We start from the raw sequence: 55,830 nt of genomic DNA, 5'->3' as shown, positions 1-55,830 counted from the left end.
GTCGCCGTAGCGTTCGCGGATCACCCGCTCATAGTCGGCCGCTCCGCTCGGCGCCGGCGGGGCCAGCATGCGCAGCGAGCGGATCTCGCCGCTGTTGAAGCCGGTCAGCACCGGAACCTTGGCCTGGCGCCCCCGGTCGAACACATCGACCAGCTGGGCGGGCAGGACGACGCCGTCGACCGCGCCGAAGGTGGCGAAGCCGCCCATGGCCGCGCGGTCGGTCAGCGTCTGCGGATCCATGCCGCGCAGCACGCGCAGGCTGGGCGCCTGGAGCGTGCGCGCCAGGGCCGCGCCCGCGTCCTCCGCCGACGGCGCGCCGAAGCGGGCCGTCTTCAGCTCGGGCGTCGAGATCATGTAGGCGCTCTGGGCGATGGCCCGGTCGAACAGGCCCTGCGCCAGCGGCGAGGTCATCAGATACAGGACGCTGAGGCCCCCGGCGGATTCGCCCGCGATGGTGACGTTGTCCGGATCGCCGCCGAAGGCCGCGATGTTGTCGCGCACCCACTGCAGGGCGCGGACCTGGTCCATCAGACCGTAGTTGCCCGAGATGTGCGCCGGGCTTTCGGCGCTGAGGTCCGGGTGGGCCAGCCAGCCCAGCACGCCCAGCCGGTAGTTGATCGAGACCACCACCACGCCTTCGCGGGCCAGCCGGACGCCGTCGTACAACGTCTCCTTGCTGGAGCCGGTAACCAGCGCCCCGCCGTGGATCCACACCATCACCGGCGCCTTGCCGGCGGCGGACGGGGTCCAGACGTTCAGCGTCAGGCAGTCCTCGCTGGTCCGGCCCAGGTCGGCCGAATAGATCGACTGGACGAAGGGCGTCGGCTGGATGCAGGCGGCGCCGTACTGGGTCGCGTCGCGGACGCCTTCCCAGCCGGCGGCGGGGGCAGGCGGACGCCAGCGCATATCCCCGACCGGCGGCGCGGCGTAGGGAATGCCCTTGAAGCCGAGGATGTCGCCCTCCGCCGCGCCCCGCACGGCGCCCGCGGGGGCGGTGACGACGGGTGCGGTCTGGGCCGAGCCGGTGGAGGCGCCGGCCAGCAGAGCGAGCGCCGCGCCGGCGGCGAGGAGTTTGGAGATCATCAGGCGGCTCCCGTTCTGGAGGTGTCGCGGCCCAGCACCCTTGCCAGCCACAGGAACAGGCTGATCGCCACCAGATAGACCGGAATCAGGGTGTAGAGCGCGATCTGCAGCGAGTTCTCCGGGTGCGCCGCGCGGAAGAAGTCGCTGGCCGCGCCGACATAGGTCGGACCCACGGCCATGCCGATGAAGTTCATCACCAGCAGCAGCAGGGCTCCGGACATCACGCGTTGATTGGGCTTCACCTCCTCCTGCACCAGCGCCACCGAGGACGACAGGTAGAAGTAGTTCAGGAAGTTCGGACCCAGCATCAGCACCAGCGCCAGCGGCCACGACGGCGCCCAGACGAAGGCGACGTAGAGCGGCAGGGCCAGCGACAGCGAGATGGCCGGCAGCAGGGCGTAGGCCTTCTTGGACCGCCGCGTGTAGCGGTCAATCAGCCATCCGGAGGCGAAGATGCCGCCGCCCATGCCGATGGCCACCACCAGCGCGTACCACAGGGCCACGTCGTTCAGGGTCATCCCCTTCTCGCGCATCAGGAACAGCACGGCGAAATTGCCCAGGCCGTAGGTGACGATCTGGGTCACGCCGCTGCCCAGCGAGGCCAGCACCAGGGTCGGTGTGGAGAAGAACATCCTCACCGTGGCCCAGAAGCCGGCTCGGGGCGGGGCCGCGGCGTCCGGCGCCCGGTCCAGTCCGCCGCGCCGGGGCTCCTTGACCAGGAAGGGGGTGGCGGCGGCGACGACCAGGCCGACCGCGCCGATGGCGATGAAGGCGTCACGCCAGCTGAAGGCGGCGGCCACCGACGCGCCGAAGGCGATGCCCAGCGCCGCGCCGACGGGCGGCCCCAGATTGTAGATGCCCAGCGCCATGCCGCGACGGCCGGGCGGGAAGTAGTCGGTGATGATGGCGTAGGACGGCGGCACCCCGCCCGCCTCGCCGAAGCCCACGGTCATGCGCGCCACGGCCAGCTGGCCGAAGCTGCGCGACAGGCCGCAGGCGATGGTCGCCGCGCTCCAGATTCCGCAGGCGACGGACACCACCCAAACCCGGTTGGTCCGGTCCGCCAGCCAGCCCACGGGGATGGCGATGAAGCAGTAGAAGAATGCGAAATACAGCCCGCCCAGCAGGCCCAGCTGTCCGTCGGTGATGTGCAGGGCGTCCTGGATCGGCTTGGCCAGGATCGACAGCAGCTGCCGGTCCAGGAAGTTCAGCACATAGACGAACCACAGCACGCCCAGGGCGACCCAGGCGGGCCGTCCCACCGACGGTTTGGCGGCGGGAGGATCTCCGGATTCGATCAGTGTCGCACTCATTCTCGTTTCCTCGGATGCGGGCCTGAGGGCCCGTCTATTTTTCGGGATGGGTCAGCGCGGCGTAGGTGAAGCCGCGGGCCTTGGCGCGGAACTCGTTGCTCACCGGATCGGCCATCCGCTGGATCAGGCCGACGAAGACGATGTCGTTCTCGGGGTCGATCCAGAACCAGGTCCCGCCGCCGCCGCCCCAGCTCAGCGTGCCTTTGCCTTCGCCGAGGCCCAGCCGTTTCGGGTCCTCGGTGATGGCGAAATCGAGCCCGAAGGTCAGGGCTGGGCTGAAGGGCAGCAGACGCAGCGGGTTGTATGTGTTCAGGACGGCGTCGGGGATGACGTTGGTCGCCATCAGGTCGATGGTCTCGGGCTTCAGAATGCGAACGCCGTCCAGCTCGCCCCGGTTCAGGATCATCTGGCAGAAGCGGGCGTAGTCGGTCGCGGTCGAGACCAGACCTCCGCCGCCGCCCTCGAACCGGGGCGGGCGGGTGTAGTCGTTGATCGGCATGTCGAAGGCGTCGGCGGCGACCTTCAGTCCGCCCGCGCCGTCGTCGCAGTACATCTCGGCCAGCCGGTGACCCTGGTCGGCGGGGACCTGGAAGCCGGTGTCGACCATGCCCAGCGGCGCGAAGATCCGGGTGCGGAGAAACTCGCCGAAGGTCTGGCCCGACAGCCGTTCGACCACCAGCGCCTGCAGGTCGGTGGCGATGGAGTAGAACCACTCGGTTCCCGGCTGGAACATCAGCGGGATCCTCGCCGCGCGCTCGACAAGGTCCTGATAGCCGTGGGCCATCATGACGCCCGCCTCGCGATAGGCGCGCTCGACCGGATGCACGTCGAACAGGCCGTAGCCGAGCCCGGTGGTGTGGCTCATCAGCTCACGCATCGTGGGCGGCCGGAGGGCGTCCTCGGTCAGCATGGCGCCGTCCTCGGCGAGGCCGGCATAGACCTTCTGGCCCTTCAGCTCGGGCAGATAGTCCGTAACCGGATCGTCGAGGCGCCAACGGCCTTCCTCGAACAACATCATCATGGCCACGCCGGTCACCGGCTTGGTCATGGAGTAGATGCGGAAGATGGCGTCGCGGCTCAGCGGCGCCGCATCGCCCAGCCGGGCGTGGCCGAAGGTGGTGAAGGCGGCGACCTGTCCGTGGCGCATCAGCAGGGTGGAGGTCCCCGCCACCAGCCCCGCCTCGACCATGCCCGCCATATAGGCGTCGAGGTCGGCGAGACGGGCGGAGTCGAAGCCGAGGGTCTCGGGATCCGATGCGAACGGAAGGCCGCCGGTCATTCGCGCGTCTGCTTTCGCCGTTCCGCCGCGCGGTCGTGGCAGATGCCGATGAAGCCGTGGGCCATGAAGGAGGCCATCCGCTCCTTGATCGCCTCGAAGTCGTCGGACCGGCATTTGCCGCCCGACAGGTGGTCGATCCGGCCTGTGCGGGCCAGGCTCAGCGTCAGGGCGCCGGTGACGAAGTGATAGCCCCAGAACAGGTCTTCCTCGGTCGCGTCCGGCAGGGCCTGCCGCAGCAGGCCGATGAGGCGCAGCACGACGGGGTCGAACAGCCGGTCCATGACCTCGGCGCCCCAGGCGGGGGTATTGTTGATCTGGGCGCTGAGGGCGCCGAAATGCCGCCATCCGTCGCCGCCGTTCGAGTAGGTGTCCAGGTCGGTATCCAGGAAGGCGCGCAGGGCGCCCTCGACCGTCGGCTTGCCGCCTGCCGCCGCCTCATAGGCGTCCAGGGCCTCCATGCGGCGTCCACTGGTCACGGGCGCCCGGCGCGCCATGACCTTGTCGAACACCTCCTGCTTGTCGGTGAAATAGTAGTGGATCAGCGATTTATGGACCCCGACCTTGTCGGCGATGTCCTTGATCGTCACCCCATAGAAGCCATGCTGCGAGAACAGTTCCTCGGCCGCGTCGAGCAGTTGCTCCAGGCTTTCGGCGCGTTGCTCTGCCTTGCGGCGCGGCTGGCGGGGCGGGGTGGTCATAGGCGGAACCTCAAGGCGGTCCGGCGCGCCACGGTAGAACGCCGACTCGATGGAGACGGCGGTCATCCTATGCGCCTCCATAGGTGGCGCGAAGCACGGCCTTGTTGATCTTGCCCGTGGCCGCCAGAGGCATAGCCGTCACGCGCACGATCCGCTCGGGGATCCACCAGTCGGCGACCTGACCCTTCAACGCGCCCTTCAGATCGGCGTCGTCGATGGTCTGTCCGCGGGCGGGTTCGATCACCATCAGGGGACGCTCGCCCCATTTCGGATCGGATCGGCCGATCACGGCCACCAGTCCGACGGAGGGCAGGGCGCCGACGATCTCCTCGATCTCGACCGGATTGATCCATTCGCCGCCCGACTTGATCAGGTCCTTGGACCGCCCCGCCAGCGTCAGGTTTCCCGTGTCGTCCAGGATGGCCAGGTCGCCGGTGTCGAACCAGCCGCCCGCGTCGATGGCGGCCTCGGCCGCGCCGAAATAGCGGTTCAAGACGCTCTGGCCCCTCACCTTCAGATGGCCGACCACGTTGCGCTGGTCGGGCAGGGGGGCGCCCTCGGCGTCGGTCAGCAGCAGGTCCAGGCCCATGGGCGGGCGGCCCGATCCACGCGCGGCGCCCGGTCGGCGGCTGCGCGGCGAGATGGCGCCCAGCGGCGACAGTTCGGTCATGCCCCAGCTGGTCTGCACCGTCGCGCCGAACCGGCGTTCCATCCGCTGCAGGAGGCTGTCGGGGCAGCTGGAGCCGCCGATGATGATGCGCTCCAGGCTGTGGGTCTCGGCGCCGGTGGCGTCCAGATGATCCAGCAGGCCCAGCCAGACGGTCGGCACGCCGACGGCGACGGTCACCTGATGCCGGTCGATCAGCCGGGCCAGGCTGGCGCCGTCCGTGACCCGGCCTGGCAGGACCAGGTCGGCCCCCACCGCAGGCGCCGCGAACGGCAGGCCCCAGGCGTTGGCGTGGAACATGGGCACGGCCACCAGCACGGCGTCGTCGGCCGTCAGGGCCATGGCGTCCGCCTGCAGGGCGCGGGTGGTGTGCAGATAGTTGGAGCGGTGGGTGTAGACGACGCCCTTGGGCGCGCCCGTGGTGCCCGAGGTGAAGCACAGGCCCGCCGGCGCCGTCTCATCGAACCGGCCCCACTCGACCGGACGCCCGCGCTCGGCCAGCAGGGTCTCCAGCTCGCTGACGTCCGCGCGTCCGGCCTCCGCCGCATCGCCGTCCAGCAGGATCAGGTGTTCAAGGCAGGGGCAGGCGGCCAGCAGGGCCTCGGCCATGTCCCGCAGTCCGGCGCCGACCGCCAGCACGCGGTCTTCGGCCTGCACGATCATCGCCGCCAGATGGGCGACCGTCAGGCGGGGATTGAGGGTGTGGCAGACCAGGCCGACGCCCATGGCGCCGTACCAGACCTCGACATGGTGCTGGGTGTTCCAGGCCAGGGTGGCGATGCGCTCGCCGGGCGCCAGGCCGAGGTCGAGCAGGGCGCCCGACAGGCGGTTGGCGCGCTCGCGCAGGGCGGCGTAGCCGAGGAGGGAGTCCGGGCCGTCGACGCCGGCGGTGATCACCCGCGCCTCGCCGTGCCATTTGGCGCCGTGATCCAGGAAGCGGTCCACGGTCAGCGCATAGTCTTGCATGGGGCCGGGGAGCGAGCCGATCATCCTGAAGCGAAATTCCAGACAGTTACAGGGGCCGGCGGACCGGCGAAGGGGGCGGGGCGGCGACCTTCGGCCGCCGCCCCGGCGTCAGGCTCAGAAGGTCTTCATCAGGTTGATGCCGAACTGCCGCGGCGGCCCGGCGTAGCGCAGGCCCGCGTTGACGGCGGCGATGTAGGTCTGGTCGGTCGCGTTGTGCGCATAGGCCGCGACGGTCCAGTCGTCGGTCTTGTAGCTGAGCATCAGGTTGACCAGGTCGCGGGCTTCAAGCCGGTCGCCCAGGGCCCGGTTGTTGAAGATGGAGGTCCAGGCCTCGCCGATGTGGGCGTAGTCCATGCGGGGCGACAGGGTCGCGCCGTTCGGCAGCTGGAAATCATACTGGACGCCGATGTTGAAGGTGAACTCCGGCGCATAGCTCTGGGTGTTGCCATCCAGGTTGAGGCAGTTGGCGGTCGCCGGACCGGTGGTGGCGTTGCACGTGCCGCTGCGCGCGACACGCGGGTCGGCGGCGTAGAACTCGCCCAGCTCCGATTTGGAGACGGCGGCGCCGACATCCACGGTCCAGTCGTCGACGCGCACCTGGGCCGAGGCCTCGACGCCCATCAGAACGGTCTCGTCCGCGACGTTGACGATCGAGCTGAACAGCGGGACGGCCGGATCGCCGACGACGACCTGGAAGCCCTCATAGGTCATGTAGTAGGCGCCCAGCTGGGTGCGGACCCGGCCGCCGAACAGGGTCGATTTCCAGCCCAGCTCGTAGTCGATCACGTCTTCCGGCCCGAAGGAGCTGGCCGGGACATAGAAGTTCGGCGCGTTCAGCCCGCCCATCTTGAAGCCGGTGGCGACGAAGCCGTAGACGAAGTTGTTGTCGTCGATCTTGTAGTTGAGGCTCAGCTTGCCGGTCGTCTTCTCGGCGGTGACCTCGTCGTTCTGCAGCAGGGTCAGGCCGAACGCCGGATAGGTCGTGTAGACGTTGTCGTTGCGCGAGGTGCTTTCCGACCAGCGCGCGCCCAGCTGGATCTGCAGCCGGTCCGAGATGTCGTAGCTGACCTGGCCGAAGACCGCGGTGGTCTCCTTCGGCGTCTCGCCGAAGATGTAGTAGTCGACCACGCCCTCGGGGAAGCCGACGTGATAGGCGCCCTGCGGGAAGGTGGTGACCGGGAAGGTGACGTTGTCCTGCTGCCAGAAGGCGCCCAGCAGCCAGGTCAGGCGCTGGTTGTCGGGCGAGACCAGGTTGATCTCCTGCGACCAGACGTCTTCCTCTACGCGGTCATAGAAGGTGTTGTTCAGCGCGCTGGTGCCGTCCAGGTCGGTCGAGAACTCGCTGATCCCGTCCTGATAGCCGGTGATCGACCGCAGGGTGATCCCGTTGTCGAAGACGTAGCTGACGTTCAGCGACACGCGCGCCGTCACGTCCTTGCCGGAGTGGGGGCCGTTGGCGGTGATCTTGAACGGATCGTTGGTCGCCAGCGCCGGGTCGGCCGGATAGCCGCCGAAGTCCAGGCTGTTGTAGTCGCCCTTCAGCAGCACCCGCAGGGCCGGCGTCGGGGTCCACAGGAAGCTGGCGCGGACGCTGTTCATGTCCACGTCGCCGGGGCTGCCCTTATAGGGACCGGTGATCTCGTGGAAGCTGCTGCGCTGCTCACTGTTGACGGCGAAGCGGGCGGCCAGGGTGTCGGTGATCGGCACGTTCACCGCGCCCTGGAATTTCAGGTTGTCGTAGTTGCCGACCTGACCCATCACATAGCCGTTCACGCCCGAGAAGTCGGGGTTGCGCGAGGTGATGAAGACCGCGCCGCCCGTGGCGTTGGTGCCCGCGAAGGTGCCCTGCGGTCCGCGCAGCAGCTCGACCGCGCCGATGTCGTAATAGGGCTCGGTTTGGAAGTAGCCGGGGAAGACCGGCACGCCGTCGCGATAGGTGGTCACGCCCACGCCGATGGCGGTGGTGGGCTCCGACTTGCCGATGCCGCGCACGTTGAAGAAATTGCCTTGGCCGAAGTTCTGCACCGTCGTGGACGGGGCCACGAATTGCAGCTGCTCCAACGAGAAGACGCCGCGGTCGTCCAGGCTTTCGCCCGACAGCACGGTGGCCGCGACGGCGGTTTCCTGAAGGTTGGTCGTGCGCCGTTCGGCGGTGACCACCACCTCGCCCAGCGAGGCGACGTCGGCCTGCTGGTCGGTGGATTGGGGCGTGGCGTCCTGAGCCTGCGCGGCTCCGGCCCACAGCAGGACGGCGGCGGATGTCGTCAGCCAGAGCTTGCGCCCCATGGTCTTCCTCCCTCGATGTTTCCTCGGGCGCTCTGACGGCGCCGTGACCATGACCGTCTCACCGATTCAAGTCGTCGTCAATCCTCACTCGCCGGCTAGTGAACATTGACCTTTCGGTCAGGATCATCAGAGTGCGACCGCCCGGAGCCGGGCGACAGCGGCGATGTCCGGAACAGTCGGGGAGACCAGCATGACCATCGATCTCAAGGGCCGGGTGGCCATCGTCACGGGCGCCGGCGGCGGCCTGGGCCGCAGCCACGCCATCGCCCTGGCCCGCCACGGCGCCAGGGTGGTGGTCAACGATCTGTCGGCCGCCGCGTGCGACGCGGTCGCCGCCGAGATCACGGCCGCGGGCGGCGAGGCCGTTCCCTGGACGTGCAGCGTCACCGACCGCGAGGGCGTCTTCGCCATGGTCGCGGGCGTGGTCGAGCGCTGGGGCCGGATCGATATCCTGGTCAACAACGCCGGCATCCTGCGCGACCGCACGTTCGCCAACATGGATCTGGACGATTTCGCCCTGGTGGTGGACGTGCACCTGATGGGATCGGTCAACCTGACCAAGGCCGCCTGGCCGCACATGCGCGACAGGGGCTACGGGCGGGTGATCTTCACCACCTCGTCGTCGGGCCTGTACGGAAACTTCGGCCAGGCCAACTACGGCGCGGCCAAGATGGCGCTGGTCGGGCTGATGCAGACCCTGGCGCTGGAAGGCCGCAAGTTCGACATCCGCGTCAACTGCCTGGCCCCCAGCGCGGCGACGCGGATGACCGAGGGCCTCTATTCCGACGATGACCTCAAGGGCCTCTCGACCGACCTGGTCAGCCCGGGCGTGGTCGCCCTGGCCGCCGAGAGCGCGCCGACCCGCACCATCCTGCTGGCGGGGGCGGGGGCCTTCGAGCAGGCGCACATCACGATGACGCGGGGCGTCCATGTCGGCGACGCCCCCGACGCCGCCGAGCAGATTCAGGCGCAGTGGGCTCGCATCGCCGACCGGACCGAGGAACAGGTCCCCGAATCCGGCGCCGCCCAGTACACCCACGAGATCGGCCATCCTGATCGTGCGGTGGTCGGCGCGCTCGATGCGGCCTGACATCCGGGAACCTTGGTACGCCCGCGATGAATTCTGGGATTCCTGGGCGTAGGCGTTAACGGCGCCTTAATATAAAGGCCAAGCTTCGCCGTCATTTTTGCCGGTGAAGCTTGACCCGTCGCGCTCGCGGCGGACCCGGGGGAAGTCAGAGATGTTCGGTATTGTGAAGTCGGTCTTCGGCCGCGCGGGCGTCTACGCGCGCGCGCTGCTGACGGTGGTCGTGGCCTTGGTGGCGCTGGCCGCGCCGTCGGCCGCGTTCGCCCTTTCGGCCGGGTGCAGTGCGATCAATGCCTTGGGTGGAACCTTCACCGTCGATGGCGCGGGCAACGGCACCGACAAGTTCACCGACTTCGCGAGCCAGCCGCTCGCGAACGGTGAGGTCGTGACCTATTCCTGGTCGGGAAACACCAAGGGCGCTTACGTCTACATCCTGTACAGCCAGAACAGCGGCTTCCAATTCGCCCCTGAATCCGTCGAGGATTCGACCGCGGTCAGCGGGTCGGGATCCTTCACCTTCTCGAACATCGCTGCCGGTGACTTCTTCGAAGTCGGCGTGAACGACGACACGATCTACAATACGGGGTCCAATCCCGCGGCGCGTAACAGCACCGTCAACATCACGCTCAGTTGCTCGGCGCCGACCCCGCCCAGCCTGTCGATCAACGATGTGTCCGAGAGCGAAGGCGATACCGGGACCAAGACCTTCACCTTCACCGCCTTCCTGTCGGCCGCCAGTGCGAGCACGGTCACCGTCAACTATGCCACCGCGAACGGCACGGCGACCGCCGGCAGCGATTACACCGCGGTCAGCGGCGTCCTGACGTTCGCACCTGGCGAAACGATGAAAACCATCGCGGTCCTGGCCAACGGCGACGCCCTGGCGGAGCCGAACGAAACCTTTTTCGTGAACCTCAGCGGCGCGACGAATGCGACGATCTCGGACGCTCAAGGCATCGGCGCAATCGTCAATGACGACGTGGCGACCCCTCCGACGGTCAGCGCGGTCTTCAACGCGTCTCCCATCAACCTGGGCAGCAGCCGTCAGCTGCAGATCACGATCACCAACCCGACCGCCTCCCCGATGACCGGGGTCTCTCTCGCGGCCGCCGCCTTGCCGGTGAACGTCAACGGCTCCACCCCGGCGACCAACTGCCCCAGCGCGACGGCCAGTTACAACTCCGGGACCAAGGAATTCAGCCTGTCCGGCGGAACGCTCGCCGCCGGCGCCAGCTGTCTGTCCACCCTGACCGTGACGCCGACCGCGACGGGCAGCTACACCTATACGACCGGCGTGGTCTCGGCGACGGGAGCCACCGGAGGCACGGCGACCACCGGCGCCCTGGTCGTCAATTCCCCTCCGACTGTGACGTCGATCAGCCCGACCGCCGGCCCGACCGGCGGCGGCACGACGGTGACGCTCACCGGCGCCAACTTCACCGGGGTGACCGCGGTCACGTTCGGCGCCACGGCGGCCACCGGTTTCACTTTCAACAGCGCGACCTCGATCACCGCCACGGCTCCGGCCGGCGCGGCGGGCACGGTCGATGTCCGTGTCACCACGGGCGCCGGGACCAGCGCGACCAGCGCCGCCGACCAGTTCACCTATGTCACCGCGCCGACTGTGACCTCGGTCTCGCCGACGGCCGGTCCGACCGGCGGCGGGACCACCGTGACCATCACCGGTACGGGCTTCGCGGCCGCGGCCGGCACGGGCGCGGTGAAGTTTGGCGCGACCAATGCGACTTACACCATCAACAGCAACACCCAGATCACTGCCACGTCGCCGGCCAACTCGGCGGGGACTTACGACATCACCGTCACCACCCTGGGCGGAACCAGCGCCACCTCGGCCGCTGACCAGTACACCTATGTCGCTGCGCCGACCGTGACCTCGATCTCGCCGACGGCGGGACCGACCGGCGGCGGCACGACGGTGACGATCTTCGGGACGAATCTCTCCACGGCCACCGCCGTCACCTTCGGGGCCACGGCGGCCACCGGCTTCACGGTCAACAGCGCGACCTCGATCACCGCCACGGCTCCGGCCGGAGCGGCGGGCACGGTGGACGTCCGCGTCACCACCGTGGGCGGGACCAGCGCGACCAACGCCGCAGACCAGTTCACCTATGTTGGAGCGCCGACCGTGACCTCGATCTCGCCGACGGCGGGACCGAGCGGGGGCGGGACGACGGTGACGATCACCGGCACACGCTTCTCCGGCGCCACCGCCGTCACCTTCGGGGCCACGGCCGCGACCGGCTTCACGGTCAACAGCGCCACCCAGATCACGGCCACCGCTCCGGCGGGAACCGGCACGGTCGACGTCCGCGTCACCACCCTGGGCGGGACCAGCGCGACCAGCGCCGCTGACCAGTTCACCTATGTCCCCGCGCCGACGGTGACCTCGATCTCGCCCACGGCGGGACCGGCCACGGGCGGGACGTCGGTGACGATCACCGGGACCAACTTCACCGGGGTGACAGCGGTCACCTTCGGCGCCACCTCGGCGACCGGCTTTACGTTCAACAGCGCCACCTCGATCACCGCCACGGCTCCGGCCGGCGCGGCGGGCACGGTCGACGTCCGCGTCACCACCGGCGGCGGAACCAGCGCGACCAGCGCCGCCGACCAGTTCACCTATATCGGAGCGCCGACGGTGACCGCGATCTCGCCGACGGCGGGACCGGCCGCGGGCGGGACCTCGGTGATCATCACGGGAACCCGCTTCACCGGGGCCACCGCCGTCACCTTCGGGGCCACGGCGGCGACCGGCTTCACGGTCGACAGCGCCACCCAGATCACCGCCACGGCTCCAGCCGGCGCGGCGGGGACGATCGATATCCGCGTCACCACGGCGGGTGGGACCAGCGCGACCTCGGCGGCCGACCGGTATATCTATGTCGCGGCGCCGACGGTGACGGCGATCTCGCCGGCGGCGGGCCCGATCTCGGGCGGGACGACGGTGGTCATCACCGGCACGCGTTTCGCGGCGGCGGCCGGAACCGGCGCCGTGAAGTTCGGCGCGACCGACGCCACCTACACCATCAACAGCAACACCCAGATCACCGCCACGGCCCCGGCCAACTCGGCGGGGACCTACGACGTCACCGTCACCACCACGGGCGGGACCAGCGCCACCTCGGCCGCTGACCAGTACACCTATGCCGCGGCGCCGACCGTGACCGACCCCGGCGCCGTCGTGGTCGCCTTCAACACCGCCACGCCGATCGACCTGTCGGGCTCCATCTCGGGCAGCCATTCGACCATCGCGGTCGCGTCGGGTCCGTCTCACGGCTCGACCAGCATCTCGGGCGACGTGGTCACCTACACGCCTGACACCAACTATGCGGGCGCCGACAGCTTCACCTTCACGGCGACAGGCCCAGGCGGAACCTCGGCCACGGCCACGGTCAGCCTGACGGTCAGCCTCGGCGACCAGACCATCACCTTCAATGCGCTGGGGAACGCCTCGCTCTCGGCCTCGCCCCTGACCCTGGCGGCGACGGCGAGCTCGGGCCTGTCGGTGAGCTTCTTCTCGGACACCACCGCGGTCTGCACCGTGTCGGGAACCAGCCTGACCCTGCTGCAGACGGGGACCTGCACGATCCGGGCGGAACAGCCCGGCGACACGACCTGGGCCGCCGCGCCTTCGGTCTCGCGCAGCTTCACGGTCACTCCGGCCCATCTGGTCATCACGGCCGCCCCGGCCTCCGGCCTCGTCGTCGGTCAGAACTATAGCCAGGCCAACACCGTCAGCGGCGGCGTCGCGCCCTACACCTACGCGCTCGCGGCCGGCGCCTTTGTGCCCGGTACGATGCTGAACACCTCGACCGGCGTGGTCTCGGGCACGCCGACCGTGGCGGGTTCGTTCAGCTACATCGTCCGCGTCACCGACAGCCAGGGGACGCCGGTCACCGCCGACACCGGCGTGACCACGGTCACCATCGCCAGAGGCTCGCAGACCCTGGCCTTCACCTCGACGGCGCCGTCCGCCGTGGTGGCCGGTCCGGCCTATGCGGTCACGGCGACGGCGAACTCGGGCCTGACCGTCAACCTCAGCCTCGACGGAACCAGCACGGGCTGCGCGCTCTCGGGCGGGTCGGTGACCTTCACCAGCCCCGGAACCTGCGTCATCAACGCCAACCAGCCCGGCGACAGCAACTGGAACGCCGCGGCCCAGGTCCAGCAGAGCTTCGCCGTCATCGCCAACCCGCCCATCGCCGACGACGCGCCGGGCTGGCTGGTGGCCTACAACAGCACCGGCGCGCCCCTGGACCTGTCGGTCTGGATCAGCGGCGGCGCCCACACCTCGATCGCGGTGGTCACGCCTCCGGCGCACGGCACGACCTCGATCGCCGGTGATGTGGTCACCTACACCCCGACCGCCGGCTATTTCGGCATCGACAGCTTCACCTATACGGCCACCGGCCCGGGCGGGACCTCGAACGTCGCCCTCGTCCATCTGACGGTGGAGACTCCCGCCGCTCCGGCCGTGACGAACCGCAGCGGTGTCGCCGTCGCCTACAACGGCGCCGGTACGGCGATCGACCTCTCCACCTCGATCACCGGCGTGCACGCCTCCATCGCGATCGACACGCCGCCGGCCCACGGCACGGTCACGGTCGCCGGCGACGTGGTCACCTACGCGCCCGCCGCCAACTACTACGGCGCTGACAGCTTCACCTACACGGCCACCGGCCCCGGCGGAACCTCGGCTCCTGCGACCGTCAGCCTGACGGTGGCCAATCCGCCGGCTCCGACGGTTTCGGGCCGTAGCGGCGTCGCCGTCGGCTACAACAGCACCGGCGCGGCGATCGACCTGTCGAGCGCGGTCAGCGGCGTGCACGGCTCCATCGCCGTCGCGACCCCGCCCGCCCACGGCGCGGTCACGATCGCGGGCGACGTGGCCACCTACGTCCCGGCCGCGAGCTACTTTGGTCCGGACAGCTTCACCTATACGGCGACGGGTCCCGGCGGGACCTCGGCTCCGGCCACGGTGTCGCTGACGGTGGCGACCCCGCCGCCGCCGGTCGTCGCGCCGCCGACCACCCCGGTGGTGGTGCCGACGCCGCCCGCCGGCAACGGTCCGCCGCAACCGGTCACCGTCAATCTGGGCAGCCAGAGCAACGGCGTCATCGACGGCTACCGCATCACCGCGACCAGCCAGCACGGCACGGCGTCCATCACCACCGTCGGCGCGCCCCTGGCCCAGACGGCGGGCGCCGACGGTCCGCAAGCCGCGCCCGGCGACTACCAGCTGGTCTACACCCCGGCGGCCAACTTCATGGGCACGGACACCGTGACCGTGGTGGCCTTCGGACCGGGCGGCGACTCCGCGCCGGCGACCTTCACCTTCCAGGTCGCGGGCAAGGCGCCGAACCTGCAAGGGGCGACGCCGTCGAACAGCACCATCGCCTTCACCCCGACCGCCGGCCTAGTGGGCGGTCCGTTCCAGGCGCTGCGCATCACCCGCGCTCCGGCCTTCGGCGTGGCGACGGTCAACGGGCTCACGATCGTCTTCAACCCGGGCGCCGCCAACGGCGGCTCCACCTCGCTGGACTATGTCATCGACCTGCCGTTCGGCGCGTCGGCGGCGGGCCGGATCGACCTGGTCTCCAACCTGGTCCCCGGCGCCCAGGCGCTGACGGCGACGACCGTCCAGGGCCGTCCGGTCACCACCCGGATCAGCGCCGTCCCCGGCGGCCCGTTCAGCGGCGCGGCCGTGGTTTCGATCTCGCCGACGACGGCGGGAACCGCGACCATCACGGGCTCCGGCGCGAACTGGGACCTGACCTTCACCCCGGCCGGGACTTTCTCGGGCGTGGCGACGGTCAGCTTCACCCTGACCAACGCCGCGGGCACGACGGCCAGCACCCTGGCGGTGACGGTCGAGGCGCGCCCCGATCCGTCGCAGGACGCCGAGGTCAGGGGGGTGGCCACCGGTCAGGTGACCTCCGCCCGCCGCTTCGCCGACGCCCAGATCAGCAACTTCCAGCGCCGCCTGCAGGACCTGCATGACGGGGACAACGGATCGTCCAACGGCGTCAGCCTGAGCCTCGGCTTCGGCGCCCAGAACGACGCCGACAACGATCCCCGCGCGGCCCTGCGCCGTCAGCTGGGCGCGCGCGAAACGATCGATCCGGATACGATCGGCCACGACCGCGACCGCGACATGCTCGGCCTCGACCTGTGGGCCGGGCGTCAGGCCGGACCGGCCGCGGTCAGCTCGACCACGGACCGGCTCAGCGCCGCGCCGCCGTCGTCCGAACCCGGCCGTCGCTCGTCGGTCGGCTTCTGGACCGCCGGTTCGGTGGACTGGGGTCGCCAGGACGCGCAGGGCCAGCGCGACTACCGCTTCACCACCCAGGGCGTCACTGCCGGCCTCGACGTGCGTGTCTCCGATCAGCTGATCGTGGGCGGCGGCCTGGGCTATGGCGAGGACAAGACCAAGATCGGCGACCAGGGCTCGGTCTCCAACGGCAGCGGCCTGACCGCGGCGCTGTACGCCAGCTGGCGTCCGGCCGAGGCCTTCTACATCGACGGCGTCATCGGCTGGTCGAACCTGGACTTCGACTCGCGCCGCTGGGCGGCCGGGCTCGGCGGCCAGCCGGACGCCTACGCCGAAGGCGAACGGTCGGGGGACACCCGCTTCGTGTCGGCCGCCTTCGGCCGCATTCTGCGCGGCGACGGTCAGACCCGTGAGATCTACGCCCGCGTCGATGCGCGCTCGATCTCGCTGGACGGCTTCACCGAGACGGGTGCGGGGCTGGCGTCCCTGGCCTGGGACGCGGTGGACCAGGACAGCCTGTCGGCCAACCTGGGCGCGGCGTGGCGCTGGACGATCGACAACCGCCGCTTCGGCCAGCTGCGGCCGTCGGCGCGGGTCGAGTGGTCGCACGAGTTCGAGGACATCGGCGACCAGGGCGTGCGCTACGCCGACTGGGCCGCCAGCCCGACCTACCTGGTCCCGCTGGACGCCTGGTCGCGCGACAGCCTGCGGCTCGACCTGGGCGCTGACTGGTCGGTCAACGACCGGCTGGTGCTGGGGGTCGGCTACCGCGGCGCCTTCGGCGATGCGAGCTCGAGCCACGGCGGTGAGATCCGCGTCAAGTTCGACTGGTAGGGAGATGGGACCGTTTCGGCGGTTCCTGATCCACTCGAACGCGGAGGGCCGCCCCGGCGACGGGGCGGCCCTTCTGCTGCGCAGGGCGCGCGGGGCGTCGCCAGGACCTCAGCCGCATCGGGCGAGATGGCCATCACGGGCGACGGGTCCGTCCGGCTTGAGAACGTGGGAATGATGCGTTCCCGGTTGACGGGGCGAGCCTCGGCGACGGGGTCTCAACCCCCGACGATCAGCATCGACGGAACATTGGACGACTGTTTGATCGCCGGGTTCCGCGTGAGCGCCGGCGCCTTTGAGGAGACCGCTGAAAGGCTGGGGAGTTGCTACGGGGTGGTGATGGTCCACGGCTCGCGCGATGCGTTGGCGAAGATTTTCAAGAGGAAACTGGACGGCGGGCAACGCCCGCCGAAATGGCTGATCGACAAGCGAATGGTCTATCTCGCCGGCACAAAGTGGAGCCTGCTTGGGGCGGGTGAGGAGGAGTTGACCGATATCGCAAGATCGGGCGACGCCTCCGCGATCCGGAAATGGCTGGGGCGAAGACTCGAAGCGATGGATACGGCCGAATAGCGCTGTTGGTCGCGCTGGTATTGCACAGGTCCGTCTCGGCGTAGCTCCTGGTTTGCGCACCAAAACCAGTGTCTGCATCTGGCGCAAAGCCGAAGTTCGGAATGTCGGATGTCTGCCTGAAGGGCGCCCGAAGCATAGAGCAGTTGAAAGCGCCTGTTCGCCGGCCCCGGCAGTCAAAACGATCAAGGCGTACGCAAACGCCTCATTTTGGGATTCCTGGCCATGGCGGCAGGCGCCCGCCCATGCAAGATGGCTAGGGGAAACGGCGTGCTGACTGATCAACTGTGCGAAAGACTGCTGGAACGCAGTGACCGGCCGTTAATCACGGTTTGCGGTGGCCGCACGGGTCAGCGGGACCGCGTCCTGACCGGACGTCAGCTGCACGAACGGGCCCTGGCGCGCGGTGCGGCTCTGGCGTCGATCCGTAAACCTGACGACGGCCCGCTGGCGCTGATCATGCCGTGCGGCGTCGAGTTTGTCGTCACCCTGGTCGGGGCCCTCTACGCGGGTTTCACGATCACCGCCGTGGCCGCCCCCCGTCCGGGTGTTCAGACCCTGCGGTTCAATCAGATCATCCGCGACTGCACGCCGGCCGCGATCCTGTGTTCCGACGGGCTTACCGGCAAAATAGAGGCGGCGCTGACGTCCGGCGGGATAGCGGGCCTTTCCGTCATCGACGTTGAAGCGCTCGAGGCGGTCGAGGCGCCTCTGATGGCGCCGGTCCAGAGCGGCGACGGGACGCGCCCGGTCATCCTCCAGTACACGTCCGGCTCGACGCGGGCGCCGAAGGCGGTGGCGCTCTCGGGCGCGAACATTGTCGCCAACGCCCAACTGGCGAACGGCACCTGGGGCCTGGACGAGGATGGGGTCGTCCTCAGCTGGCTGCCGCATTTCCATGACCTGGGGCTGATGGGCGGCATCTTCTATCCGATCCTCGCCGGAGGGCGGACCGTGTTGCTGGACCCGCTGCAGATGATCCAGCGGCCGGAGCGCTGGCTGCGCCTGATCAGCGAGCACCGGGCGACCTTCAGCGGCGGCCCCGCCTTCGCCTTCTCGCATTGCCTGCAGAACGTCACTGACGAACAATGCGAAGGGCTGGATCTGTCCCGCTGGCGCAGCGCCTTCTGCGGCGCGGAGCCGGTCCCGGCGTCGCTACTGGCTGCTTTCCGCGAGCGTTTCGGCCTATGGGGTCTGAACCCGAGCGCCGTGTTCGGCTGCTACGGTCTGGCCGAGTTCACCCTGATGGTGGCCGGCGGAAATCCGGACCTTCTCGACGACCGGCCCGCCCCCCCGCCCGGATGTGGCGATATCGAGCCCTGCCGGGTCTCGCCCGAGATGGACGGTGATCTTCGTCTCGTCGATCCGGAGACCTTGAGGATCGCGGCGCCGGGCGAGCCCGGCGAAATCTGGGTCCGGGGGGCTTCGGTCGCGCGGGGCTACCGCAACGCGCCGGCGGAAACGGCGGCGTCGTTCAGCGTCGCGATCGCCGGTGACGGCGCCGGGGGAGACTGGCTCAGGACGGGCGATGTCGGCGTCCGCCAAGGCCACTGGCTGTACGTCACCGGACGTCTGAAGGACCTGCTGTTCTCCAACGGACGCAAAATCCCCGCGACGGATGTGGAATGGCTGGCGGGAGAACAGGATCAGGCGCTCAATCCCATGGCGGCCGCGGCGCTGATGCCGGACGACCTCGCCACGGGAAAGGCGGTGCTGCTGATCGAGCTCAGGCGCCGGGAGCGGGTCGCGGACGAAGTCGTCACCTGCGGCTTGATCCGGCGGGCCGTGGCGGGCGCCTGGGGGATCGAGCTGACGGATATCCACATCCTGCCCAGCGGAGCCCTGCCGCGCACCAGCAGCGGCAAGGTTCAGCGCCGCCTGCTGGCGAACGCTTGGCGAGACGGGCGGATTGAGGATGCGCTTCAGTGACCGCCACGCCTCTTCGGGACAGGACGCTCGGGTCTTCAGGGCCTCGTCCGGACCGCGCCCGCTTCGTCGTCGACACGGCGGAGGAGGCGACGGAGGTCTTCCGCGACCGGGCATGGGGCGTGACCGCGGTCCTGCCCTATCTGGCGAAGCTTCAAGCCGCGACCGGCGAGGACCTGTCCCTGCTGGCCGACGCCGCGCGCGCGTCGCTGATCTACCAGACCGACGCCGATCACCTCATGACCCGCCGGGCGCTTGCGGCCTTCCTCAGCCCGGCCGGGGTGGACGGTTGGGCGCCGGTGATCGACGGCCACATCCGGGCGGCTCTCGACCGGTTGGCGACGCAGCCGGCGCCGGATCTCGTGCGCGATTTCTCGGACCCGGTCTTCATCGCCTGCATGCGCGATGTGTTCGGACTGGCCATCCCGGATGACGCGGCCTTCCTGCGCGCCGTCTACCAGGCGCGGGTGTTCACCGAACCCCTGCTGCGCCTGCGCGACCTACTGGCGGTCCAGGACGGCTACCGGCATCTGATCGCCGCGGCTTCTGTCCCGACCGCGCTGTCTGGTGATCCCGGGACGCCGGCGCCGCTAGTCATGGCTCTGGCGCGGGGCAAGCTGCCCGCCGGGGTGGACGACGCCACCCTGATCGCGTCCATCACGGTGGCCGCCCATACGGCGGCGGAATCGCTGGCCTTCGCCCTGTGGGGCCTGCTCAGGGACGGCGCACCGACCTGGGGCGAGGTGTCGCGCGAGGGCTGGGCCGAGGCGCATCTGGACGCTGTCATCCGCGACTATCCCTCGACCTTGAGGCTGTACCGCGTCGCCCGAACCGGGACGCTGCTGAACGGCCGGCCGGTGCAACCGGGCGATCTGGCGGCGCTGGACATCCCCGCGGCCAACCGGTCGCTTTGCCCGCACGCGGCGGGGGAGGGCGGCCGGGCGTCGCTGTCGTTCGGCGACGGAGTGCACAAATGTCCCGGGGCGGCTCTGGCCCGGCTGATGCTGAGCCGGGCCTTGCCGTTGATGGCCGCGCGCTTCCCGGACCTCCGTCTGGATGAGGCGGGCGTGCGGATCGAGCGGACCCACATGGTGCAGGCGCCGACGGCCCTGCCGTGCCGCCTGACGCCGCCGCTCCAGAAGCGCGCCGCCCGGCTGTGGGAGATTACCGAGCCCCGAACCGCCCGCGCCGTCGCCGTCGACGACGCGCGCTTCAGTCCGCCCGGCATGGAGCCGCACCTGATCGCGCTCCAGGCGGCCAGCGGACGCGACCTGTCGACCGCGATCCGGGTCGCCCGCAATGCGCCTTTCTTCCAGTCCGGCCCGCGCCACGCGCGCATGCGCCTGCTGGGGTTCGAAGCCCTGGGCTCCAACCGTCTCGTCGCCTGGACGCCGCTGATCGACGCGGAGATCGAGCGCGCGGTGCAGGCCCTTGAGGGGCGGACGGACGTCGATCTGGTCGCGGATTTCTGCGAGCCTCTGTTCCGGGCTGTCTGTCAGCCGATCATGGGGCTTCGGCCGCATGATCCCGCTGTCTTCAACGCACTCGCGCCACTCCTTCAGGAGGTGCTGGAGCCGCTGCGATCGCTGCGGGCCATCCTGAAGGTCCAGGCCATGGTCGACACCCTGCTTGGCCAGTTCGACGAAGATCCCACAGGTCCGGCGAGCGACGGACCGACCTCCCTGCTGTCCCATCTGGCCGCCAGCGGCTGGGACGAGATGGACGTGCAGGATCGCAAGGCCTTCGTGCTGGTCCTCTACGGCGCCAGCTTCAACGTCTCCCACACCCTCGCCAACGCGGTGCTGGCTCTCGCCTCGGCGCCCGTCGATCAGCGCGGCGACCCCGCCGATCCGGCCTGGGTGGCGGTGCATCTCGACACCCGGATCGTGCCCGCCGCGGCGTCTCCGCGTTTCATCTACCGGGTTGCGCGGGCGGAAGGGGAGATCGACGGCGTCGCTTTCCAGCCCGGCGACACGATGCAGCTGCGGTTGGCGGACATCAATCGCGACCTCGGCGCGGGCCATCTGGCGTTCGGGCATGGCCTTCACCGCTGCATCGGCGCGGCCCTGTCGCGCCTCCTCATCCGCAAGGCCGTGCCCGCCCTGTTCGCCCGCTATCCCGATCTGCGTTTCACGGGTGGACAGCCCCGCTATGTCGAAAATTCCCAGACGGTCATTCTGGCCGAACTGCATTGCCGTCTCCATTGACCTTCCAGAGTTTGAAAGTGTGTTCATGACCCCGCCGACCGTCGAACAGGTGACTGACTTCCTGCGCGCCCACATCAGCAAGCGAACCAAGGTCCCGGCCGATCAGATCCTGGGCTCCACCGTGCTGGTCGACTTCGGTCTGGAATCCATCGACGCGGTGCTGATCTCGGGTCACATCGAGGACGAGTTCCAGATCGAGGTCGAGCCGTCGCTGATGTTCGAATTTCAGACGCTGGACGAGGTCGCGGCGGCGGTCGTGGCGCTGTTCGACACCCCATGAGCCGGTTCTATCTGGGTCTGTCGACCTCGGGACATGACCCGGCGTTGGCGATCGTGGATGAGGCCGGCTGCATCCGCTTCGCCGAGGCCACCGAACGCTTCATCCAGGACAAGCGCGCCTGGGGCGCGGCGCCGGATCATGTCGGCCATCTGGAAAGCGCCCTGTCCGCCGTCGGGTTTGACGCCGCCGCCGACGAACTGATCGTCTCGACCAGTTGGGCGCGGGTGAAGGCGGACCTTCCGGTGTCGGTGTCCAACGCCTTGCTGCCGGGCTCGGACGGCTTGTGGCTGCGGGGCCTTCAAGCCCACGCGCAGGCGTCGGCGGGCGAGTCCCTGCTGCGCCTTGGCCTCGCCGAGACCTCCCCGGAGGTCCGGTATTTCGACCACCATCTGTCCCACGCCGTCGCAGCCTGCGGCAGCGCGCCGTTCGCCGATGGCCTCTGTCTGGTCATCGACGGGGAAGGTGAGGTGGGCGCCGCCAGCCTGTTCCGTCTCTCCCACGGCAGGCTGAAGCGGCTGTGGCGATCGTGGGGGCCAGGCAGCCTCGGAACCTTCTACGCCTGGCTGACCGGCGTGTGCGGCTTCGACTGGCGCGCCGGAGAAGAGTGGAAGGTCATGGGCCTGGCCGCCTTCGGCACGCCCGATGCGGGTCTTGTGGACGTGTTGGAGACGATGCTCAACATCGTGGACGGGCGGCCCCAACTGCCGGAGCAGGCGGTGATCGACGCCGTGGTCGCCCGTGCAAGGGCGCATGCGCGCAGGCCCTCCGATCCCATCCAGCAGGCCGCCGACCTCGCCGCCAGCGGTCAGGCCGCCTATGGGCGGCTGGTCGATCGCATCCTGCGAAGCTGCTCGGAACTCGGCGAGCGTAACCTCGTCCTGAGCGGCGGCTGCGCGCTCAACTCCTCCTACAACGGAACGATCGGTGGCCGCTTCGGCTTCGAGGCGGTCCATGTTCCGAGCGCGCCCGCCGATGACGGCAACGCCTTGGGCGCAGCCCTTCTGTCGTGGATGCAGGATCATCCCGAACAGTCGGCCGCGACGGGGCGGATCACGCCCTTCCTCGGAACGACGCCCGACCGGCGGGTCATCGACAGAACGGTCGCGAACTGTGGCTACGGTCACATCTCGGATTGCACCGGCCCGCAGGGGCTGGCGACGCTCGCCGGTCGGCTGGCGGCGGGCCGGATCATCGGCGTGATGCGCGGCGCGGCCGAGTTCGGTCCGCGCGCCCTTGGCCATCGCTCGATCCTCGCCGATCCCCGCCCGTCGGACATGAAGGACCGGCTCAATCAACGGGTCAAAGGGCGCGAACCCTACCGCCCGTTCGCGCCGATCATTCCCGCGCACCGGGTGAGCGAGTGGTTCGACCGTCCTCAGCCGTCGCCCTACATGTCCTTCACCCTACCGTGGAAGGCGGAGGTCCGCGACCGTGTCCCGGCGGTCGTCCATGCGGATGGGACTGGTCGGCTTCAGACCGTCGAGGCGGCTTCAGATCCGTGGATGAGCGGCCTGCTCGACGCCATGGAGGCGCGGACCGGCGTGCCGATCGTGCTGAACACCAGCTTCAACGTCATGGGCAAACCCATCGTGCACAGCGTGCAGGACGCGATGGCCGTCCTGGCGACCACGGGGCTGGACGGCGTCCTGCTGGATGACGTGCTCGTCGAGAAGGCGGCGTGAAGCCATCTCATTCGTAAGCCTCCAGTTCCTCATCCTCTGGCTGCCGGTCACGGTGGGGGCGTTCGCGCTCGCCTGTCGCTGGCGGCCCACGGCGGCGGTGGGATTGCTGGTGGCCGTGTCGGTCCTGTTCTGCGCGCAGGCCGGGCCGATCGCGCTCGCAGTCCTGACCACATCCATTCTCGGCAATTTCGCCGCTGTCGCGCTCATTGGCCGGCTGGCGCCTGGATCGACGATGCGCAGGCTTGCCGTGGCGGGCGCGATCATCGCGAACTTGGCTCCGCTGGTGGCCTTCAAGGTGGCGCAGCAAGTGCTTCCCGTGGTCCTGCCGCTCGGTCTGGCCTTTTACACCTTGCAGCAGATCACCTTCGTGATCGACGCGCAGAAGCCGGGCGTCGAGCGGTTGGGCCTGCTACGTTTTGCGGCTTGGGGCTCCTTCTTCGGGCAGCTTCCGGCAGGCCCGATCGGCGCCTACGGCCGGATAGCGCCCCAGTTCGCCCGGTTGGGCTTCACAGCGCCGACGGGGGCGGATATCGCGCGCGGAGGCGCGCTGGTGCTGGCCGGGGTCGTCAAGAAAACCTGGCTGGCCGATCCCATGGCGCGAAAGGTCGACGCCGTCCTGACCGCGGTGGATCTGGGCGCCGTCACCCCGGTCGAGGCCTGGACCGCCGCCTGGGGCTATACGCTCCAGCTCTACTTGGATTTCTCGGCCTATTCAGACATCGCCATCGGCGTGGGCCTGTGCTTCGGTCTGCTGCTGCCGATCAATTTCAACTCGCCGCTGAAGGCCTCGTCGCCCGGTCAGTATGTGATGCGCTGGCACATGAGCCTGATGACCTTCGTGCGAGATTATGTTTTCGAACCGGTGTTCCGGATCGCCCGCAAACTGCCGATCCAACCGACCAGTCGCCGCTATGGCGTCGCGTGGGCGCTGGCCACATTGGTCGCCTATCTGGTTGTCGCGGCCTGGCACACCGCCGCCCTGCTGCCGTTGCTGCAGGGGCTGGGCGTGGCGGCGCTGCTGATCGTGCTCCAGTTCGCCCGCCAGAACGCCCGTGGTGCGCCTCGACCGATCGGCGTCGTTGAACAGCGCGCCCGGCAGGTCGCTGGTCAGGCTCTGATCCTGATCGCCGTGGCGGTCATCGCGCTGATGCTGAGGGCCGGCGACGGCCAGACGCTGGGCCGGGTGCTTCCCGCGCTCGTCGATGTGAAGGCCATATTTGCGGGCCTGGCGCAGGGCATCGATCTGGCCGGCGCCTATCCCAATGCGCGCCTGCCAGGTGTGCGGACACTGGCGATGATGGGCGTCGTGACGACGATAGTCCTCGTCTGCCCGAACACCATGCAGATTTTCGGTATCCCCGGCGCCACGCCCGCCCCGGACTGGCTCCGCTGGCGACCGACCCTGCTGTGGGGCGGGTTGACGGTCGGCCTGCTTCTCCTGGCCCTGATCGGCGTCACCCGCCCTGTGCAGCAATACGGCTTCATCTATGCCCAGTTCTGAACCGGACAAGTCGCCCGTCCGGCTGACCCGAGGCTGGTGGATGGGGCTCGGCGCGGGGCTGGCGATCCTCATCGGATATGCGCTGTTCAATGTCGTGGTCGATCCGACCGGTGAATTCGGCCAGTCCGGCCGTCATGCCTTCAACCGAAGCCCTCCGCCCGGCGTGATCGCGCAAGGGGTCGCCGGCGGTAACCCGGCCTTCTTCACGCGCGCCATTCGCGAGCACCAGGGAGATACCTTCCTGATCGGCTCGTCCCGAGCCTGGCGTGGCTTCAACACCTGTTCCCGGCCCGATATCCTGCGGGTCGCGGGATCCGCCTGGGGCGTGCGAGAGATGACGCGGGTCGAACGGGCGATCCTGAACAGTCGCACAGCGCCTGCCACCATGTTGATCGAGGTCGGATTGCCGACGCGCGAACGGCCCGCCATCGTAGATCCCGCGCAGGCTGCCCTGTCCACCGCGTTGTCGCCCCGCACCACCCTGCAGTCCGCGCAGACAGTGGTGCACAGCCTCACCGGCGCTAAGGCCTACCCGGCGACCTACGCGCCTTGCGAGGCGCTGGCTCCCGGTGCACGCGACTGGATCCAGGCCGAGCGCAGCCTTCGCTACACGCTGAGCCAGCTCGATACGTCGCCGGCCTCGCTTGCGATGGGACGCAGGAACCTCGCCGGACTTGCGGATCTGGCAGACAATATTTGTCGCCGAACCGGTCTTCGGCACCGGCTCGTCTTCTTCATCCTGCCCGCGACACCCGCCGATGCGCCCGTAAACGGACACGATGTATTGGTCCAGGCCAACGCAGCGCGGATCGCCGCGATGTTCGCCGGGCGTCCGTCGACCGTTGGGGGGTGCGACATTCGTTACCTGAACTTCACCTCAACCCCGCTGGGGAACGAAGCCGAACAAGCGCTATGGCGTGATCGCGAGCAGTGGACCGACTATTTCCACTTCTCCGCACGCCTCGGCGAAACGGCGCTGAACGCGCTTTTGAGCGCGTCGCCATGAGGCTCGCTTCTTCTGGCGCGTTGCTGACCTGAGTTGGTCCGGCGATGAGTTGGACTCTCTCGGCTAATGAAGCCATTGCTGTGATGGCGACGCCCATCACCGGCGTTCAGCGTCGCCGTCAATGAGCGTGGCTGGCCGACAGCGACTGTGGACGCGATGCCAAGTCCGCCGGTTCGCAGCCCAACTGCTGCTGCGCGAGTTCGAACACCGTGACTGCCGTGGGTTCTGCTTGCCGTGCTCGAGCGCGCTTACGTACCGCTGCGTGAACCGAAAGTTTATCCGGTTTACGCGTCAAACATTTCAAATAACGGGAAGAAAATCGCGGTGTGGCGGACAGAGAGGGATTCGAACCCTCGGTACGCTTTCACGTACACACGCTTTCCAAGCGTGCGCGATCGACCACTCCGCCACCTGTCCGTTTCCACGACGCGCGTGAAACGCCGGACGGTCCATCCGGCGAGGGGCGCTGATTAGAACAGTCGGACCCCCTCGGCAAGCGTCGGATGATGGCCCATATGGGCGGCGTACGATTTGTCCGGAGTTCCGCCATGCTCTCGCAGAAGACCACCATGCCCACGCCCGGGTCCGCGCTGCCCGGCCGGGCGACGCCGGTGACCACCGATGAGGTCCATTTCGTCACCGGCCGTCCGCTGAAAGGACCGCATCCGGAGGGCTTCCAGACCGCCGTCTTCGGCATGGGCTGCTTCTGGGGCGTGGAGCGAGTCTTCTGGTCCCTGCCGGGCGTCTGGGTGACCTCGGCGGGCTATACCGGCGGCTACACTCCCAATCCGACCTATGAAGAAACCTGCACCGGCCTGACCGGCCACGCCGAGGTCGTGCAGGTGGTCTTCAATCCCAAGGAGATTTCCTACGCCGACCTGCTCAAGGTGTTCTGGGAAAACCACGACCCCACCCAAGGCATGCGCCAGGGCGGCGACATCGGCACCACCTACCGCTCGGCCATCTACTATCTGGACGAGGCGCAGCGCGAACAGGCCGAGGCCTCGCGCGACGCCTACCAGGCGGCCCTGACGGCGGCGGGGCAGGGGGAGATCACCACCGAGATCACCCCGGCGGGCGTCTATTATTTCGCCGAGGATTATCATCAGGGTTATCTGGCCAAGAACCCCGAGGGCTATTGCGGCATCGGCGGGACGGGGGTGACCTGCCCCATCGGCGTCGGCGTCACTTCAGTTTCCGGGGCCTAGGATGGATCGCGCGGGGATCGGCAAGGCCTGTCTGGCCCTTCCGGGGGCGACGCTGGATCACCCGTTCGGCGACCATCACGACGCCTACCGCATCGGCGGCAAGATGTTCGTCATGGTCGGCGAGCAGGGCGGGGTGTCGTTCAAGGTCTCGGACATCGCCTATGAGGTGCTAACCGAGGAGGGCCGCGCCCGCCCGGCCCCCTATCTGGCCCGCGCCAAGTGGGTGAACCTGCCAGATCCGTCCGCCTGGCCCGACGACGAACTGGCCGAGCATTTCGCCATCGCCCATTCCATCATCGCGGCGAAGCTGACGAAGAAGCAGCGGGCCGAACTGGGGCTCTGACGGGCGTTGCGCCGCCGGCGCGTTGCACGAATCCGCCAAACGTTGTTCTCTGCCTGTCTCGGGGGAGATCATCATGACCGGCAGACATCTCATCATGGCGGGCGCCTGCGCGCTCGCGCTCGGATCCTGCGATCAGGCGCGGGTCAACGTCACTACCTCGGACGGGCCGCAGGTGGTCGCCGCCACGGATATCGAAGCGGGCCGCTATCTGGTGCGGGTCGGGGGGTGCAACGACTGCCACACGCCCGGCTATCCCCAAGGAGGCGGCAAGACGCCCGAGTCCGAATGGCTGAAGGGCTCCGGCATGGGCTTCATGGGGCCGTGGGGGACCAGCTATCCGCACAACCTGCGCCGCACCGTCGCCGGCATGACCGAGGACGCCTGGGTCGAGATGCTGTCGACGCGCGAAGGCCTGCCGCCCATGCCGTGGCCCAGCGTCCGCGCCATGGCCGACGCCGACAAGCGGGCGCTGTACCGCTACATCAAGTCCCTGCCGCTGGAAGGCGACCCGGCTCCGACGGCTCTGCCGCCCGGACAGACCCCGACCACGCCCTATGAGAACATGGCGCCGGTGATCCCGGGAGCCTAGGGCGCGGTCAGCGCGCCTTCTCCTCGGCGATCCAGCGGTCCATCCGCTCGTCCAGCAGCGCCATCGGCAGGGGGCCGTCGACCAGCAGGGCGTCGTGGAAGCGGCGCACGTTGAAACGGTCGCCCAGTTCGGTCTCGGCGCGGGTGCGGACCGCGCGCAGGCGGATCTCGCCGACCTTGTAGGCCGTCGCCTGGCCCGGCCAGCCGATATAGCGCTGCAGTTCGGTCTCGATGTTGTGCGGGGCCAGGGCCGAGTTGTCGCGGAAGCAGGCGCGGGCCTGTTCGATGTCCCAGCCCAGCCAGTGGATGCCGGTGTCGGCCACCAGGCGGCAGGCGCGCCACATCTCGTAGCTGAGCCGCCCGAACCGCTCATAGGGCGTGCGGTAGAAGCCCATCTCCTCGCCCAGGAATTCGGCGTACAGCCCCCAGCCTTCGGTGAAGGCGGTCACGTCCACGCCGCGGCGGAAATAGGGGCCTTCCTCGGCCTCCTGCTGCAGGGCGATCTGCAGATGGTGGCCGGGCACCGCCTCATGCAGGGTCAGGGCCGGAAGCTCGTACAGCGGCCGCTGGTCCAGCCGGCTGGTGTTGACGATGTAGCCGCCGGCGATCCCGTTCTCCATCGAGCCGGGGAAGTAGCGGCCGGTGGTGTAGTTGGCCTCGATCTCCGCCGGCACGGGCCGCACGCCATAGGGCGTCCGCGGCAGGGTCCCGAACAGGGCGGGCAGGTGGTCGTCGGACCGCTTGGCCATCTCCGACGCCTTCTCCAGCAGGTCCTCGCGCGTGGTGGCGTAGAACTGCGGGTCGGTGCGCAGGAAGTTCAGGAAGGAGGCGAAGTCGCCGGTCCAGCCCGCGGCCCGCATCTCGGTGTCCATGCGGGCGCGGATGCGCGCCACCTCCTGCAGGCCCAGCTGGTGGACCTGATCGGGCGTCATGTCGGTGGTCGTGTAGCCGCGCACGAGGAAGGCGTAGAGCTCGCGCCCGCCGGGCCGATGGACCAGTCCCAGCGTCTCGGGCGCGCGGGGCAGGTAGTCGTCGCGCAGGAAGCGGACCCAGGCCTGGCGACGCGGCATGATCTGCCGGGCCACCACCCCCTGCGCCCGCGCCAGCAGTTCCGCCTGCTTGTCCGCCGGGATCGAGGCGGGCAGGGCGGCGAACGGCTTCAGCAGCGGGTCGGTCGCGGGCGTCAGCGCGGCTTCCGGCTCCATCAGGCTGAGCGCGTTCTCGACGATCGAGCGGGGCTGGACCAGGCCGGTCGCCAGCCCGCGCCGGGCGTTGGCCAGCTGGTCGTCATAGAGGGCCGGCATGGCCTCCAGCCGGGCGATATAGGCCTCGGCGTCGTCGATGCTGGTGATCCGAGTGACGCTGGCGACATAGCCGAGGCTCTGGCCCGGCCCGCCCTCCGAGCTGAAGGCGTCGATCCGGCCGGTGTCCAGCGGGATGCGGTCGCGGGCACGCTTGATGACATAGGCCATGAAGGCGTGGTTCAGCCGGTCTTCGTCGTTCAGCCGCGCCGGATCGATGGCCGCCAGCCGGTCGGCGAATCCCTTCAGCGCCGGCTCCTGCGCCACTTCGAACGCGCGCGAGGCGTCGGGCAGGCGGCGCAGGGCGTCGCGGTCGCCCTCCATCCCGGCCGAGATCGGATCGACCGACCGCAGATAGATCTCATAGTCGTTCAGCAGGGCCGCCAGGGCCGGGTCCTGGGCGTTGCGCGTCGCGGCGGGCTGGGCCGGGGTCTGGGCCCCGATCTCAGCGAAGGCGGGGGCGGCGCAGGCGGCCAGCAGGGCGGCGCCGGCGACGGCGAGAACGAGCTTCATTTGGGGTCCCTCCCGGATGCGGACGGGACTGCACCGGAGCGCGGGCCTCGCGTCAACCGCAGAAGGCGAAGAACCGCTCGACCCGCTCGTCCGAGCCCGGATGCGGGGCGTAGGCGTGACGGGTCTCGCCCTCCCACACCGCCAGCCAGCCGGTGCGGCGGAAGCGCTGGAACACCGGCTCCCGCGCCTTGGCCTCGGCGGTCAGGAACAGGCCGTCATTGACCTCGGACGCCTCGGCCTCGGCCGGGAAACGCTCGGTCTCGCCGCCGGACTCCAGATGGATCTCGGACGCCGCGCCGACCGCGGCCAGGGCGCTCAGGGCCAGCTGACCCGAGTGCTTGCGGCAATCCAGGCCGATCTTCAGGTCGTCGCTGGCCTCGGCGCCGTAGGCCAGCCGCGCCTCGTCGCCGTCCTGGTTCAGGTGCCAGTCATAGCCCTGCACCGGCGCGGGCGAGCCGGACGAGGCGGGAGACAGCCCCATGCCCGGCTGGGAGGTGGTGTTACACGCCGCCAGCGCCAGCGTCAGGCCGGCGGCGGCGATCAGGACGGTCAGGCGCATGGGAGAACTCCGGCTCAGCCGGAGCACAGTTCGGCGAAGCGGCGCAGCTTGGCAAGGTGCGCGGTCGGGACTTCGATGGTTCGCCGCTGCTCCCCGACGGCCACGCCCAGCCGTCCGCTGACGCCGAAGGCCGTGAACACGGGGTGATCGGTGCGCAGCGCCAGCTTGATCCCGCCTCCGCGCGCCGCCTCGGACTGGGCCACGGCCGAGGCGTCGCCGGCGGTCACCCGCGCCATGCCCGCGCCGGGCTCGCCACCGTACAGGGTCAGGCGGGCGACGCTGCTGCCGGGATCGCATTCCAGGGTCGTGCGCAGATTGGCGGTGTCCGGCACCTCATTGGCCAGCACCACGGGCGTGTCGGCGTACAGGGTCCAGGTCCATGCGGTCTCGGGCGGAGCCGCGACCGCGTTCTGGGCGCCCAGTGTCAGCGCCGCCGCGGCGGCCAATATGGCGATCATGCGTTCAGCCCCCGCTGCAAGCCTGTCTGTAAAAGGTGGTCAGGCCTGTTCCGTTCCGCAATAGGCGAAGAAGGCGCCGATCAGGGCACGCTCCTTGTCGGTGGCGGTCAGTTCGAACCGCCCGGCGTCGCCCTCGACGGCCAGCACGCCCTTGCGGGCCCAATCGCGCAGGGTCGGATCGTTCAGGGAGATGCGGGCCTCGTCGGCCAGCTCGCCGTCCAGCGGGTCGATGGGGGCTTCGGTCATGGAGGCGTGGATCAGGCGCGGGGTGGCGGGTTGCACGTCGCCATAGACCACGGCCTGGGACCGCCCCGGCTCGCAGGTCATCATCAGCGCCAGCTGGTCGGAGTTCTCGACCCCATAGGCCAGCTTGGCCATCCGGCCCTCATGGCTCAGGTGCCAGCCCATGGCCCCAGACGCGGACTGGGTGTCCGAATTCGACGCGCTGGACTGCGCGGCGAACGCGATCAGGCCCAGGGCGGCGACAGCAGGGACAACGAACTTCAGCATGGGACGGACACTCACCTCTGATCGGCAAACGTTGATGTCCGTTAAGAGTTCACAGCTCAGCTGAACGGCGGCTGACCGCCGTGTCCCAAACGCGACACGCCCGCCGGGGTCGCCGGCGGGCGATCAGGGTGACGGTCGGAGCCGGCTAGCCTGCGCGAAGCGCCAGGCCGCGTTGGGTCGGGAGGTCCCGAAGGGCCGACGGTCCGCGGCCCGCTAGAATGGGCTGAAGCGCTCCACCAGCGACTGCGCCGCCGGGGTGGCCTGCATGCGGCTGATGTCGCCCCGGCCGCCGTAGCTGATGCGGGCCTCGGCGATCTGGGTGTGGTTGATGGTGTTGGCCGAGGAAATGTCCTCGGGGCGCACGATGCCGGCGACGGTCAGTTCGCGGACCTCGCGGTTGGTGCGCACTTCCTGCCGGCCCTGGATCACCAGATTGCCGTTCGGCAGGACGTCGGCGACGACGGCGGCGATGGTCAGGCTGACCTTTTCGGCCCGGTTCACCGAGCCGGAGCCGGTGGCGTTGGCCTGGCCTTCGGTGCCGATCATGTTGGCCGGGTCGAAACCGCCCGGGAAGGCGCGGCCCAGGCTGTTTTCCAGCCCGAAGAAGTGGGTCACCCCGCCCGAGGCCTCGTTGGTGCGGTTGCGGGTGGTCGAGTTGTTCGTCTGGGCGCGGTCGTCGATGTCGATGTTGACGGTCACGATATCGCCGACGCGGCGGGCGCGCTGGTCGCCGAAGAAGGTCCGGGCGCCCGCGCGCCACAGGCTGTTGGCGCTGGCCGCGCGGTCAGCCGCCTGCTGCTCGGGCGAGGGCAGGTAGGTCTGGCTGGTCGGCACCAGCGCCGCCGGATAGCCGATGGGGGCCAGCTCTGGGCCGCGCACCGCCTCGATGGCGGTCGAGCAGGCGCCCAACGAGAGGGCGGCGACGGTCAGGATCAGGGCGGTACGCATGTGACTTCCCCTAGCGGGCGGCGAACTGTTGGGTGCGGATCGATTGGGCGGCGGGACCGGCGACGGCCTGGCCCGGGCCGGTGGCCACGGCGTCGATGACGCGGTTGGATTGCAGGTTGCGGATGGCCACGCGCTGGCCTTCGGCCGCATTGCCCTCGGCCCGGCCGGTGATGGTCAGGCGCACGCCGCCGGTCTCGTACAGGACCTCGACGATGTCGTTGCGGGCGATGACCCGCTCGGCGGCGCTCGGCGCGCGGGATGCGGTGCGCACAGGGGCGGGGGAGGCCGGGCCGGCGGCCGCGACGGCCTCCGGTGCGCTCGCGGACGGAGCGGAGGCGGCGTGGCGCACCACGACCCGGCGCAACCCGGTCGGATTTGCCCAGTCCAGCCCCGCCTGACGGGCCATGCCCTGCAGTTGGGCGGCCTCGAACACGATCGAAGGGCCCGCGCGGCGGCCGACGACGACGTTCGCCGCCCCGCCCGCGCCGTCGAAGATGTCGCCCAGGGTCACCTGGCCGTCGTCGTCCACCGGATTGGCCCTCAGCGTCACCGGGCCCGCCAGCGCGGGACCGGCCAGGGCGAAGGCGCAGACGGCGCCGAGGATCAGGGCCCTCACGACTTCACCTGCGAGGCGACCGACAGCATCTGGTCGGCGGTGGTGATGACCTTGGAGTTCATCTCATAGGCCCGCTGGGCGATGATCAGGGCCGAGATTTCCGACACCGCGTCCACGTTCGACGACTCGGTGAACTTGTGCAGGATCTCGCCGAAGCCGACCTCGCCCGGCGTGCCGACGTTGGCCGCGCCCGAGGCGGCGGTCTCCAGCAGCAGGTTGTCGCCGATGGCTTCCAGGCCCGCGTCGTTGAAGAAGGTCGCCAGCTCCAGCTGGCCCACGACCGCCGGGGTGGTGCTGCCCTGGGTGAAGACCTGCACCTGGCCGGACTTGGAGATCTGAACGTCGATCGCGTCCTGCGGGATGGTGATGTTGGGCTGCACCGCATAGCCGTCGTCGGTGACCAGCTGGCCTTCGCCGTTGATCGCGAAATTGCCGGCCCGGGTGAAGGCCGTCTCGCCCGAGGGCATCAGGATCTGGAAATAGCCGCGGCCGTCGATGGCCATGTCGTACATGCCGCCGGTGTTGCTCGGGGTGCCTTGCTCGGTCACGCGATAGACCGCCCCGGCCTTCACGCCGGCGCCGATCTGGATGCCGGTCGGGACGACGGTGCCCTGGGTGGACGACTGCGCGCCCATCCGCTCGACGTTCTGGTACAGCAGGTCCTGGAACTCGGCCCGTTGGCGCTTGTAGCCGACGGTGTTCATGTTCGCGATGTTGTTGGAGATGACCTCCACGTTCAGCTGCTGGGCGGCCATGCCCGAGGCGGCGGTTCTGAGCGCGCGCATGTCTCAGTGCTCCCTTATGACACCCGGCCCAGCCGCTCGACCGAGCGGCGGGACAGGTCATTGGTGTTTTCGATCATCCGCGTGACGCTCTCGTAGGCGCGCTGGATCTCGATCAGATTGGTGATCTCGAGGATCGGATTGACGTTGGAGCCCTCCAGCATGCCCTGACGGATCTGGGCCTCGGGGGCTTCGGTGGCCGCGGCGTTGGAGGCGTTGCGGTACAGGCCGTCGCCGCCCTTCTCGAGCGCGCCAAGGCTCTCGAAGCGAACCACCGCCAGGCGGCCGACGACCTGGTCATCCTGGGTGATTGTGCCGTCGGCGCCGACCGAGATCTCGCCCAGGGTGGTGTCCAGGACGATCTCGCCGGCTTCGCCCAGCACGGCCTGGCCCTGCTTGGTGGTCAGCCGGCCCGTGGGGTCCAGGGTGAAGGCGCCGTCGCGGGTGTAGGCCTCGCCGTTCCCGTCCTGCACCTTGAAGAAGGCGCCGTCGCCCTCGATGGCGAAGTCCAGGCTGCGGCCCGTCTGCGACAGGGCGCCCGCCGAGAAGTCGCGCCCGACCCCGTTGTCCAGCACGAAGCTGACGCCCGGGCGGACGAAGGCGTTGCGCGCCCGTTCGCCGACCTCGGAACCGACCAGCAGCTGCTCGACCTTGAAGCCGTTGGTGTCGGCGTTGGCGATGTTGTTGGCCACGACATCGAGTTCGCGGCGCAGCGTCATCTGGCGTGACAGTCCAACGTAGGCGGCGTTTTCCACGGGCGGCTCCTTTCAGCCCATCCCGTCGCAACGGTCGTGCCAAGAGGGTTAATCCAGTGGTGGCGGGCGTTCGGCCCGATTTACCCCCTGCGGCGCCCGGCAGGATTTGCCGGTTCTAAACGGCTCGTTAACCAAACCCGGCTGAATTGGAGGCTGAGATTCTCAAGGCTTGGGGCGCATGCTGAAGTTCGGCAAAAAGAAGGACGCAGGCGGCGACGCCAACCTGCCCGCCGTGACCGACGGGGAAACCGTCGACGGCGAAGGCGCGCCCGCCAAGAAGAAACTGCCCCTGCTGTTCATCATCATCCCGGCGGCCCTGGTCGTGCTGGGCGGCGGCGGCGCGGCGGCCTTCGTGATGATGCAGCCCAAGTCCGCCCCGGCGGAAGAGGGGCATGGCGAGGCCGCCGGCGGCCACGGCGCCGAGAAGAAGGGCGGCGGTCACGGCGAGGAGAAGAAGAAGGGCGGCGGCGGTCACGGCGGCGGCGCCGAAGGCGAGGCCAACCCCGCGCTGGGTACGATCGCCGCGGGTCCGGACGGGGTCACCTTCTACACCATGCCCGACATGGTGATGAACATTCAGTCGTCCGAGGGCCGTCCGACCTACCTCAAGCTCAAGCTCACCCTGGAGATGCAGGACGCCGAACTGGCCACGCATCTGCAGGAGGAGATGCCGCGCATGAAGGACATGTTCCAGAGCTTCCTGCGCGAGCTGCGCCCTGAGGATCTGGCCGGATCCGCCGGCAGCTTCCAGCTTCGGGCCGAGATCCTGCGCCGCGTCAACCTGATCGCCGCCCCCGGCAAGGTCGACGCCGTGCTGATCGAAGAGATGTTGGTTCAATAGATGACCGACGCCGCCTTCGCCGACGACGCCGACCCGTTCGCCGAGCCCCTGGCCGACGAGCGCCCGGTTGCGTCCGAGCGGGTCCTGAACCAGGACGAGATCGACAGCCTGCTGGGCTTCGACCTCGGCGACGACGACGGCTCCGAACGCTCGGGCATCCGCGCCATCATCAACTCGGCGCTGGTCTCCTACGAGCGCCTGCCGATGCTCGAAATCGTCTTCGACCGCCTGGTGCGGCTGATGACGACCTCCCTGCGCAACTTCACCTCGGACAACGTCGAGGTCAGCCTCGACAACATCTCGTCGATCCGTTTCGGCGACTATCTGAACTCCATCCCGCTGCCCGCCATCCTGGCGGTCTTCCGGGCGGAGGAGCTGGACAACTACGGCCTGCTGACGGTCGATTCCAACCTGATCTATTCGATCGTGGACGTGCTGCTGGGCGGCCGCCGGGGCACCGCGGCCCTGCGCATCGAAGGCCGCCCCTACACCACCATCGAACGCGTGCTGGTGCAGCGGATGGTCGAGGTCATACTGAACGACGCGCGCCAGGCCTTCGAGCCGCTGACCCCGGTGCATTTCACCCTGGACCGGCTGGAGACCAATCCGCGCTTCGCCGCCATCGCGCGCCCGGCCAACGCCGCCATCCTGGTCAAGCTGCGCATCGACATGGAAGACCGCGGCGGCCGGGTCGAACTGCTGCTGCCCTATTCGACGCTGGAGCCCATCCGCAAGATGCTGCTGCAGCAGTTCATGGGTGAGAAGTTCGGCCGCGACAACATCTGGGAAGGCCACTTGGCCACCGAGCTCTGGACCACCGAGACCGAGGTCCGCGTCGTCCTCGACGAACAGCAGGTGCCGCTGTCGCAGGTGCTCGATTTCAAGGTCGGCGACACCCTGATGCTGAACGCCACGCCGGAGTCGCACGTCTCGGTGCGCGCCGGGACCCTTCCGCTGACCATCGGCCGCATGGGCCGCAAGGGCCAGCATATCGCCGTGCGTATCGAGGCCCCGGTGAACGTCGAGGCCGCCTCCAGTCTGGTGAAGGGAAAGCGCTGATGACCGGCATGATTCTGGACGGCGTCTTGATGCTGCTGCTGGTCGCGGCCCTCGGCTACGGCGTGCGGCTGGAGCGCAAGCTCAGCGCCCTGCGCGCGGGCCAGCTGGCCTTCGCCTCCGCGGTGACCGATCTCAACGCCGCCGCCGGCCGCGCCGAGGCCGCCCTGGCCTCGCTGCGCGCCTCGGGGCAGGAGACCGACCTCCTGCACGACCGGATCATCAAGGCCCGCGAAGTGAAGGCCCAGCTGGAAGCCCTGATCGTGCGCGGCGGCGAATACGCCCCGGCCCGCGCCGCCGAGGCTCCCCGCGCCGAGCCGCGCACTGTCGCCCCGGCGCCGAAGCCGGTCGCCGCTCCGGTGTCCGAAGAGGACGCCCGCGCCGCCCGCATGCAGGCCCTGGCCGAACGCATCCAGGGCATGGCCGCGCCGGCCCGCCCCGCCGCCTCCAGCAACGTCCACGCCATCCTCGGCGCGCTCACCGCTAACCAGTCCGCGAAGCAAAGCCTCAACCAGGCGCGCCGTAGCCTGGACGACGATCTGTTCGCCGCCTGATTTTCCCCTGAGGAACTGAGTAACCCGCATGGCCAGGATTCCGCGCCTTCTGCCCCTGATCGCCGTCGCCATCGGCGGCGTGGTGGTGATCCGCGCCATTGGCGTGGCCCCTGGCCTGTTCGAGGGCGCCAAGGCCTGGGCCGAGGAAGCCGTGCCCGCCGGCGCCGCCCCCAAGCCCGCCGCCGCCGTCTGCGCCCTGACGCCCGAGCAGCTGGCCCAGCAGGCGGGCATCTCCCCGGCCGAGCTGCGCATCATCCAGTCGCTGTCGGCCCGCCGCGCCGAGCTGGACGCCCGCGACACCGACATGGCCTCCATGCTGCCCCTGCTGACCGCCGCCGAGCAGAAGCTGGACGCCCGCGTCCAGGCGCTCGAAGCCGTGAAGGCCGAGGTCGCCGCCATGCTGGGTCAGGTGGACGAGAAGCAGAAGGCCGAGACCGACCGTCTGGTCGCCGTCTATTCGGCCATGCGTCCGCGCGAGGCCGCTCGCGTCTTCGCCACCCTCGATGACGATGTCCGCCTGCCGGTCGCCGCCGCCATGCGTCCGCGCACCCTGGCCGCCGTCATGGCCCAGATGGACCCCGCCGCCGCCCGCGTCCTGACCGAGAAGCTGGCGCGCCGCTTCGCCGCCCAGCAGGCCCTGGCCGCCCGCGCCGCCGCGGCCTCCAGCGAGGCTCCGGCTCCGGCCCCTGCCGCAGACGTCGCCGCGCCGCCCGCCGCGACCCCGACGCCCCAACCCGCCGCCGGCGCTCCCGCCGCCTCGCCGCCCGCGCCGCGTCCCGCCGCCGCCCGACCGCCGGCGCGCCGTCCGGCCCAGCGTCCCGCCGCCGCCCGTACGCCCGCTCCGGCCCCCGCCGAGCCCGCCGGCGAACGCCCCTACCAGCCCGCCGCCTCCACGCCCGCCCCAGGCGGCTCGCAGCCCCGGCAGTCGGTGCAGTAAGGGCGGCCGTCACGGCTGAAGCATGAAAAGGGCCGCTCCCTCGCGGGGGGCGGCCCTTTCCTTATCCGGCGCGGCCTCACGGGCGTTCGCAATAGACTGCGTGACCTGCGGTCGGTCTATTCGATGTCCTCGTTCAGCAGGCCGACTTCATTGAAGCCCGCGCCCTTCAGCCCGTTCATCACGCCCATGAAGCGGTCGTAGGACACCTCGGGCTGGGCGCGCAGGAAGATGCGCTCGTCCCGGCAGGCGTCGCCCCGGCCCGTGGCGGCGCAGACGTCGGCGGCCAGGGTCGCCATCCGGGTCTGCTTGTCGCCGATCCAGAGGCCGCCGTCCTCATGCACGCTGACATAGACCGGCTCGCGCGGCTGGCTTTCCATATCCGGCGGCGGCAGGTCCATCTTCAGCGACACCGTCGCCATCGGCGCGGCCACCATGAAGATGATCAGCAGCACCAGCATGATGTCCACGAACGGGGTGACGTTGATGTCCGCGTTCTGGTCGATCGCCGCGCCGCCGTTTCCGCCGGGGCCTGAAAGTCTCGCACCCATGGTTCAATCCTCCCTGTCAGTCCGCCGCGCCGTGCGGCGAACGGCCAAGCTCGCGCCCGGCGCCGGGCGGTTTCAGGGCGGGAAGGGGGCATGAAAAAGGGCCGCCTCCCGTCGGGAAGCGGCCCCTGATCGTTTGAACGGGCATGAAGCCTATTCGATGTCTTCGTTCAGCAGGCCGACCTTGAAGAAGCCCTGGCCCTGCAGCGTGTTCATGACTTCCATGAACTGGTTGTACTTCACCTCGGCGTCGGCGCGGACGAACACGCGCTCTTCGCGGCAGTTCGGACCGCCCAGGGCGGCGCAAACGTCGGCGGGCAGGTTCGCGATCGAGGATTCCTTGTCCGCGATGTAGATGGCGCCGCTTTCCTGGATGGTGATGTACACCGGATCCTTCTGCTCGGTCGGGTTCACCGGCGGCTGCGCCGGCGGCAGGTCGAGGCGGATCGACACGGTGGCCATCGGGGCGGCGACCATGAAGATGATCAGCAGCACCAGCATGATGTCCACGAACGGCGTGACGTTGATGTCCGCGTTCTGTTCGATGGTGCCGGCCTTGCTGCCCGGTCCGGAAAGTTTGGCGCCCATAATCGGGTGTCTCCATCAGGCCCGGCGCTTGGCGCGGCGAGCGTCACTGAAAGCTTCGGTTCGTCTCTTGGCGTCCCTTAACCGGCTTGTAAAGCGGCTTCGGCCACCTTGGGGTTCCAGAGCGGCGGGTTTGCGCCGAATACCCCTGTCAGGCGAAACGATTCCGGCGGCTCAGCGCCCTTGCGCCAGCTTGAGGAAACGGTCCTTCAGCGCCGCGTCGGTCTTGAACACGCCGGTGAACCGGGTCGTCAGGGTCGAAACGTGGCGATGGTGCACGCCGCGGGTGGTCATGCACTGATGTTCGGCGTCGATCAGGATGGCCACGCCCTGCGGCGCCAGATTCGATTCGATGGCGTCGGCGATCTGGTTGGTCAGCACTTCCTGCGTCTGCAGGCGGCGCGAATAGATCTCCACCACCCGCGCCAGCTTGGAGATGCCGACCACCTTCTCGTTCGGGATGTAGGCGACGTAGGCCTTGCCGATGAAGGGGGCCATGTGGTGCTCGCAGTGGCTCTCCACCTCGATGTCGCGCAGCAGGACCATGTCGTCGTAGCCCTGCACGTCCTCGAACGTGCGGCCCAGCTCCCTGGCCGGATCGGCGTCATAGCCGTCGAACCATTCGCCGTAGGCGTCGACCACCCGTTTCGGCGTGTCGATCAGGCCCGGACGGTCGGGATCGTCGCCCGCCCACGCCAGCAGGGTGCGAACGGCCTTCAGGGCCTCTTCGCGGCTGGGGCGCTGGTCGTTGTCGCCGACCAGAACGGGCTTGACGGGGGTAGAGCTCATGAGACGGTTCTCGAACGCGCGGCTTTGTAAGTCGCAAGGGACTGTTTATCAGCTTGGCGGCGTATATGGGACCGCCGGTCCGTGCCGCAAGAAAACTCTCCCGCAAAGACTTCCTCATGCCGCTGACGATTCACGACACCCTGCACCGCGAAAAGCGCGTGTTCACGCCGCGAGACGAGACCCGGGTGACGCTCTACGTCTGCGGTCCCACGGTCTATGACTTCGCCCATATCGGCAACGCGCGCCCGCCGGTGGTGTTCGACGTTCTGGTCCGCCTGCTGCGCCGCACCTACGGCGCCGACAAGGTGATCTACGCCCGCAACGTCACCGACGTGGACGACAAGATCAATCAGAAGGCCTTCAAGGAAGGCGTGCCGATCAGCGAGATCACGGCCCGCTACGAGGCCGCCTATCTGGAGGACATGGGCCGGCTGAACGTCAGCCCGCCCGACCTGGCCCCCCACGTCACCGACCACATGGACGCCATCGTCGCCCAGATCCAGGCGATCATCGACCACGGCTGCGCCTACGCCGCAGAGGGCCATGTGCTGTTCGACGTCTCGTCCTACGAGACCTACGGCAAGCTGTCGGGCCGCAATCTGGACGACATGATCGCCGGCGCCCGCGTCGAGGTCGCCCCCTACAAGAAGAACCCGCACGACTTCGTCCTGTGGAAGCCGTCCAAGGAGAACGAGCCGTCCTGGCCGTCCCCGTGGGGCGAGGGCCGTCCCGGCTGGCATATCGAGTGCTCGGCCATGATCGAGGCCAACCTCGGCCTGCCCATCGATATCCACGGCGGCGGCATCGACCTGGTCTTCCCGCACCATGAGAACGAGATCGCCCAGGGCGTCTGCGCCCACGGCCACGCCCACGGCGCGGACGCGCACGCCGAATACAGCCGCTACTGGATGCACAACGGCTTCCTGACGCTGGACGGCGAGAAGATGTCCAAGTCGCTGGGCAACATCCTGCTGCCCCACGCCCTGCTGGAGCGGCTGCCGGGCGAGGTGATCCGCTGGGCCCTGCTCTCGGCCCACTATCGGCAGCCGCTGGACTGGAACGAGGCCCTGCTGGAGCAGAGCCGCAAGTCGCTGGACCGCCTCTACGGCGCCCTGCACCGCGCTTCGGCCATCGTGGCGGGTCCGGACTGGCTGCCCGAGGACTTCCTCAAGGCCATCGAGGACGACCTGAACACGCCGGGCGCCTTCGCCGCCCTGTTCGCCCTGTCCAGCGAGATCGAGCGCGGCATGACCGCCGGCGACCACGAGGCCGTCTCGGCCGCCAAGGGAAAACTGCTGGCCGCCGCCGCCATTCTGGGCGTGCTCCAGAACGACCCTGCCGCATGGCTTGAAGGCGAGGTCTCCGACGATCTCCGTGTCGAGGTCGAAGCCCTGCTGGAACAGCGCGCCGCCGCGCGCGCCGCCAAGGACTGGCCCGAGGCCGACCGCATCCGCGACCGCCTGAACGCGCTGAACGTTGTGGTCATGGACGGCCCGACGGGGGCGACCTGGCGGGTGAAGGGGTAGGAAGAGCGCTCTCCCTCCCCGTCCGGGGAGGGAGATTCAATTCACGTAATCCGCTTCACGCTCACCGGATCGCTCGCCGGGAACGTCTCTTCCAGGCCCTCGTCGACCAGCGCCTCCTGCCGGCTGTTCGCCTCGCGCGTCTTTTCAGCCAGCTGGTCCGGCTTGCCGTCCTCGCGGGGCGCGCGCTTGGCGTGCGGGGTCTCGGGGTCGCAGTCTTCCTGCGCCTTGTTCAGATGCTCGGTTTGACCGGTCATGTCGGCGCTCCTCAGTTTTTCGGGTGATCTTCGTCGCCGTCCGGGCCGTAGCCCAGGTCGGCGATGTCGTCGTCGGACAGGGTTTTGGCCTCCCAATGGGCGGCGCTGGCCTGGGCTCCGCGCGCATTCTCCATCAGGCCGGAATAGACCAGCTCGACCTCGTCGACACCGCGCTGGCCTTGGCTCTCGCCGTCGATCTCGTTCAGCCGCTCGCCGTCCACGCCCAGCAGGGCGTCGGCCTCGGCCTCGATGCCCGAAGCGCCCAGCTCCTCGTCCAGGTCCTCCGGTTCGGCGTCCTCGTCGAAGTCGTCCCGGTCCGCGTCGCCGTCGGCCTGGGTGACATCGAGCACCTGATCCGCCTCGTCCAGCAGGAAGTCGCCGTCCCCCTCATCGTCGAGGTGGGTTTCGTCATAAACTTCAGACTGTTCCTGGTCGTCCTTATAGTCGTCGAGTTCGGGCATCACGTCCTCCCTGTTCAGGGAAGACAACGCCACGGCTCAGGCGGCGTTCCAGCCATCCGCCACGACCCGGTCCAGCGCCGCCCGCATCCGGTCAATCACTTCGGGCCAGCCGTCCACCGCGCCGCGCACGAAGATCTTCACGTCGGGATAGAAGACGTAGTGGTCGGTGGTCATCAGGTGCCAGTCGTCCGGCGCCGCCACCATCCAGGTCCGGGCCCCGCTCGCGGCGGCGATATTGGTCCCGGCGATGCCCGGCCCCAGCACCACGTCGCAGGCCACCGAGAGGGCGGCCACGTCTTCCAGGTCGTCCTTCAGATTGATCGGCGGGGTCCAGATGAACACGCCCGCGGCCTCCGCCGCCGCCAGGTCCTCGGACACGTCGCCGCACTGCAGGTTGACCATCACGCAGCCCGGCGTGGTCAGGATCGGCTCCCAGCGCTGGAAGCCGGCGGCGAAGAAGGCCGCCCGCGCCCCGGTCATCACCAGGCTCTTCCAGTGCAGCCCGACCTTCAGCCCCTCGGGCAGCTTGGCCAGCTCGCCCCTCCAATAGGCGACCTTGTCGGGATCGGGCACGATGACCTGACCCGGTCCGGGGAAGCTCTCCAGCGTCGGGCGGTAGACGGCCATCAGGCTGGCGATCGGAACCCAGCAGTCCAGCTTCTGCTCCAGCTCCTCGGCGAAGGGCACGTAGCGGGTCAGGCGGCCTTCCAGCCGCACCGCCTTGTGGCCGCCGACGATCGCCCTGGGGAAGCCGCGCTGGAACAGGCCGACCATCCGCGCCTCGACGGCCAGATAAACCTGACCCTCCGGCCCCACGGCGTCGATGATGTCGTTCAGGCAGTTGGCGAAGACCAGTTCGTCGGCGATGCCCTGTTCGCCGACCACCAGCACCCGCTTGCCGCGGATGTCCTCGGTCTTGGGATCCCAGCGCGGGGCGTCGACGGCCACGTGCATGGCGTCGGGCAGGTTGGGGTCCAGACGCACCTCATAGGCCTCGAACGCCTCGGGGATGCGGGCCTCGCCCATCAGCATCAGGGCGCGCGCCATGTTCATCATGGCGACCTCGTAGCCGTTCTCGGCGCCGGGCAGGGCGGCTTCCATGTCCTCGATGGCGCCGGCCACGTCGCCCAGCGGGCGGCGGACGTTGGCGCGGTTGTAGCGCGCCTTGGCGAAGGTCGGGTCCAGCCGCAGCGCCTCCTCGAAGAAGGTCAGGGCCTCGTCCAGCCGTCCCTGGTCGTTCAGCACCGTGCCCAGGGTGTTCCACAGCACCGAACTGTCCGCCTCGATCTGCAGCAGCGGCCGCAGGGTCTCGATCGCGTCGGCGTAGCGGTTCTGGTCGCGCATCACGCAGGCCAGGTTGTTGGTCGCCTCGATATGCCCGGGATTGGCCGCCAGGAATTTCAGCAGCAGCTTCTCGGAGATGTCGAGATAGCCCAGCCGCTGCGCCAGCCGGCCCAGGTCGTGGGCGATGTCGGTGTGGTCGGGCAGCAGCTGTAGCGCCGCCTCATAGGCGTGGATGGCCGGGCCGAACCGGTTCTGCTTCTCCTGGCAGATCGCCAGCACGTGCCAGGCCAGGCCGTTGGTCTCGTCCAGCTTCAGAGAGTCCAGCGCCCGCTGGGTGGCGCGGTCGAAGTCGTTGACCCGGATCGCCGCCAGCGAAAGCTTCAGCAGTTCCAGCCCCTTGCGCTGGGCCTTCACTGACCGCACGCCCGCCAGCGACTTCGACAGCCGGCTGATGGCGGCGGGGGAGGCGGCGTCGCCCGCTATGCCCTGCGCGGCGGGGGCCGGGGCGTGGGCGGAGGTGTCGTCGAGGGCGGCGGCGGACATGAAGCGACTCGGGGGCGGAGCGGATAGGCAATATGACGATGTCGGCTCACAAGAGATGGTTAACCACGACTGTTTAGCCTGCGTTGGTTCCCGGTTTTCTAAACCGTATGTCCGGGACCCAAGGGGAAGCCGCCCAGATGCCGCTCAAGCTGTCGCTCAAGCCCGGCGAGAAATTCGTCCTGAACGGGGCCGTCGTCCAGAACGGCGACCGTCGCGGCGTCCTGATTCTGCAGAACAAGGCCAGCGTCCTTCGCGAGAAGGACATCATGCAGCTGGAGGACGTGAACTCCCCGGCCAAGCGGATCTATTTCCCCGTCATGATGATGTACCTGGACGAGGCCGCGGCTCCCAAGGTCTACGACGAATTCGCGCTGCGCCTGACCGAGTTCATGGGCGTCACGCGCAACCCCGATGTGCTCGCCGACTGCGTCTCGGCCTCGCGTCACGTCATGGCGCGCGAGTACTACAAGGCGCTGATGTCGGCCCGCAAACTGGTGGATTACGAGGAAGGTCTGGCGAATGTCGCTTCAGGCGTACAAGACCGCAGCCACGCGGGCTGAGACCCCGCGCGAGACCGAGTATCGGCTGTTCGGGCAGGTGACCCGGGCGCTGATGCACGCCTCGACCGTGGACGCCTCGGACATTTCGACCCGGATCGACGCGCTCGACTGGAACCGCCGGCTGTGGTCGACCCTGGCCACGGACTGCTCCAATCCGGACAACGCCATGGACATGGGCCTGCGCGCCCAGATCATCTCGATCAGCCTGTTCGTCGGCCGTCACTCCTCCGCGATCATGCGCGGCGAGGATGATTTCGAAGCCCTGATCGACATCAACAAGATGATCATGCAGGGCCTCGCCCCCGCCCCGGCCCAGGCGGCCTGAGTTCATATCTCCCTCCCCCTTGTAGGGAGGGATGTCGACGCACAGCGACGACAGGGTGGGGGACCGTGCGGCCGCCTGTCCGTGCGGCTGTTCCCCACCCGTCCCGCTTCGCGGTCCACCCTCCCCATGAGGGGAGGGAGAGCTTCTCTCTTCCTGCCTCGCCGCCCCCGGCCAATTCTGCCGACCGGCAGCGCGCGCACGCCTTCCCTTCCAGCAATATCAACAGCTTGGACCGGCCCGGTCCTTGCGTGGGCGTGCGCGAACCAGAACCGGTTCTAAGGCCAGAAGGCCTTTCACAACCGACCAGAATGGAAGGAACTACCCGATGGTTATGTCGGTCAACACGAACGTGGGCGCGCAAGTCGCGCTCCAGAACCTGAACGCGACCAACGCCCAACTGGCGACCACGCAAAACCGGATCAACACCGGCAAGAGCGTGGCCAACGCCAAGGATAACGGCTCCATCTGGGCGATCGCCCAGGGACAACGGGCCGATATCGGGGCGCTGAACGCGGTGAAACAGTCGCTCGATCGCGGTGTCGCCGCTGTCGACGTGGCTCTGGCGGCGGGCGAGACGGTCTCTGACCTCTTGCTGCAGATGAAGGAGAAGGCTCTCGCGGCGACTGATGCGTCGCTCAAGACTGCGGCACGCGCCGCTCTGAACGAGGACTTCAAGGCCCTGCGCGACCAGATCGCCTCGGTGACCAGCAACGCTGACTTCAATGGGATCAACCTGCTGAAGACCGGCGCGACCGGTTTCTCGGCACTGGCCAACGCGCAAGGCACGGCGACCCTGACGGTCGGCGCTGAAGTCATGGCTCTGGGCAGCACGACCGTCACGGTCGCGACGACGCAATCGATCGACACCCTGACCAAGGCGAACGCGTCCCTCGCGGTCGTGTCCGCCTCCATCGACAAGGTTTCGGGCGCCCTGGCGCGTCTGGGCACCAAGTCGAAGGCCCTCACCACTCACGTGACGTTCGTCGGCAAGCTGTCGGACGCTCTCGAAGCGGGTGTGGGCAATCTGGTCGACGCCGATCTGGCGAAGGAAAGCGCCAAGCTCCAGGCCCTGCAGACGAAGCAGCAGCTGGGGGTTCAAGCGCTCTCGATCGCCAACCAGACGCCGCAACTGGTGCTTTCCCTGTTCCAGGGCTGATCACGGCAGGTTCTCGCAGGCGCCGGAGAGGGAGATCTCTCCGGCGTCTCGCGCGTCAGGCTCTAGCCGAAGAGGCCGGTCAGCCAGTGCCAGGCCTGCGGGCCCAGTCCCGTCAGCCAGTGCCAGGCCGGCAACAGGAAGGGCGACACCCACTCCCAGGCCAGCCACACCACGATGCCGCCCACGCACAGCAGGGCGATGGCGCACCAGGCGATCAGGATGGCCAGGCCGTCGCGCTGCACCAGGCCGAAGCCGAACGCGACGATGATCAGGGACGGCACCAGGTTTCCCCCCGGAATGGGCAGGACCAGGATGGTGCACAGCAGGATGCAGGCGATGCCGATCAGGACCTCCGACACCTCGCTGGTCATGATCGACAGCCGCGGGCGCGACCAACGCTCGACCTTGCGCAGCGGCGTCATCACCTTGGCGATGGCGGTGCGGTAGCCTTCGCGGTCGATGCTGCTCTTCAGCGCCCAGCGCGGCAGCCACAGCTGATCGCGGCGGATGACCAGCTGGAAGGCGATCAGCAGGATCGGCGCGCCCAGGATGGTGGTCGATCCGGGCACCGCGCCGATCACGGCGCTGACCAGGCCCAGGAACAGCATCAGGGCGCCGAAGCCGCGCTCGCCAAACGCATTGACCAGTTCCCCGAGGTACAGCTTCGGGTCGTCCTTGGCGCCGATGTCCTCGATCACCTGCGAGAAGGGGCGTGTGTCGGCCTGATAGTCGTAGTCGGGCATCGGCGACGGGCGATCCGGAGGGGTGATGAACCGATCTAGGGGGGAACCTGCTCCGACGCCACTTAACAAACCTCCATCCGGTCGGCTTGGCGACCGGATGTTGGGAACCCGTCCCGAACCGTGGCCGTTTCCGGTCATCGGGATGTTCCCGATGGGAGGATTTTCATGCGTTTCATGATTGCGTCGGCCGCGCTCGCGGCCCTGACCCTGGCGGCCTGCAGCCAGGGAAGCGACACCACGGAAGGCGAGAAGGCGGGCGAGGCGGCTCGCGCGGCGGCCCCGGCCTCGATGGACGGCCCCAAACCCGGTCTGTGGCGCGTGACGACGGCCATGGCCGGCATGCCCGGCGGCGCCGCGATGGCTCCGGTGGAGACCTGCATCACCTCCTCGACCTTCGAGGCGCCCGGCGGCGCGTCGGCGACGCCCGGCGCGACCTGCACCACCCAGCCCTTCCGCCGGGACGGCGACGCCATGGTCTCCAGCACGGTCTGCGAGATGCAGGGCGGCATGAAGTCGGAATCGGCCATCCGGGTCTCGGGCGACTTCTCCAGCCGCTACACGATGGAGGTGAAGAGCAAGACGACCGGCGCGCCGGCCCCGATGCCGGAAACCACCATGACGATGACGGCCGAACGCCTCGGCGACTGTCCGGCGGCCTAGCCCGGACGAAAGTATGCGACGACGGCGGTCCTGTGCTCCGGGGCCGCCGTTTCGCTGTCTAGGGCTTCACGTGCTCGGGTTTCCCCTTGCGCTTGGTGTGCGCGAATTCCTCAAGCTGTTTCTCGGTCATCGACAGCATCGATTTCGAGGCGCCCTTCAGCTTCGATCTGGGCGTCTCGCCCCGCTTGGCGGACAGGGCGGCTCCGGCGGCCTTCTGCTGCGCGGCGGATTTGGCGGGCATGGCGGGCTCCTTTCCTGCTTCGCCGAAAACCGGCGGCGCCTGCTCCAGGTTCCGTTAGCCATGTCATGGAACTCGGCCTTTACAGGCGTCTGGCTAGCCATGGCGCATGGAAAAGCTCGACCTGCTCATCCTCGCCGGCGCCGGCGCGATCGTCGCCACGGCGGGCGGCCTCTGGTTCAACCACACCCAGGCCTCGACGGGGGACTCGGCGGCTCTGCCCGACGGGCGGGAGGTCCGCATTTCCTATCCGGAGGGACGGGCGCAGGGCGGGACCGCGCATATCGAGGTCGTCGATCCGAAGGCGGACGCTGATCCGGCCACCCAGGCCTTGCTCTCCGCTGCCGGTCGCCTGCAGGCCGAGCCCTGCAGCGCTTCAGCCAAGTCGGCCTACCTCGCGGCTCTGCGGGCCTATGTCCGGGATGGGCAGCGGAAGGCGGAAGCCGCTCGCGGCGGTACGGAAGAGGCCCGGTTCTCGGCGATGATGTCCGAGATGTCGTCGGCCAACCAGCAGGCCTTCGAAACGACCGAGCGCTTGCAGAACGAAGGCTTCGTCTTCCGCAAGGAACATCAGGACGCCCTACGCGCCGCCGCGCCGGAAATCTATTCCGGCCGTGCGTCGGAGGACGAGGAGCAGGAATCGACGCACAGCGGCCTGACGCCCGCGTGCGAAAGCTCCCGCAAGGGCTAGGCGGCGGCTCGCCGCCTCACCCCAGCAGCTCGCGCCCGATCAGGAACCGCCGGATCTCGTTGGTGCCGGCGCCGATGTCGTACAGCTTGGCGTCGCGGACCAGCCGCTCGACCGGCCATTCCTTCGTATAGCCGGCGCCGCCCAGGGCCTGCACGGCCTCCAGCGACACCTTCACCGCGTTCTCGCTGGCCAGCAGGATCGCGCCGGCGGCGTCATAGCGGGTCGTCTTGCCCTGATCGCATGCGCGGGCCACGGCGTAGACGTAGGTGCGGGCGCTGTTCAGGGCCACGTACATGTCGGCCACCTTGGCCTGCATCAGCTGGAACGAGCCGATGGCCTTGCCGAACTGCTTGCGCTCGCGGACGTAGGGCAGGACCACGTCCAGCGCCGCCTGCATGATGCCCAGCGGGCCGCCCGACAGGACGGTGCGCTCATAGTCGAGGCCCGACATCAGGACGCCGGCGCCGCCGCCGACCGGCCCCATGACGTTCTCTTCCGGGACTTCGCAGTCCTCGAACACCAGTTCGGCGGTGTCCGAGCCGCGCATGCCCATCTTGTCCAGCTTCTTGGAGACGCTGAACCCCTTCATGCCCTTCTCGATCAGGAAGGTGGTGACGCCGCCGTTGCCCTCGCCCGTGCGGGCGTAGACGACCAGGGTGTCGGCCGTCGGGGAGTTGGTGATCCAGAACTTGGTCCCGTTCAGTATGTAGCGGTCGCCCTTCTTGTCGGCGCGGGTGCGCATCGACATGACGTCCGAGCCCGATCCGGCCTCTGACATGGCCAGCGATCCCAGGTGCTCGCCGGAGATCAGTTTGGGCAGGTATTTCGCCTTCTGCTCGGGCGTGCCCCAGCGGCGGATCTGGTTGACGCACAGGTTGGAGTGGGCGCCGTAGCTCAGGCCGATCGAGGCCGAGGCGCGCGACACCTCCTCCATCGCCACCACATGCTCGAGGTAGCCGAGGCCGAGGCCGCCGTACTCTTCCTCGACGGTGATGCCGTGCAGGCCCAGCTCGCCCATCTCGGGCCACAGGTCGCGGGCGAACTCGTTCTTCTCGTCGATCTCGGCGGCGCGCGGCGCCAGGCGGTCGGCGGCCCAGCGGGCGGTGGTGTCGCGGATCGCGTCGGCGTTTTCGCCGAGGCCGAATTCCATGGATTGGGGCGCGAAGGGAATGCTCATGGCGCGGGCGTAGCACTGCCCGCGCGGGCAGGCAAAGTCAGTCCTTCTTCGTGGCCCGCACGGACAGGTTCCAGGCCGAGACGCCGACGCAGATGACGCCGATCAGGGCCAGCACCCAGGCGATGATCGTGAACTCGTTGGTCGGCAACGGATCGCTGACCGCCTTGCGGAAGGCGGCGGCCGAGGCGGCGCAGGCGAACAGGCCCAGTCCGCCCATGATCAGATAGGGGCCGGTCTCGATCAGGCTGAAGCGTTTGGCCGGGGTCGGGTCGACCTCATGGCGCAGCACGGCCAGCGGCGGCTCGTCCTCGAACAGGGCCTCGCCGGCCGCTTCCGGCGCGGCGCGCTGCTCGGGCGCCCAGGCGTCGCGGGCCGGTTCGGCGAAGTCGGCCTCGACCGCCGGGGTCAGCTCCAGCGGCGGGAAGGGCGACGGCGCGGCGGTGGCGGAGGCCGCGAAGATCGGGGCCGGCGGGAAGACGGGCGTCCGCACCGGCGTTGCGACAGGCTCGGGCTCGGGTTCAGGCGCAGGTTCGGGCGCGGCCGTGACCTCGGGCTCGGGTTCCGGCGCGGGTTCCGGCGCGGGCTCCGGCTCGGCAGGGGCCGTCGGCGCTGCGGTCGGGAAACCGGGCAGGGGGCCGATGATGGCGGCGGCGTAGGGGGAATAGCGCTGCGACTGGGCGATGGCCGTCGGCGGCGGCGGCGTCCACACCTGTCCCTGCGACTGCCACACGGTGGGCAGGGGCAGGACGCGCGGCGCTTCGACCACGGGGGGCTGGGGTTCCGGTTCGGGCTCCGGCGCGACGTCCGCTTCCGGCGCTTCCAGCGCGATCGGGGTCTCGCCCAGCAGGGAGGCCACGGCGGCGGCCCGGCTCGCGTTCGGATCGACCTGCGGTTCCGATTCCGGCTCCGCGACGGGCGGCGGCGGCAAGGGCGCGGTCAGCAGGTCGGACAGCAGCACCGGCGAGGCGGGATCGGCCACGAACAGGGCGCGTTCGGCGGCGCGGCGGCGCAGGGCGGTGTCGGCCGACGGGGTCTCGGGCCAGCCGACCAGGGCGTCCGCCGCCTCTCCGGCGTGGCCGGCGTTCAGTCGTTCCAGCACGTCCGAGCCCAGGAAGCGGTCCACGCCCACCGACACGGCGAAACTGGCCAGGGCGTCGAACTGGTGCTGGTTCAGGACGGTCTCGACCTGTTCGTTCAGCGCCTTGACCACCGGCATCAGGTCGTATTGCAGCAGCAGTTCGGCGTCCTGCTCGCCCACCGTCAGCCCCTCGCGGGCCGAGGCGGTGTGGCCGTAGCCGATCACCCAGCGGCCGTCCTCGCGCTGCACGGCGCGCGACCGGAAGCTCTCGAAGCTCTTGATGAGCACCATCCCCGCGCGGGAGACCTTCAGACGGGGCCTGTTCGTGTCGAGCACAGGGGTTTGTTCCAGATCGGGACGGACGCTTCCGCTTGCGAGAACAGCCCGCAAGAGCCGCGCCGCGCGCTGTCGTCACATCAGGACGATGGTCGCCAGGCCCAGGAAGATCAGGAAACCAAAGAAATCCGTCGTCGCTGTGACGAAGACGGCGGAAGACACCGCCGGGTCGAATTTGAATTTCGACAGGGTCAGCGGCGTCAGCACCCCCACGGTCGCCGCCACCAGCAGGTTCAGCACCATCGCCGCCGCGATCACCAGGCCGATCCGCCAGTCCTCGTCCCGGAACCAGAAGGCCGTCGCCAGACCGATCAGCGGAGCCAGCACCAGGCCGTTGGCGAAGCCGACGATCAGTTCGCGCCAGAAGGTGCGCGGGGCGTTGGAGCTGTTCAGCTCGCGGGTGGCCAGGGCGCGCACGGTCACCGTCAGGGCCTGGGTCCCGGCGTTGCCGCCGATGGCCGAGACGATGGGCATCAGGATGGCCAGGGCCACGATGTGCTGAATGGTGCCCTCGAACCAGCCGATGACGCTGGCGCCCAGGGTGGCGGTGGCCAGGTTGATGGCCAGCCAGGGCACGCGGCTGCGCACGATCTCGGGCACGGACGAGCCGCGGTCCTCGTCGGCCACGCCGGCCAGACGCAGGATGTCCTCGCGGTTCTCTTCCTGAATGATGTTGACGATGTCATCGACGGTGATCTGGCCCACCAGACGCCCCGCGACGTCGATCACCGGGGCCGAGATCAGGTGGTATTTCTCGAAGATGTAGGCGACTTCTTCCTGGTCCTGATCGACGGTGATCTCGTTGATCGGCCCCATGATCTCTGTCAGCGTCATGGCGCGCGGGCTGCGCAGCAGCTGGCTGACCGGGACGCCGCCGACGGGGCGGTTCAGCGGATCGACCACATAGATGTCGAAGAACAGCTCCGGCAGTTCCTCGCCCTGCTTGCGGATGTGGTCGATGGTGTCGCCGACGTTCCAGAACTGGGGCGCGGCCATCACCTCGCGCTGCATCAGGCGGCCGGCGGAGTCCTCGGCGTAGCCCAGCGAGCTTTCGATCGCGGCGCGATCGACCTCGGGCATGGCCGCCAGCACCTTCTCGCGCTGGTCGTCCTCCAGATCCTCGACCACCGCGGCGGCGTCGTCGGAGTCCAGTTCCTGCAGCGCCTCCGCCAGGGTCAGGTGCGGAACGCGTTCCAGCACCTCCTCGCGGATGCCGTCGTCCAGTTCGGGCAGGGTGTCGGCCAGCAGTTCGGGCGGTAGCCAGACGACCACCATGGCCCGGTGCTGTTCGGTCAGGAAGCCCATCAGGTCGGCCACGTCGGCCGGGTGCAGGTCTTCCAGCAGCGAGCGCAGCTTCAGGCCGTCGCCGTCGTCGGCGGCGTCGACCACCTTCTCGACGAAGCCCGGCGTCAGGACATAGTCCTCGTCCAGGGCGATGTGTTCGATGTCGTCTTCGACGGGCGGCAGGGGGGCGGTTGCGGTGGTGCTCACGCGGCGGCCTCCCTTCGATCTGTCAGATCAGCATCTAGCCGATGATTCGCCCTTGGGGGCGGCTCAAAACCATCCCCGTCCGAAGTGGCGGCCGGTCCCTTGGTAGGGGGACATGTGGCCGAAAATCGATGGTGCGGTCGAGAAGACTCGAACTTCCACGGGTTGCCCCACAGCGACCTCAACGCTGCGCGTCTACCAATTCCGCCACGACCGCTCGCATCGGAGGGCGGCTGATAGCGGAGAGAATGGGGAAAGGGAAGGGGGCGCCGGAAGGCGCAGGAACTAGGGGGCGGGAAATAGGGCGTGGGGGCCGGTTCGGGCCTATACTGCGACGCCCTGATCAGGCCGCGCCGGCCATGAAGTCGTAGACGTCGGCGGCTCGCGTCACCGTTATCGCGATCCGGTCTTCGCGGATCTCGATCTCGCCGCGTGCGACCGGGTGGTTGTTGGCCAGGATCCAGACCTCGTCGTGCTCCGAGGCATCAAGCGGAATCACCGCCCCGCGACCCATGCGAAGCAGCTGGCTCATGGGCAGCACGGAGCGCCCCAGGACGACCGAGATCTCGACATCGACGGCTTCGATCTGGCTCACGGGGGACTCTGATACTGGAAGTGACAGGGCGGAGTGGTCTTGCATGGGGCTCCCGATCCCCACATTGGGGGCGACATGCTTTCCCAGTCCTTAAGCGAAACCGTATCAAGGCTGGCCCGGACCGACGGTCGGGCCGTCGAATGGGCGCGTTCGGACGGCTACGTCGACTATCCCGCCGCCGTCGAGGCCATGGAGGCCCGCGCCGCCGCCATCGCGGCGGGCGAGGCGCCCGAGCTGATCTGGCTGCTGGAGCATCCGCCGCTCTACACGGCGGGCGTCTCGTCCAGGGACGGCGACCTGCTCGACGCCGGGCGCTTCCCGGTCCACCGCAGCGGGCGGGGCGGGCAGTTCACCTACCACGGCCCCGGCCAGCGGGTGGCCTATGTGATGCTGGACCTGAACGCGCGCGGCAAGGACGTCCGCGCCTTCGTCCGCGGCCTGGAGCAGTGGATCATCGGCGCCTTGGGCGAGTTCAACGTCGCCGCCGACGTGCGCGAGGGCCGCGTCGGCGTCTGGGTCGAGCGCAAGGGGCCCGGCTGGTCGCGCGAGGACAAGATCGCCGCCATCGGCGTCAAGGTCCGCAAATGGGTCAGCTTCCATGGCGTCAGCCTGAACGTGGAGCCCGACCTGGATCATTTCGGCGGCATCGTGCCGTGCGGAATCCAGGAGCACGGGGTCACCAGTCTGGTCGACCTGGGCGTCCCGGCCACGATGGACGAGGCCGACGAGGCGCTTCGGGTGAGCTTCCGGCGGGTGTTCGGAGAGGTCCAGCCGGGGCGGGCTCCGGTCTGAGCGGAACCCGGGCGCGGCCGGTCACCGGCCGAGACGGCTGTGCCTTGCACCAGACTGAATCGTGGCCGGTTCAGCGGCCGGCGCAGGGGCGGGTTTCAGCGTCACGCCCTTGAGCCAGAGCTTGAGCGCCTCCCAGTGGATGGCGGCGACCACCTTCAGGGTCAAAAGGGGGATCGCCATGACGGCGGACAACAGGGTGCCGTCCGTCAGGGGGCGCCGCTTGCCGGACATCGCGGCTGTAATCATCAGTCCCTGCGCGTCGAACCCGCCGATGGTCAGTTGCAGCCGCTCGTCCGGAACGCGGCCCCTGAACTCGTAGTCCATCTCCATGCCCAGGAAGGGCGAGACATGCAGCGCCTTCGCCGCGCACTGCGAAATCCGGCCGGCGGCCTGATCGGCGGCGGGAACGGGGATCAGATAGGCGTGGCGGACGCCGAACGTGCTGGTGACCTCATAGATCATCGCGGCCAGCCGACCGTCGGGGTGATGGCAGTAGAACAGGCTGATCGGGTTGAAGACGTAACCGAGCACGCGCGGCATGGTCAGAAGCCGGATCGGGCCGCCGCCGGTGTCTATCCCCGCGCGGGCCAGCAGCGCTTCGACCTGGACCCGAAGGGCCGTGTTCGAGCCGTCGCCATGGTCGCGGTCATGAAAGGACAGGAGATTGAACCGGTTGCGCGAGAACAGCGCCAAGCGCTGGTCCAGCCGATCGATCTCCGACAGGTCGAGCAGCAGCCAGAACACGCGGTACGCCAGCCTGTGCGCCCTCGGTCGGAGGCGCTGATGCGCGACCTCTCCGCGGTAGAGGGCGGAGGCCTCGCTCATGCGGCGTTCTCGAAGGCGACGGAGGGGGCCGGGGTCAGATGGATGCGGCCGCTCTCGTTCGGGACGGTCCATGGCCGGCGGACGCCGCCCAACTGCTCCGCGACCGCGAGGCCGGACTGCAGGCCGTCTTCATGGAAGCCGGCCCCGAAATGCGCGCCGCAGAACCAGACCCCGCCTTGGCCCTGCAGGCTCCACAGCGACTTCTGTGCGCGAACGGCGGCCGGGTCGAAGATGGGATGCTCGAACACCTCGGTGCGGAGCAGGGTGTCGGGGCGGGGCGGTCGCGGCGGGTTGAGGGTGACGAACAGGTCCCGCCCCGGCAGTCCCTGCAGCCGGTTCATCCAGTAGGTGACGCAAAGTCCGCCATCGACGCCGATGTAGTTCCACGCGGCCCAGGCGCGCCGGCGGCGGGGCATCAGGCTGGCGTCGGAATGCAGGACGGTCAGGTTGCGGCTGTAGCGGAACGCGCCGAGCAGGGCGCGCTCGTCCTCGGTCGGCTGGTCCAGCAGCGCCAGGGCCTGATCGGCGTGCGTTCCGATCACGACGTGGTCGAACCGGGCGACGCCGCCATGAATGTCGCGCACCTCGACGCCCTGCTCCAGCCGCCGGACATGGGTCGCCTGCCGGCCCAGCCGCACGCCTTCGCCGAGCGCGCGCGCCATGGCCGCGACATACGCCCGGCTGCCCCCGCACACCGTTCGCCAGACGGGCCGGCCGACAAGCTTCAGCAGGCCGTGGTTCTGGCAGAACCGCAGGAAGGACTCCGCCGGATAGTCCATCAGCGTATGCGCCGGGGAGGACCAGATCGCCGCCGCCATCGGCAGAAGGTGATCGTCGCGGAAGGCCTCGCTGAACCCCTCTCGCTTCAGATAGTCGCCCAGGGTCAGGTCGGAGCCGTTCAGCGCCTCGATCTGCGCGGGGGCGTCGCGATAGAAGCGCATGACTTCGCCCAGCATCGTCCAGAACCGCGGGCGGAATGCGTTGCGCCGCTGTGCGAACAGGGCCGGGGCGGCGTACTCGAAACGGCCCTGGTCCAGCGACACGGCGAAGGACATGTCGGTCGGCCGGCTCTGCACGCCCAAATGATCGAACAGGGCGATCAGGTTGGGGTAGGTCGCCTCGTTGAAGACGATGAAACCCATGTCGACCGGAACCGGAGCATCGCTTGCCCCGTCCACCTCGACGGTATGCGAATGCCCGCCCAGGCGATCCTCGCGTTCGTAGACCACCACCTGATGCCGCCGGGACAGGAGCCAGGCGCACGACAGGGCCGAAACGCCGGAGCCGATGACCGCGATGCGGAGCCGGCGATCAGGGTCGAGGGACGCGGGGTTGTGTGACATGCAGACTCCGACGGGGAAATCGGCTTCGATACGTCGAGGCCTCGCCATCGGATGTCGTGATCCAGTTCGACCGGTGCGGCGTATCAGGACCCATGTATGGACACGCGGCCGAACTGCAGGCGGAACGGAGCCCGGTGAGAGCGCGGACGGATGAGCATGCCCGACTGATCCAGGCCGTCGCCGCCGATCGCGA

Annotated in this window: 52 protein-coding genes and 2 tRNA genes (2 of these 54 running past the window's edge); 24 read left to right on the top strand and 30 right to left on the bottom strand. The window is 69.0% G+C overall.

The genetic code is table 11. The features are described 5' to 3' along the window. The 6 genes from AC3WRV_RS13715 to AC3WRV_RS13690 form a co-directional block, all read right to left on the bottom strand. A protein-coding gene (locus AC3WRV_RS13715; RefSeq protein WP_492313690.1) for a carboxylesterase/lipase family protein crosses the window boundary here: on the bottom strand, window positions 1-1,083 show its 5' portion. 558 nt of this gene lie to the left of the window's left edge; the window shows 1,083 of its 1,641 coding nt (coding positions 1-1,083); the start codon lies at window positions 1,081-1,083; its stop codon lies beyond the left edge, outside the window. Further along, complete coding sequence (locus AC3WRV_RS13710) at window positions 1,083-2,396, bottom strand: spinster family MFS transporter (RefSeq protein ID WP_492313689.1); 1,314 nt, start codon at window positions 2,394-2,396, stop codon at window positions 1,083-1,085. Before AC3WRV_RS13710 ends, AC3WRV_RS13715 begins: the two co-directional genes overlap by 1 nt. A 34-nt stretch (window positions 2,397-2,430) precedes the next feature. After that, window positions 2,431-3,675 (bottom strand): serine hydrolase domain-containing protein, encoded by a 1,245-nt coding sequence (locus tag AC3WRV_RS13705; RefSeq protein WP_492313688.1) that lies wholly within the window; start codon window positions 3,673-3,675, stop codon window positions 2,431-2,433. After that, complete coding sequence (locus AC3WRV_RS13700; RefSeq protein ID WP_291837720.1) at window positions 3,672-4,373, bottom strand: TetR/AcrR family transcriptional regulator; 702 nt, start codon at window positions 4,371-4,373, stop codon at window positions 3,672-3,674. The genes AC3WRV_RS13705 and AC3WRV_RS13700 overlap by 4 nt, the downstream gene beginning before the upstream one ends. 67 nt (window positions 4,374-4,440) lie before the next feature. Continuing rightward, complete coding sequence (locus AC3WRV_RS13695) at window positions 4,441-6,030, bottom strand: AMP-binding protein (RefSeq protein ID WP_492313687.1); 1,590 nt, start codon at window positions 6,028-6,030, stop codon at window positions 4,441-4,443. 90 nt (window positions 6,031-6,120) lie between these two features. Continuing rightward, window positions 6,121-8,292: a TonB-dependent receptor gene (locus tag AC3WRV_RS13690; protein ID WP_291837710.1), complete on the bottom strand. Its 2,172-nt coding sequence runs from the start codon at window positions 8,290-8,292 to the stop codon at window positions 6,121-6,123. 190 nt (window positions 8,293-8,482) lie between these two features. On the opposite strand from AC3WRV_RS13690, the gene AC3WRV_RS13685 reads away from it, so the two are divergent. The 9 genes from AC3WRV_RS13685 to AC3WRV_RS13645 all read left to right on the top strand — a co-directional run bounded on the left by AC3WRV_RS13685 (window position 8,483) and on the right by AC3WRV_RS13645 (window position 25,674). After that, window positions 8,483-9,382, top strand: a complete 900-nt coding sequence (locus AC3WRV_RS13685; protein ID WP_492313686.1) for an SDR family NAD(P)-dependent oxidoreductase — start codon at window positions 8,483-8,485, stop codon at window positions 9,380-9,382. 151 nt (window positions 9,383-9,533) lie between these two features. Then, on the top strand, window positions 9,534-16,505 hold the full coding sequence (locus AC3WRV_RS13680; protein ID WP_492313685.1) for an IPT/TIG domain-containing protein: 6,972 nt from the start codon (window positions 9,534-9,536) through the stop codon (window positions 16,503-16,505). A gap of 126 nt (window positions 16,506-16,631) precedes the next feature. Beyond that, window positions 16,632-17,075 carry a hypothetical protein gene (locus AC3WRV_RS13675; RefSeq protein WP_492313684.1) on the top strand — a complete coding sequence of 148 codons (444 nt, stop codon included), beginning with the start codon at window positions 16,632-16,634 and terminating at the stop codon, window positions 17,073-17,075. Window positions 17,076-17,342: 267 nt separating this feature from the next. After that, entirely contained in the window at window positions 17,343-19,001 is a 1,659-nt protein-coding gene (locus tag AC3WRV_RS13670; RefSeq protein WP_492313683.1) for an AMP-binding protein, read from the top strand. Then, a complete protein-coding gene (locus AC3WRV_RS13665; protein WP_492313682.1) occupies window positions 18,998-21,205 on the top strand; it encodes a hypothetical protein in 2,208 nt (735 codons plus the stop codon). The genes AC3WRV_RS13670 and AC3WRV_RS13665 overlap by 4 nt, the downstream gene beginning before the upstream one ends. 25 nt (window positions 21,206-21,230) lie before the next feature. Then, entirely contained in the window at window positions 21,231-21,485 is a 255-nt protein-coding gene (locus AC3WRV_RS13660) for an acyl carrier protein (RefSeq protein ID WP_492313681.1), read from the top strand. After that, on the top strand, window positions 21,482-23,167 hold the full coding sequence (locus AC3WRV_RS13655) for a carbamoyltransferase family protein (RefSeq protein WP_492313680.1): 1,686 nt from the start codon (window positions 21,482-21,484) through the stop codon (window positions 23,165-23,167). The genes AC3WRV_RS13660 and AC3WRV_RS13655 overlap by 4 nt, the downstream gene beginning before the upstream one ends. Then, window positions 23,139-24,668, top strand: a complete 1,530-nt coding sequence (locus AC3WRV_RS13650) for an MBOAT family O-acyltransferase (RefSeq protein WP_492313679.1) — start codon at window positions 23,139-23,141, stop codon at window positions 24,666-24,668. Before AC3WRV_RS13655 ends, AC3WRV_RS13650 begins: the two co-directional genes overlap by 29 nt. Then, on the top strand, window positions 24,655-25,674 hold the full coding sequence (locus AC3WRV_RS13645) for a hypothetical protein (protein WP_492313678.1): 1,020 nt from the start codon (window positions 24,655-24,657) through the stop codon (window positions 25,672-25,674). The genes AC3WRV_RS13650 and AC3WRV_RS13645 overlap by 14 nt, the downstream gene beginning before the upstream one ends. Before the next feature lie 327 nt (window positions 25,675-26,001). On the opposite strand, the gene AC3WRV_RS13640 is transcribed toward AC3WRV_RS13645, so the two are convergent. Next, window positions 26,002-26,091, bottom strand: a tRNA-Ser gene (locus tag AC3WRV_RS13640). Window positions 26,092-26,222: 131 nt separating this feature from the next. Between AC3WRV_RS13640 and msrA the strand changes: the two genes are divergently transcribed. The 3 genes from msrA (at window position 26,223) to AC3WRV_RS13625 (ending at window position 27,814) form a co-directional block, all read left to right on the top strand. Next, the gene (gene msrA / locus AC3WRV_RS13635) at window positions 26,223-26,882 is read left to right on the top strand and encodes a peptide-methionine (S)-S-oxide reductase MsrA (RefSeq protein ID WP_492313677.1); all 660 of its coding nucleotides are present in this window, start codon (window positions 26,223-26,225) and stop codon (window positions 26,880-26,882) included. 1 nt (window position 26,883) lies between these two features. Then, window positions 26,884-27,225 (top strand): MmcQ/YjbR family DNA-binding protein, encoded by a 342-nt coding sequence (locus AC3WRV_RS13630; RefSeq protein WP_291833648.1) that lies wholly within the window; start codon window positions 26,884-26,886, stop codon window positions 27,223-27,225. A gap of 73 nt (window positions 27,226-27,298) precedes the next feature. Continuing rightward, the gene (locus tag AC3WRV_RS13625; protein ID WP_291833646.1) at window positions 27,299-27,814 is read left to right on the top strand and encodes a cytochrome C; all 516 of its coding nucleotides are present in this window, start codon (window positions 27,299-27,301) and stop codon (window positions 27,812-27,814) included. Between the two features lie 7 nt (window positions 27,815-27,821). On the opposite strand, the gene AC3WRV_RS13620 is transcribed toward AC3WRV_RS13625, so the two are convergent. The 8 genes from AC3WRV_RS13620 to flgF form a co-directional block, all read right to left on the bottom strand. Next, window positions 27,822-29,627 carry a DUF885 domain-containing protein gene (locus AC3WRV_RS13620; protein ID WP_492313676.1) on the bottom strand — a complete coding sequence of 602 codons (1,806 nt, stop codon included), beginning with the start codon at window positions 29,625-29,627 and terminating at the stop codon, window positions 27,822-27,824. A gap of 52 nt (window positions 29,628-29,679) precedes the next feature. Further along, window positions 29,680-30,186 carry a hypothetical protein gene (locus AC3WRV_RS13615; protein ID WP_291833640.1) on the bottom strand — a complete coding sequence of 169 codons (507 nt, stop codon included), beginning with the start codon at window positions 30,184-30,186 and terminating at the stop codon, window positions 29,680-29,682. Window positions 30,187-30,200: 14 nt separating this feature from the next. Next, on the bottom strand, window positions 30,201-30,644 hold the full coding sequence (locus AC3WRV_RS13610) for a hypothetical protein (protein ID WP_492313675.1): 444 nt from the start codon (window positions 30,642-30,644) through the stop codon (window positions 30,201-30,203). Window positions 30,645-30,683: 39 nt separating this feature from the next. Continuing rightward, on the bottom strand, window positions 30,684-31,154 hold the full coding sequence (locus tag AC3WRV_RS13605) for a hypothetical protein (RefSeq protein ID WP_492313674.1): 471 nt from the start codon (window positions 31,152-31,154) through the stop codon (window positions 30,684-30,686). A 213-nt stretch (window positions 31,155-31,367) separates the two neighbouring features. Continuing rightward, the gene (gene flgH / locus AC3WRV_RS13600) at window positions 31,368-32,102 is read right to left on the bottom strand and encodes a flagellar basal body L-ring protein FlgH (RefSeq protein WP_492313673.1); all 735 of its coding nucleotides are present in this window, start codon (window positions 32,100-32,102) and stop codon (window positions 31,368-31,370) included. A 10-nt stretch (window positions 32,103-32,112) separates the two neighbouring features. Continuing rightward, window positions 32,113-32,718, bottom strand: a complete 606-nt coding sequence (locus tag AC3WRV_RS13595; RefSeq protein WP_492313672.1) for a flagella basal body P-ring formation protein FlgA — start codon at window positions 32,716-32,718, stop codon at window positions 32,113-32,115. Further along, window positions 32,715-33,503, bottom strand: coding sequence for a flagellar basal-body rod protein FlgG (gene flgG, locus AC3WRV_RS13590; protein ID WP_492313671.1), 789 nt, complete (start codon window positions 33,501-33,503; stop codon window positions 32,715-32,717). Before flgG ends, AC3WRV_RS13595 begins: the two co-directional genes overlap by 4 nt. A 14-nt stretch (window positions 33,504-33,517) precedes the next feature. Further along, complete coding sequence (gene flgF, locus AC3WRV_RS13585) at window positions 33,518-34,255, bottom strand: flagellar basal-body rod protein FlgF (protein ID WP_492313670.1); 738 nt, start codon at window positions 34,253-34,255, stop codon at window positions 33,518-33,520. Window positions 34,256-34,433: 178 nt separating this feature from the next. On the opposite strand from flgF, the gene AC3WRV_RS13580 reads away from it, so the two are divergent. Genes AC3WRV_RS13580 through AC3WRV_RS13565 form a run of 4 tightly spaced genes read left to right on the top strand, consistent with a single transcriptional unit; the run spans window position 34,434 to window position 37,643 of the window. Continuing rightward, a complete protein-coding gene (locus AC3WRV_RS13580) occupies window positions 34,434-35,096 on the top strand; it encodes a flagellar basal body-associated FliL family protein (protein ID WP_492313669.1) in 663 nt (220 codons plus the stop codon). Beyond that, window positions 35,097-36,155 (top strand): flagellar motor switch protein FliM, encoded by a 1,059-nt coding sequence (fliM, locus tag AC3WRV_RS13575; RefSeq protein ID WP_492313668.1) that lies wholly within the window; start codon window positions 35,097-35,099, stop codon window positions 36,153-36,155. Next, complete coding sequence (locus tag AC3WRV_RS13570; RefSeq protein ID WP_492313667.1) at window positions 36,155-36,706, top strand: DUF6468 domain-containing protein; 552 nt, start codon at window positions 36,155-36,157, stop codon at window positions 36,704-36,706. The genes fliM and AC3WRV_RS13570 overlap by 1 nt, the downstream gene beginning before the upstream one ends. A gap of 28 nt (window positions 36,707-36,734) precedes the next feature. Next, the gene (locus tag AC3WRV_RS13565; RefSeq protein ID WP_492313666.1) at window positions 36,735-37,643 is read left to right on the top strand and encodes a MotE family protein; all 909 of its coding nucleotides are present in this window, start codon (window positions 36,735-36,737) and stop codon (window positions 37,641-37,643) included. 116 nt (window positions 37,644-37,759) lie between these two features. Here AC3WRV_RS13565 and AC3WRV_RS13560 read toward each other — a convergent pair whose 3' ends face one another. The 3 genes from AC3WRV_RS13560 to folE all read right to left on the bottom strand — a co-directional run bounded on the left by AC3WRV_RS13560 (window position 37,760) and on the right by folE (window position 39,562). After that, window positions 37,760-38,191, bottom strand: coding sequence for a biopolymer transporter ExbD (locus AC3WRV_RS13560; RefSeq protein ID WP_492313665.1), 432 nt, complete (start codon window positions 38,189-38,191; stop codon window positions 37,760-37,762). Between the two features lie 150 nt (window positions 38,192-38,341). Then, window positions 38,342-38,776: an ExbD/TolR family protein gene (locus tag AC3WRV_RS13555; protein ID WP_291832454.1), complete on the bottom strand. Its 435-nt coding sequence runs from the start codon at window positions 38,774-38,776 to the stop codon at window positions 38,342-38,344. Between the two features lie 171 nt (window positions 38,777-38,947). Further along, window positions 38,948-39,562, bottom strand: coding sequence for a GTP cyclohydrolase I FolE (gene folE, locus AC3WRV_RS13550; RefSeq protein ID WP_492313664.1), 615 nt, complete (start codon window positions 39,560-39,562; stop codon window positions 38,948-38,950). A 116-nt stretch (window positions 39,563-39,678) separates the two neighbouring features. On the opposite strand from folE, the gene cysS reads away from it, so the two are divergent. After that, window positions 39,679-41,088, top strand: coding sequence for a cysteine--tRNA ligase (gene cysS, locus AC3WRV_RS13545; protein WP_492313663.1), 1,410 nt, complete (start codon window positions 39,679-39,681; stop codon window positions 41,086-41,088). 41 nt (window positions 41,089-41,129) lie between these two features. Here the strand turns inward: cysS and AC3WRV_RS13540 are convergent, their stop codons facing one another. Genes AC3WRV_RS13540 through AC3WRV_RS13530 form a run of 3 tightly spaced genes read right to left on the bottom strand, consistent with a single transcriptional unit; the run spans window position 41,130 to window position 43,630 of the window. Further along, complete coding sequence (locus AC3WRV_RS13540) at window positions 41,130-41,342, bottom strand: hypothetical protein (RefSeq protein WP_492313662.1); 213 nt, start codon at window positions 41,340-41,342, stop codon at window positions 41,130-41,132. 11 nt (window positions 41,343-41,353) lie between these two features. After that, the gene (locus AC3WRV_RS13535; protein ID WP_291832461.1) at window positions 41,354-41,803 is read right to left on the bottom strand and encodes a hypothetical protein; all 450 of its coding nucleotides are present in this window, start codon (window positions 41,801-41,803) and stop codon (window positions 41,354-41,356) included. Window positions 41,804-41,839: 36 nt separating this feature from the next. Then, entirely contained in the window at window positions 41,840-43,630 is a 1,791-nt protein-coding gene (locus AC3WRV_RS13530; protein ID WP_492313661.1) for a tetratricopeptide repeat protein, read from the bottom strand. A 137-nt stretch (window positions 43,631-43,767) separates the two neighbouring features. Between AC3WRV_RS13530 and flbT the strand changes: the two genes are divergently transcribed. The 3 genes from flbT (at window position 43,768) to AC3WRV_RS13515 (ending at window position 45,671) form a co-directional block, all read left to right on the top strand. Next, window positions 43,768-44,190: a flagellar biosynthesis repressor FlbT gene (flbT, locus tag AC3WRV_RS13525; RefSeq protein WP_291832511.1), complete on the top strand. Its 423-nt coding sequence runs from the start codon at window positions 43,768-43,770 to the stop codon at window positions 44,188-44,190. Continuing rightward, window positions 44,150-44,515 (top strand): flagellar biosynthesis regulator FlaF, encoded by a 366-nt coding sequence (flaF, locus tag AC3WRV_RS13520; RefSeq protein WP_291832465.1) that lies wholly within the window; start codon window positions 44,150-44,152, stop codon window positions 44,513-44,515. Before flbT ends, flaF begins: the two co-directional genes overlap by 41 nt. Before the next feature lie 325 nt (window positions 44,516-44,840). Beyond that, window positions 44,841-45,671, top strand: a complete 831-nt coding sequence (locus tag AC3WRV_RS13515) for a flagellin (protein WP_291832514.1) — start codon at window positions 44,841-44,843, stop codon at window positions 45,669-45,671. A 62-nt stretch (window positions 45,672-45,733) separates the two neighbouring features. Here the strand turns inward: AC3WRV_RS13515 and AC3WRV_RS13510 are convergent, their stop codons facing one another. Continuing rightward, window positions 45,734-46,414: an exopolysaccharide biosynthesis protein gene (locus tag AC3WRV_RS13510; protein WP_492313660.1), complete on the bottom strand. Its 681-nt coding sequence runs from the start codon at window positions 46,412-46,414 to the stop codon at window positions 45,734-45,736. A gap of 165 nt (window positions 46,415-46,579) precedes the next feature. Here AC3WRV_RS13510 and AC3WRV_RS13505 point away from each other — a divergent pair, with 165 nt between their 5' ends. After that, a complete protein-coding gene (locus AC3WRV_RS13505; protein WP_492313659.1) occupies window positions 46,580-47,074 on the top strand; it encodes a DUF3617 domain-containing protein in 495 nt (164 codons plus the stop codon). A 58-nt stretch (window positions 47,075-47,132) separates the two neighbouring features. Here AC3WRV_RS13505 and AC3WRV_RS13500 read toward each other — a convergent pair whose 3' ends face one another. Further along, window positions 47,133-47,315: a DUF3008 family protein gene (locus tag AC3WRV_RS13500; RefSeq protein ID WP_291832471.1), complete on the bottom strand. Its 183-nt coding sequence runs from the start codon at window positions 47,313-47,315 to the stop codon at window positions 47,133-47,135. Between the two features lie 106 nt (window positions 47,316-47,421). On the opposite strand from AC3WRV_RS13500, the gene AC3WRV_RS13495 reads away from it, so the two are divergent. Then, on the top strand, window positions 47,422-48,003 hold the full coding sequence (locus tag AC3WRV_RS13495; RefSeq protein WP_492313658.1) for a hypothetical protein: 582 nt from the start codon (window positions 47,422-47,424) through the stop codon (window positions 48,001-48,003). Window positions 48,004-48,019: 16 nt separating this feature from the next. Here the strand turns inward: AC3WRV_RS13495 and AC3WRV_RS13490 are convergent, their stop codons facing one another. From AC3WRV_RS13490 to AC3WRV_RS13470, 5 genes are all read right to left on the bottom strand, one after another. Beyond that, a complete protein-coding gene (locus AC3WRV_RS13490) occupies window positions 48,020-49,180 on the bottom strand; it encodes an isovaleryl-CoA dehydrogenase (protein WP_492313657.1) in 1,161 nt (386 codons plus the stop codon). A 37-nt stretch (window positions 49,181-49,217) separates the two neighbouring features. Further along, entirely contained in the window at window positions 49,218-50,549 is a 1,332-nt protein-coding gene (locus tag AC3WRV_RS13485; protein ID WP_492313656.1) for a lysozyme, read from the bottom strand. 120 nt (window positions 50,550-50,669) lie between these two features. Further along, window positions 50,670-52,085, bottom strand: coding sequence for a magnesium transporter (gene mgtE / locus AC3WRV_RS13480; RefSeq protein WP_291832479.1), 1,416 nt, complete (start codon window positions 52,083-52,085; stop codon window positions 50,670-50,672). Between the two features lie 129 nt (window positions 52,086-52,214). Further along, a tRNA-Leu gene (locus AC3WRV_RS13475) sits at window positions 52,215-52,299 on the bottom strand. 126 nt (window positions 52,300-52,425) lie between these two features. After that, entirely contained in the window at window positions 52,426-52,722 is a 297-nt protein-coding gene (locus AC3WRV_RS13470; RefSeq protein ID WP_492313655.1) for a FliM/FliN family flagellar motor switch protein, read from the bottom strand. Between the two features lie 30 nt (window positions 52,723-52,752). Between AC3WRV_RS13470 and lipB the strand changes: the two genes are divergently transcribed. Next, entirely contained in the window at window positions 52,753-53,469 is a 717-nt protein-coding gene (gene lipB / locus AC3WRV_RS13465; protein WP_492313654.1) for a lipoyl(octanoyl) transferase LipB, read from the top strand. A gap of 21 nt (window positions 53,470-53,490) precedes the next feature. Here the strand turns inward: lipB and AC3WRV_RS13460 are convergent, their stop codons facing one another. Beyond that, a complete protein-coding gene (locus tag AC3WRV_RS13460; protein ID WP_492313653.1) occupies window positions 53,491-54,294 on the bottom strand; it encodes a DUF1365 domain-containing protein in 804 nt (267 codons plus the stop codon). Then, window positions 54,291-55,637, bottom strand: a complete 1,347-nt coding sequence (locus tag AC3WRV_RS13455) for an NAD(P)/FAD-dependent oxidoreductase (protein WP_492313652.1) — start codon at window positions 55,635-55,637, stop codon at window positions 54,291-54,293. Before AC3WRV_RS13455 ends, AC3WRV_RS13460 begins: the two co-directional genes overlap by 4 nt. Window positions 55,638-55,729: 92 nt before the next feature. On the opposite strand from AC3WRV_RS13455, the gene AC3WRV_RS13450 reads away from it, so the two are divergent. Then, on the top strand, window positions 55,730-55,830 hold the beginning of the coding sequence (locus tag AC3WRV_RS13450; protein WP_492313651.1) for a sigma-70 family RNA polymerase sigma factor. The gene runs 502 nt beyond the window's last position; only the first 101 of its 603 coding nucleotides appear in the window; the start codon lies at window positions 55,730-55,732; the stop codon falls past the right edge of the window.

This window comes from Brevundimonas sp. EU05-FHT14B11, from assembly GCF_058790835.1.
Note: the sequence above shows the minus strand (reverse complement) of the source record. Positions and strands in the feature narration are given on the sequence as shown.

Bases quoted from the DNA above. Each gene is read 5' to 3' on its own strand.
- AC3WRV_RS13710 (WP_492313689.1), bottom strand. From the start codon at position 2,396: ATGAGTGCGACACTGATCGAATCCGGAGATCCTCCCGCCGCCAAACCG.
- AC3WRV_RS13705 (WP_492313688.1), bottom strand. From the start codon at position 3,675: ATGACCGGCGGCCTTCCGTTCGCATCGGATCCCGAGACCCTCGGCTTC.
- AC3WRV_RS13700 (WP_291837720.1), bottom strand. From the start codon at position 4,373: ATGACCACCCCGCCCCGCCAGCCGCGCCGCAAGGCAGAGCAACGCGCC.
- AC3WRV_RS13695 (WP_492313687.1), bottom strand. From the start codon at position 6,030: ATGATCGGCTCGCTCCCCGGCCCCATGCAAGACTATGCGCTGACCGTG.
- AC3WRV_RS13690 (WP_291837710.1), bottom strand. From the start codon at position 8,292: ATGGGGCGCAAGCTCTGGCTGACGACATCCGCCGCCGTCCTGCTGTGG.
- AC3WRV_RS13685 (WP_492313686.1), top strand. From the start codon at position 8,483: ATGACCATCGATCTCAAGGGCCGGGTGGCCATCGTCACGGGCGCCGGC.
- AC3WRV_RS13680 (WP_492313685.1), top strand. From the start codon at position 9,534: ATGTTCGGTATTGTGAAGTCGGTCTTCGGCCGCGCGGGCGTCTACGCG.
- AC3WRV_RS13675 (WP_492313684.1), top strand. From the start codon at position 16,632: ATGGCCATCACGGGCGACGGGTCCGTCCGGCTTGAGAACGTGGGAATG.
- AC3WRV_RS13660 (WP_492313681.1), top strand. From the start codon at position 21,231: ATGACCCCGCCGACCGTCGAACAGGTGACTGACTTCCTGCGCGCCCAC.
- AC3WRV_RS13655 (WP_492313680.1), top strand. From the start codon at position 21,482: ATGAGCCGGTTCTATCTGGGTCTGTCGACCTCGGGACATGACCCGGCG.
- AC3WRV_RS13650 (WP_492313679.1), top strand. From the start codon at position 23,139: ATGACGTGCTCGTCGAGAAGGCGGCGTGAAGCCATCTCATTCGTAAGC.
- AC3WRV_RS13645 (WP_492313678.1), top strand. From the start codon at position 24,655: ATGCCCAGTTCTGAACCGGACAAGTCGCCCGTCCGGCTGACCCGAGGC.
- msrA (WP_492313677.1), top strand. From the start codon at position 26,223: ATGCTCTCGCAGAAGACCACCATGCCCACGCCCGGGTCCGCGCTGCCC.
- AC3WRV_RS13630 (WP_291833648.1), top strand. From the start codon at position 26,884: ATGGATCGCGCGGGGATCGGCAAGGCCTGTCTGGCCCTTCCGGGGGCG.
- AC3WRV_RS13625 (WP_291833646.1), top strand. From the start codon at position 27,299: ATGACCGGCAGACATCTCATCATGGCGGGCGCCTGCGCGCTCGCGCTC.
- AC3WRV_RS13620 (WP_492313676.1), bottom strand. From the start codon at position 29,627: ATGAAGCTCGTTCTCGCCGTCGCCGGCGCCGCCCTGCTGGCCGCCTGC.
- AC3WRV_RS13615 (WP_291833640.1), bottom strand. From the start codon at position 30,186: ATGCGCCTGACCGTCCTGATCGCCGCCGCCGGCCTGACGCTGGCGCTG.
- AC3WRV_RS13610 (WP_492313675.1), bottom strand. From the start codon at position 30,644: ATGATCGCCATATTGGCCGCCGCGGCGGCGCTGACACTGGGCGCCCAG.
- AC3WRV_RS13605 (WP_492313674.1), bottom strand. From the start codon at position 31,154: ATGCTGAAGTTCGTTGTCCCTGCTGTCGCCGCCCTGGGCCTGATCGCG.
- flgH (WP_492313673.1), bottom strand. From the start codon at position 32,102: ATGCGTACCGCCCTGATCCTGACCGTCGCCGCCCTCTCGTTGGGCGCC.
- flgG (WP_492313671.1), bottom strand. From the start codon at position 33,503: ATGCGCGCGCTCAGAACCGCCGCCTCGGGCATGGCCGCCCAGCAGCTG.
- AC3WRV_RS13580 (WP_492313669.1), top strand. From the start codon at position 34,434: ATGCTGAAGTTCGGCAAAAAGAAGGACGCAGGCGGCGACGCCAACCTG.
- fliM (WP_492313668.1), top strand. From the start codon at position 35,097: ATGACCGACGCCGCCTTCGCCGACGACGCCGACCCGTTCGCCGAGCCC.
- AC3WRV_RS13570 (WP_492313667.1), top strand. From the start codon at position 36,155: ATGACCGGCATGATTCTGGACGGCGTCTTGATGCTGCTGCTGGTCGCG.
- AC3WRV_RS13565 (WP_492313666.1), top strand. From the start codon at position 36,735: ATGGCCAGGATTCCGCGCCTTCTGCCCCTGATCGCCGTCGCCATCGGC.
- AC3WRV_RS13560 (WP_492313665.1), bottom strand. From the start codon at position 38,191: ATGGGTGCGAGACTTTCAGGCCCCGGCGGAAACGGCGGCGCGGCGATC.
- AC3WRV_RS13555 (WP_291832454.1), bottom strand. From the start codon at position 38,776: ATGGGCGCCAAACTTTCCGGACCGGGCAGCAAGGCCGGCACCATCGAA.
- folE (WP_492313664.1), bottom strand. From the start codon at position 39,562: ATGAGCTCTACCCCCGTCAAGCCCGTTCTGGTCGGCGACAACGACCAG.
- cysS (WP_492313663.1), top strand. From the start codon at position 39,679: ATGCCGCTGACGATTCACGACACCCTGCACCGCGAAAAGCGCGTGTTC.
- AC3WRV_RS13540 (WP_492313662.1), bottom strand. From the start codon at position 41,342: ATGACCGGTCAAACCGAGCATCTGAACAAGGCGCAGGAAGACTGCGAC.
- AC3WRV_RS13535 (WP_291832461.1), bottom strand. From the start codon at position 41,803: ATGCCCGAACTCGACGACTATAAGGACGACCAGGAACAGTCTGAAGTT.
- AC3WRV_RS13530 (WP_492313661.1), bottom strand. From the start codon at position 43,630: ATGTCCGCCGCCGCCCTCGACGACACCTCCGCCCACGCCCCGGCCCCC.
- flbT (WP_291832511.1), top strand. From the start codon at position 43,768: ATGCCGCTCAAGCTGTCGCTCAAGCCCGGCGAGAAATTCGTCCTGAAC.
- flaF (WP_291832465.1), top strand. From the start codon at position 44,150: ATGTCGCTTCAGGCGTACAAGACCGCAGCCACGCGGGCTGAGACCCCG.
- AC3WRV_RS13515 (WP_291832514.1), top strand. From the start codon at position 44,841: ATGGTTATGTCGGTCAACACGAACGTGGGCGCGCAAGTCGCGCTCCAG.
- AC3WRV_RS13510 (WP_492313660.1), bottom strand. From the start codon at position 46,414: ATGCCCGACTACGACTATCAGGCCGACACACGCCCCTTCTCGCAGGTG.
- AC3WRV_RS13505 (WP_492313659.1), top strand. From the start codon at position 46,580: ATGCGTTTCATGATTGCGTCGGCCGCGCTCGCGGCCCTGACCCTGGCG.
- AC3WRV_RS13500 (WP_291832471.1), bottom strand. From the start codon at position 47,315: ATGCCCGCCAAATCCGCCGCGCAGCAGAAGGCCGCCGGAGCCGCCCTG.
- AC3WRV_RS13495 (WP_492313658.1), top strand. From the start codon at position 47,422: ATGGAAAAGCTCGACCTGCTCATCCTCGCCGGCGCCGGCGCGATCGTC.
- AC3WRV_RS13490 (WP_492313657.1), bottom strand. From the start codon at position 49,180: ATGAGCATTCCCTTCGCGCCCCAATCCATGGAATTCGGCCTCGGCGAA.
- AC3WRV_RS13485 (WP_492313656.1), bottom strand. From the start codon at position 50,549: ATGGTGCTCATCAAGAGCTTCGAGAGCTTCCGGTCGCGCGCCGTGCAG.
- AC3WRV_RS13470 (WP_492313655.1), bottom strand. From the start codon at position 52,722: ATGCAAGACCACTCCGCCCTGTCACTTCCAGTATCAGAGTCCCCCGTG.
- lipB (WP_492313654.1), top strand. From the start codon at position 52,753: ATGCTTTCCCAGTCCTTAAGCGAAACCGTATCAAGGCTGGCCCGGACC.
- AC3WRV_RS13460 (WP_492313653.1), bottom strand. From the start codon at position 54,294: ATGAGCGAGGCCTCCGCCCTCTACCGCGGAGAGGTCGCGCATCAGCGC.
- AC3WRV_RS13455 (WP_492313652.1), bottom strand. From the start codon at position 55,637: ATGTCACACAACCCCGCGTCCCTCGACCCTGATCGCCGGCTCCGCATC.